The 55,631-nt window shown below is 76.4% G+C and carries 48 protein-coding genes, 4 tRNA genes and 1 pseudogene (2 of these 53 cut by a window edge); 24 read left to right on the top strand and 29 right to left on the bottom strand.

The window, feature by feature from the left end:
• A protein-coding gene (locus Cpa01nite_RS05835) for a PP2C family protein-serine/threonine phosphatase (protein ID WP_239068559.1) crosses the window boundary here: on the bottom strand, positions 1 to 300 show its start. Its footprint begins 837 nt before the window's first position; 300 of the gene's 1,137 nt are visible here — the first part of the coding sequence; it begins with the start codon at positions 298 to 300; its stop codon lies off the left edge, out of view.
• A gap of 107 nt (positions 301 to 407) precedes the next feature.
• Between Cpa01nite_RS05835 and Cpa01nite_RS05830 the strand changes: the two genes are divergently transcribed.
• A complete protein-coding gene (locus Cpa01nite_RS05830; protein ID WP_203667797.1) occupies positions 408 to 1,697 on the top strand; it encodes a GNAT family N-acetyltransferase in 1,290 nt (429 codons plus the stop codon).
• A 99-nt stretch (positions 1,698 to 1,796) separates the two neighbouring features.
• On the opposite strand, the gene Cpa01nite_RS05825 is transcribed toward Cpa01nite_RS05830, so the two are convergent.
• Positions 1,797 to 2,249, bottom strand: a complete 453-nt coding sequence (locus Cpa01nite_RS05825; RefSeq protein WP_203667796.1) for a ribose-5-phosphate isomerase — start codon at positions 2,247 to 2,249, stop codon at positions 1,797 to 1,799.
• 154 nt (positions 2,250 to 2,403) lie between these two features.
• Between Cpa01nite_RS05825 and Cpa01nite_RS05820 the strand changes: the two genes are divergently transcribed.
• Positions 2,404 to 4,380: a M13 family metallopeptidase gene (locus tag Cpa01nite_RS05820; RefSeq protein ID WP_203667795.1), complete on the top strand. Its 1,977-nt coding sequence runs from the start codon at positions 2,404 to 2,406 to the stop codon at positions 4,378 to 4,380.
• A 47-nt stretch (positions 4,381 to 4,427) separates the two neighbouring features.
• Here Cpa01nite_RS05820 and Cpa01nite_RS05815 read toward each other — a convergent pair whose 3' ends face one another.
• The 3 genes from Cpa01nite_RS05815 to Cpa01nite_RS05805 are packed head-to-tail and all read right to left on the bottom strand — an operon-like array spanning position 4,428 to position 6,990.
• Positions 4,428 to 5,753, bottom strand: a complete 1,326-nt coding sequence (locus Cpa01nite_RS05815; RefSeq protein WP_203667794.1) for a hypothetical protein — start codon at positions 5,751 to 5,753, stop codon at positions 4,428 to 4,430.
• The gene (locus Cpa01nite_RS05810) at positions 5,750 to 6,307 is read right to left on the bottom strand and encodes a hypothetical protein (protein ID WP_203667793.1); all 558 of its coding nucleotides are present in this window, start codon (positions 6,305 to 6,307) and stop codon (positions 5,750 to 5,752) included. The genes Cpa01nite_RS05815 and Cpa01nite_RS05810 overlap by 4 nt, the downstream gene beginning before the upstream one ends.
• A gap of 59 nt (positions 6,308 to 6,366) precedes the next feature.
• On the bottom strand, positions 6,367 to 6,990 hold the full coding sequence (locus Cpa01nite_RS05805) for a mycothiol-dependent nitroreductase Rv2466c family protein (protein ID WP_275406206.1): 624 nt from the start codon (positions 6,988 to 6,990) through the stop codon (positions 6,367 to 6,369).
• A 286-nt stretch (positions 6,991 to 7,276) separates the two neighbouring features.
• Here Cpa01nite_RS05805 and pepN point away from each other — a divergent pair, with 286 nt between their 5' ends.
• On the top strand, positions 7,277 to 9,916 hold the full coding sequence (gene pepN / locus Cpa01nite_RS05800) for an aminopeptidase N (protein WP_203667792.1): 2,640 nt from the start codon (positions 7,277 to 7,279) through the stop codon (positions 9,914 to 9,916).
• 246 nt (positions 9,917 to 10,162) lie between these two features.
• On the opposite strand, the gene Cpa01nite_RS05795 is transcribed toward pepN, so the two are convergent.
• Together Cpa01nite_RS05795 and malQ are read right to left on the bottom strand one after the other, a co-directional pair.
• On the bottom strand, positions 10,163 to 10,774 hold the full coding sequence (locus tag Cpa01nite_RS05795) for a P-loop NTPase family protein (protein WP_203667791.1): 612 nt from the start codon (positions 10,772 to 10,774) through the stop codon (positions 10,163 to 10,165).
• A gap of 40 nt (positions 10,775 to 10,814) precedes the next feature.
• On the bottom strand, positions 10,815 to 12,968 hold the full coding sequence (malQ, locus tag Cpa01nite_RS05790) for a 4-alpha-glucanotransferase (protein WP_239068558.1): 2,154 nt from the start codon (positions 12,966 to 12,968) through the stop codon (positions 10,815 to 10,817).
• Positions 12,969 to 13,109: 141 nt separating this feature from the next.
• Here malQ and Cpa01nite_RS05785 point away from each other — a divergent pair, with 141 nt between their 5' ends.
• Complete coding sequence (locus Cpa01nite_RS05785; RefSeq protein ID WP_203667790.1) at positions 13,110 to 15,353, top strand: prolyl oligopeptidase family serine peptidase; 2,244 nt, start codon at positions 13,110 to 13,112, stop codon at positions 15,351 to 15,353.
• A 198-nt stretch (positions 15,354 to 15,551) separates the two neighbouring features.
• Positions 15,552 to 16,553, top strand: a complete 1,002-nt coding sequence (locus tag Cpa01nite_RS05780) for a mechanosensitive ion channel family protein (RefSeq protein WP_203667789.1) — start codon at positions 15,552 to 15,554, stop codon at positions 16,551 to 16,553.
• An 87-nt stretch (positions 16,554 to 16,640) separates the two neighbouring features.
• On the opposite strand, the pseudogene Cpa01nite_RS05775 reads toward Cpa01nite_RS05780, so the two are convergent.
• Positions 16,641 to 16,901 (bottom strand): annotated as a pseudogene (locus Cpa01nite_RS05775) (PTS sugar transporter subunit IIB); the annotation flags it as partial.
• 106 nt (positions 16,902 to 17,007) lie between these two features.
• On the opposite strand from Cpa01nite_RS05775, the gene Cpa01nite_RS05770 reads away from it, so the two are divergent.
• The 3 genes from Cpa01nite_RS05770 (at position 17,008) to Cpa01nite_RS05760 (ending at position 19,496) form a co-directional block, all read left to right on the top strand.
• The gene (locus Cpa01nite_RS05770; protein WP_203667787.1) at positions 17,008 to 17,502 is read left to right on the top strand and encodes a globin; all 495 of its coding nucleotides are present in this window, start codon (positions 17,008 to 17,010) and stop codon (positions 17,500 to 17,502) included.
• Between the two features lie 21 nt (positions 17,503 to 17,523).
• The gene (locus Cpa01nite_RS05765; RefSeq protein WP_373307337.1) at positions 17,524 to 18,423 is read left to right on the top strand and encodes an acyl-CoA thioesterase; all 900 of its coding nucleotides are present in this window, start codon (positions 17,524 to 17,526) and stop codon (positions 18,421 to 18,423) included.
• 77 nt (positions 18,424 to 18,500) lie between these two features.
• Positions 18,501 to 19,496, top strand: coding sequence for a DNA topoisomerase IB (locus tag Cpa01nite_RS05760; RefSeq protein ID WP_203667785.1), 996 nt, complete (start codon positions 18,501 to 18,503; stop codon positions 19,494 to 19,496).
• An 18-nt stretch (positions 19,497 to 19,514) separates the two neighbouring features.
• Here Cpa01nite_RS05760 and Cpa01nite_RS05755 read toward each other — a convergent pair whose 3' ends face one another.
• The gene (locus Cpa01nite_RS05755) at positions 19,515 to 20,198 is read right to left on the bottom strand and encodes an O-methyltransferase (RefSeq protein ID WP_203667784.1); all 684 of its coding nucleotides are present in this window, start codon (positions 20,196 to 20,198) and stop codon (positions 19,515 to 19,517) included.
• A 94-nt stretch (positions 20,199 to 20,292) separates the two neighbouring features.
• Between Cpa01nite_RS05755 and Cpa01nite_RS05750 the strand changes: the two genes are divergently transcribed.
• Entirely contained in the window at positions 20,293 to 21,984 is a 1,692-nt protein-coding gene (locus Cpa01nite_RS05750) for an SDR family oxidoreductase (protein WP_239068557.1), read from the top strand.
• Positions 21,985 to 22,214: 230 nt separating this feature from the next.
• On the opposite strand, the gene Cpa01nite_RS05745 is transcribed toward Cpa01nite_RS05750, so the two are convergent.
• From Cpa01nite_RS05745 to Cpa01nite_RS05715, 7 genes are all read right to left on the bottom strand, one after another.
• Positions 22,215 to 22,757 carry an acyl-CoA thioesterase gene (locus Cpa01nite_RS05745; protein WP_203667783.1) on the bottom strand — a complete coding sequence of 181 codons (543 nt, stop codon included), beginning with the start codon at positions 22,755 to 22,757 and terminating at the stop codon, positions 22,215 to 22,217.
• Positions 22,758 to 22,890: 133 nt separating this feature from the next.
• The gene (locus tag Cpa01nite_RS05740) at positions 22,891 to 24,525 is read right to left on the bottom strand and encodes a GTPase (protein ID WP_203667782.1); all 1,635 of its coding nucleotides are present in this window, start codon (positions 24,523 to 24,525) and stop codon (positions 22,891 to 22,893) included.
• A complete protein-coding gene (locus tag Cpa01nite_RS05735; protein WP_239068556.1) occupies positions 24,522 to 26,573 on the bottom strand; it encodes a dynamin family protein in 2,052 nt (683 codons plus the stop codon). The genes Cpa01nite_RS05740 and Cpa01nite_RS05735 overlap by 4 nt, the downstream gene beginning before the upstream one ends.
• 203 nt (positions 26,574 to 26,776) lie before the next feature.
• Positions 26,777 to 28,459: an energy-dependent translational throttle protein EttA gene (gene ettA / locus Cpa01nite_RS05730; protein WP_203667781.1), complete on the bottom strand. Its 1,683-nt coding sequence runs from the start codon at positions 28,457 to 28,459 to the stop codon at positions 26,777 to 26,779.
• A 371-nt stretch (positions 28,460 to 28,830) separates the two neighbouring features.
• Positions 28,831 to 29,355 carry a single-stranded DNA-binding protein gene (locus tag Cpa01nite_RS05725; protein ID WP_203667780.1) on the bottom strand — a complete coding sequence of 175 codons (525 nt, stop codon included), beginning with the start codon at positions 29,353 to 29,355 and terminating at the stop codon, positions 28,831 to 28,833.
• Positions 29,356 to 29,550: 195 nt separating this feature from the next.
• Positions 29,551 to 31,116, bottom strand: a complete 1,566-nt coding sequence (locus Cpa01nite_RS05720; RefSeq protein ID WP_203667779.1) for a GTPase — start codon at positions 31,114 to 31,116, stop codon at positions 29,551 to 29,553.
• Complete coding sequence (locus tag Cpa01nite_RS05715; RefSeq protein ID WP_239068555.1) at positions 31,113 to 32,801, bottom strand: GTPase domain-containing protein; 1,689 nt, start codon at positions 32,799 to 32,801, stop codon at positions 31,113 to 31,115. The genes Cpa01nite_RS05720 and Cpa01nite_RS05715 overlap by 4 nt, the downstream gene beginning before the upstream one ends.
• A gap of 152 nt (positions 32,802 to 32,953) precedes the next feature.
• On the opposite strand from Cpa01nite_RS05715, the gene Cpa01nite_RS05710 reads away from it, so the two are divergent.
• Positions 32,954 to 33,026, top strand: a tRNA-Arg gene (locus Cpa01nite_RS05710).
• A gap of 50 nt (positions 33,027 to 33,076) precedes the next feature.
• Here the strand turns inward: Cpa01nite_RS05710 and Cpa01nite_RS05705 are convergent.
• Positions 33,077 to 35,413, bottom strand: a complete 2,337-nt coding sequence (locus Cpa01nite_RS05705) for an exo-beta-d-1,3/1,6-glucosidase (protein WP_203667777.1) — start codon at positions 35,411 to 35,413, stop codon at positions 33,077 to 33,079.
• A gap of 122 nt (positions 35,414 to 35,535) precedes the next feature.
• Here Cpa01nite_RS05705 and Cpa01nite_RS05700 point away from each other — a divergent pair, with 122 nt between their 5' ends.
• Both Cpa01nite_RS05700 and Cpa01nite_RS05695 read left to right on the top strand, forming a co-directional pair.
• Entirely contained in the window at positions 35,536 to 36,204 is a 669-nt protein-coding gene (locus Cpa01nite_RS05700; protein ID WP_203667776.1) for a TetR/AcrR family transcriptional regulator, read from the top strand.
• A gap of 56 nt (positions 36,205 to 36,260) precedes the next feature.
• Positions 36,261 to 36,725 carry a PGPGW domain-containing protein gene (locus Cpa01nite_RS05695; RefSeq protein ID WP_203667775.1) on the top strand — a complete coding sequence of 155 codons (465 nt, stop codon included), beginning with the start codon at positions 36,261 to 36,263 and terminating at the stop codon, positions 36,723 to 36,725.
• 4 nt (positions 36,726 to 36,729) lie between these two features.
• Here Cpa01nite_RS05695 and Cpa01nite_RS05690 read toward each other — a convergent pair whose 3' ends face one another.
• Complete coding sequence (locus Cpa01nite_RS05690; RefSeq protein ID WP_203667774.1) at positions 36,730 to 37,227, bottom strand: MarR family winged helix-turn-helix transcriptional regulator; 498 nt, start codon at positions 37,225 to 37,227, stop codon at positions 36,730 to 36,732.
• Positions 37,228 to 37,459: 232 nt separating this feature from the next.
• Here Cpa01nite_RS05690 and Cpa01nite_RS05685 point away from each other — a divergent pair, with 232 nt between their 5' ends.
• The 3 genes from Cpa01nite_RS05685 (at position 37,460) to Cpa01nite_RS05675 (ending at position 38,544) form a co-directional block, all read left to right on the top strand.
• Positions 37,460 to 37,663, top strand: a complete 204-nt coding sequence (locus Cpa01nite_RS05685) for a hypothetical protein (RefSeq protein ID WP_203667773.1) — start codon at positions 37,460 to 37,462, stop codon at positions 37,661 to 37,663.
• Positions 37,664 to 37,811: 148 nt separating this feature from the next.
• Positions 37,812 to 38,414, top strand: a complete 603-nt coding sequence (gene orn / locus Cpa01nite_RS05680) for an oligoribonuclease (protein ID WP_239068565.1) — start codon at positions 37,812 to 37,814, stop codon at positions 38,412 to 38,414.
• 54 nt (positions 38,415 to 38,468) lie between these two features.
• Positions 38,469 to 38,544 (top strand) — tRNA-His (locus tag Cpa01nite_RS05675).
• A 211-nt stretch (positions 38,545 to 38,755) separates the two neighbouring features.
• Here Cpa01nite_RS05675 and Cpa01nite_RS05670 read toward each other — a convergent pair.
• Together Cpa01nite_RS05670 and Cpa01nite_RS05665 are read right to left on the bottom strand one after the other, a co-directional pair.
• Positions 38,756 to 39,673, bottom strand: a complete 918-nt coding sequence (locus tag Cpa01nite_RS05670) for an ATP-grasp domain-containing protein (protein ID WP_308439351.1) — start codon at positions 39,671 to 39,673, stop codon at positions 38,756 to 38,758.
• Positions 39,674 to 39,683: 10 nt separating this feature from the next.
• Positions 39,684 to 40,733, bottom strand: coding sequence for an ABC transporter ATP-binding protein (locus tag Cpa01nite_RS05665; RefSeq protein ID WP_203667772.1), 1,050 nt, complete (start codon positions 40,731 to 40,733; stop codon positions 39,684 to 39,686).
• An 86-nt stretch (positions 40,734 to 40,819) separates the two neighbouring features.
• On the opposite strand from Cpa01nite_RS05665, the gene Cpa01nite_RS05660 reads away from it, so the two are divergent.
• From Cpa01nite_RS05660 to Cpa01nite_RS05650, 3 genes are all read left to right on the top strand, one after another.
• Entirely contained in the window at positions 40,820 to 41,539 is a 720-nt protein-coding gene (locus Cpa01nite_RS05660; RefSeq protein WP_373307334.1) for an ABC transporter permease, read from the top strand.
• A 1-nt stretch (position 41,540) separates the two neighbouring features.
• Entirely contained in the window at positions 41,541 to 42,296 is a 756-nt protein-coding gene (locus Cpa01nite_RS05655; protein WP_203667771.1) for an ABC transporter permease, read from the top strand.
• 197 nt (positions 42,297 to 42,493) lie between these two features.
• Complete coding sequence (locus tag Cpa01nite_RS05650) at positions 42,494 to 43,498, top strand: glycine betaine ABC transporter substrate-binding protein (protein WP_203667770.1); 1,005 nt, start codon at positions 42,494 to 42,496, stop codon at positions 43,496 to 43,498.
• Positions 43,499 to 43,597: 99 nt separating this feature from the next.
• Here the strand turns inward: Cpa01nite_RS05650 and Cpa01nite_RS05645 are convergent, their stop codons facing one another.
• Complete coding sequence (locus tag Cpa01nite_RS05645; protein WP_203667769.1) at positions 43,598 to 45,112, bottom strand: dihydrolipoyl dehydrogenase family protein; 1,515 nt, start codon at positions 45,110 to 45,112, stop codon at positions 43,598 to 43,600.
• Positions 45,113 to 45,339: 227 nt separating this feature from the next.
• On the opposite strand from Cpa01nite_RS05645, the gene Cpa01nite_RS05640 reads away from it, so the two are divergent.
• Entirely contained in the window at positions 45,340 to 45,552 is a 213-nt protein-coding gene (locus Cpa01nite_RS05640) for a hypothetical protein (RefSeq protein ID WP_203667768.1), read from the top strand.
• A gap of 97 nt (positions 45,553 to 45,649) precedes the next feature.
• Here the strand turns inward: Cpa01nite_RS05640 and Cpa01nite_RS05635 are convergent, their stop codons facing one another.
• The 5 genes from Cpa01nite_RS05635 to Cpa01nite_RS05615 all read right to left on the bottom strand — a co-directional run bounded on the left by Cpa01nite_RS05635 (position 45,650) and on the right by Cpa01nite_RS05615 (position 48,798).
• Positions 45,650 to 47,254, bottom strand: coding sequence for a methyl-accepting chemotaxis protein (locus Cpa01nite_RS05635; RefSeq protein WP_203667767.1), 1,605 nt, complete (start codon positions 47,252 to 47,254; stop codon positions 45,650 to 45,652).
• A gap of 139 nt (positions 47,255 to 47,393) precedes the next feature.
• Entirely contained in the window at positions 47,394 to 47,765 is a 372-nt protein-coding gene (locus Cpa01nite_RS05630) for an STAS domain-containing protein (RefSeq protein ID WP_203667766.1), read from the bottom strand.
• Positions 47,766 to 47,952: 187 nt separating this feature from the next.
• Positions 47,953 to 48,025 (bottom strand) — tRNA-Lys (locus tag Cpa01nite_RS05625).
• 78 nt (positions 48,026 to 48,103) lie between these two features.
• Positions 48,104 to 48,388, bottom strand: a complete 285-nt coding sequence (locus Cpa01nite_RS05620; RefSeq protein WP_203667765.1) for a hypothetical protein — start codon at positions 48,386 to 48,388, stop codon at positions 48,104 to 48,106.
• A 113-nt stretch (positions 48,389 to 48,501) separates the two neighbouring features.
• Complete coding sequence (locus Cpa01nite_RS05615) at positions 48,502 to 48,798, bottom strand: GroES family chaperonin (protein WP_203667849.1); 297 nt, start codon at positions 48,796 to 48,798, stop codon at positions 48,502 to 48,504.
• 113 nt (positions 48,799 to 48,911) lie between these two features.
• On the opposite strand from Cpa01nite_RS05615, the gene bcp reads away from it, so the two are divergent.
• From bcp to Cpa01nite_RS05600, 3 genes are all read left to right on the top strand, one after another.
• A complete protein-coding gene (bcp, locus tag Cpa01nite_RS05610) occupies positions 48,912 to 49,379 on the top strand; it encodes a thioredoxin-dependent thiol peroxidase (protein WP_203667764.1) in 468 nt (155 codons plus the stop codon).
• A 41-nt stretch (positions 49,380 to 49,420) separates the two neighbouring features.
• Positions 49,421 to 49,503 (top strand) — tRNA-Leu (locus tag Cpa01nite_RS05605).
• A gap of 170 nt (positions 49,504 to 49,673) precedes the next feature.
• Positions 49,674 to 51,353: a methyl-accepting chemotaxis protein gene (locus Cpa01nite_RS05600; protein ID WP_239068554.1), complete on the top strand. Its 1,680-nt coding sequence runs from the start codon at positions 49,674 to 49,676 to the stop codon at positions 51,351 to 51,353.
• A 119-nt stretch (positions 51,354 to 51,472) separates the two neighbouring features.
• Here Cpa01nite_RS05600 and trxA read toward each other — a convergent pair whose 3' ends face one another.
• Complete coding sequence (gene trxA / locus Cpa01nite_RS05595; protein WP_203667763.1) at positions 51,473 to 51,844, bottom strand: thioredoxin; 372 nt, start codon at positions 51,842 to 51,844, stop codon at positions 51,473 to 51,475.
• A 204-nt stretch (positions 51,845 to 52,048) separates the two neighbouring features.
• Here trxA and Cpa01nite_RS05590 point away from each other — a divergent pair, with 204 nt between their 5' ends.
• Together Cpa01nite_RS05590 and Cpa01nite_RS05585 are read left to right on the top strand one after the other, a co-directional pair.
• Positions 52,049 to 52,603, top strand: a complete 555-nt coding sequence (locus Cpa01nite_RS05590) for an NUDIX hydrolase family protein (RefSeq protein WP_203667762.1) — start codon at positions 52,049 to 52,051, stop codon at positions 52,601 to 52,603.
• A 10-nt stretch (positions 52,604 to 52,613) separates the two neighbouring features.
• Positions 52,614 to 53,336 carry a Pr6Pr family membrane protein gene (locus Cpa01nite_RS05585; protein ID WP_239068553.1) on the top strand — a complete coding sequence of 241 codons (723 nt, stop codon included), beginning with the start codon at positions 52,614 to 52,616 and terminating at the stop codon, positions 53,334 to 53,336.
• 96 nt (positions 53,337 to 53,432) lie between these two features.
• Here Cpa01nite_RS05585 and Cpa01nite_RS05580 read toward each other — a convergent pair whose 3' ends face one another.
• Both Cpa01nite_RS05580 and rdgB read right to left on the bottom strand, forming a co-directional pair.
• Complete coding sequence (locus Cpa01nite_RS05580) at positions 53,433 to 55,049, bottom strand: ABC-F family ATP-binding cassette domain-containing protein (protein WP_203667761.1); 1,617 nt, start codon at positions 55,047 to 55,049, stop codon at positions 53,433 to 53,435.
• Positions 55,042 to 55,631, bottom strand: partial view of an RdgB/HAM1 family non-canonical purine NTP pyrophosphatase gene (gene rdgB, locus Cpa01nite_RS05575; protein WP_203667760.1) — the 3' portion only. 43 nt of this gene lie beyond the right edge of the window; 590 of the gene's 633 nt are visible here — the last part of the coding sequence; its start codon lies beyond the right edge, outside the window; its stop codon occupies positions 55,042 to 55,044. Before rdgB ends, Cpa01nite_RS05580 begins: the two co-directional genes overlap by 8 nt.

Below are 55,631 nucleotides of genomic sequence, written 5' to 3'. Positions count from 1 at the left end.
GAACTGCACCGCGATCGCCGCGCACAGCACGACCATCCCGCGCATCCGCAGCAGGAACGCGCCGAGCAGCTCGATGAGGATGAACGTCGACGGCGGCACCCAGGGCCGCGCCCACACGATGCCGGCCGACGCCAGCAGCGTCAGCGCCACGAGCACCGTGGTCAGCGCCTGCTGCGACCCGAGCCCGTAGCGGCGCAGGCACGCGCGCACCCGGTCGAGCACGCTCGCGGCGCGGCGCCGGCGCACGGCGGGCGGTCGCGGCGGCTGCGGCGGCCGCGGCGGCCTGCCCGGGGGTGTCACGCCGCGAGGGTACCCAGCCCGCCGAGGGGGCCGACAGGTGCCGCCACGTCAGGGTCGCGGCTGAATTCGGGTGACCGGGCACGAGCCGGCCCGCCAGGATGGCGCCCATGACCACCACGACCGCTGCCGGGTACCGCCTGCTGGAGCTCACCGCCGACCGCGTGGAGGAGTTCCGCGCCGTCGACGCGATGGCGTTCGCCGAGCCGGCGCGCGACGCGGCGCTCGACGCCGACGTCCCGTTCGCGGTGCCGCTCGACCGGGCGGTCGCCGTCGAGACCGACGCCGGCGACGGGCCGGGCGAGATCGTCGCCGTGCACGGCTCCTACGCCTTCACGCTGCCGACGCCGGGCGGCGAGGTGCCGTGCGCGGGCCTCACCTGGGTCGGCGTGCGGCCCGACCACCGGCGGCGCGGGCTGCTGCACCGGATGATCCGGGCGCACCTCGACCGGTCGCTCGGCCGCGGCGAGCCGGTGTCCGCGCTGTTCGCCGCCGAGCCCGGCATCTACGGCCGGTTCGGCTACGGCTCCGCCGCGGACCACGTCCGGATGACGCTCCCCCGCGGCGCCGCGCTCCGGGACGTGCCGGGGTCGGCGGACCTGACCGTGCGGTTCGCGACGCTCGACCCGGCCGCGCACGAGGGCCTCGTCGACGACGTGTACTCCGCCGCCGGCGAAGGCCGGCCGGGCTGGATCCGGCGCGGCTCGGACGCGCTGCGGCGCATCGCGGTCGCCGACCCGCCGGCCTGGCGCAACGGCGGCGAGCCGGCCCGGATCGTCACGGTGCGGGACGCCGGCGGCGACGCCCGGGCGTTCGCGATCGTCCGGCGCACCCAGACCTGGGCGGACGGCGGAGCCGAGTACCCGGTGCAGGTGCGGCTCGCCGCCGCCGCGGACGCGGCCGCCGCGCACCGGCTCTGGTCCGTGCTGCTCGACCTCGACCTGACGTCGACCGTCACCACCGGGATGCTGCCGGTCGACGACCCGCTGCTGGCCCTGCTCGTCGACACCCGGCGCCCGGTGCCGAAGCTGACCGACAACCTGTGGGTGCGGCTGCTCGACGTGCCTGCCGCGCTGGCGGGCCGCCGGTACGCCGCGCCGCTGGACGTCGTGCTCGGCGTCCGCGACGCGCTGCTCCCCGGGAACGACGGCGCCTGGCGGCTGGTCACCGGCGAGGCCGGCGCGGACGGCACCTACGGCGCGCGGGTCGAGCCGGCCGCCGGGGCCGAGCCGGACCTGGCGCTCGACGTCCGCGAGCTGGGCGCCGCGTACCTCGGCGGGCGGAGCCTGGCGGCGCTCGCCGCCGTCGGGCAGGTCACCGCGGCGCGGCCGGACGCGCTGCACCGCGCGGCGACCGCGTTCGGCTGGCCGGTCGCGCCGGTGTGCCCCTGGGTGTTCTGAGGGACGCACCGCGAGCGCACCTCTCGACCGCGTCCCGGCTCGCGGGAGCAGCCGGGAGGTGCCCTCGCGACGGCGCGGCGCGGTGGCCGCCGCCGGAGGTCAGGCGCGCGCGGCCTCGTACGCCGCCAGCTGGTCGATCCGCCGCTGGTGGCGCGGGTCCTGGCTGAACGGCTCGTCCACGAACGCGTCCACGAGCTCGATCGCCTCGTCCACGGAGTGCTGGCGCGCGCCGATCGCCACGACGTTCGCGTCGTTGTGCTGCCGGCCCAGCGTCGCGGTGTCGCGGTTCCAGGCCAGCGCGGCGCGGACGCCGGTCACCTTGTTCGCGGCGATCTGCTCGCCGTTGCCGGACCCGCCGATGACGACGCCGAGGCTGCCCGGGTCGGCGACGACGGCCTCGCCCGCCGCGAAGCACACGGCCGGGTAGTCGTCCTGCGGGTCGTACTCGGCGGCCCCGTGGTCGACGACGTCGTGCCCGGCGGCGCGCAGGTGCTCGACCAGCGCGACCTTCAGCTCGAACCCGGCGTGGTCAGCGGCGACATGGATACGCATGGGCCCATCTTGCCCCACGCCGGGTCGGCGCGACCCGCCTGTCCGCAGACCGCGCGACCCCGCCCCGGGGCAGCGCCGCGTCGGCCCCGCGACCTAGGCTGGCTCCCGGTGCGCGGCCGCGCGCCGGCCCGACCGGAAGGGACCCCCCTCGACCATGACCCGCAGCGGCATCGACACCTCCGCCCTCGACCCGGCCGTCCGCCCCCAGGACGACCTGTACGCGCACGTCAACGGCCGGTGGGCCGCCGAGCACGTGATCCCCGCGGACCGGGCGATGGACGGCTCGTTCCGCGCGCTGCACGACCAGGCCGAGGAGCAGGTCCGCGACATCATCGTGGAGGCCGGCGAGGCCGAGGACGCGACCGGCGTGCAGGCGCAGATCGGCGCGCTGTACGCGTCGTTCATGGACGTCGACGCCGTCGAGGCCGCCGGCACCGAGCCGCTGCGCCCCGACCTGTCGGCGATCGCCGCGGCCGCGACCCGGCAGGACCTCACCGACGTCCTCGGCGCGCTGCAGCGCTCGGGCGCAGCCGGGGGCACCGGGTTCTGGGTCGACAACGACGCGAAGGACCCGGAGCGCTACGTCGTCTACCTGTACCAGTCGGGCCTCGGCCTGCCCGACGAGTCGTACTACCGCGACGAGCAGTACGCGTCCGTGCTCGCCGCCTACCGCCCGCACGTCGCGCGGATGCTGCGGCTCGGCGGCTGGGCGGCGGACGAGGCGGCGGCGGACGACGCCGCTGGCCGGGTCGTGGCCCTGGAGACGAAGATCGCCGCGGGCCACTGGGACGTCGTGAAGGACCGCGACGCCGACCTCACCTACAACCCGACGACGCTGTCGGCGCTCGCGACCACGGCCCCCGGCTTCGACTGGGAGGCGTGGTCCCGCGCGCTGGGCGCCCCGCAGGGCTCGCTCGACGAGCTGGTCGTCCGGGAGCCGTCGTTCGCCACCGCCTTCGCCGAGCTGTGGGCCACCGAGCCGGTCGAGGACTGGCAGGCCTGGCTGGCGTACCACGCGATCAGCGCCCGGGCGCCGTACCTGTCCTCCGAGCTGGTCGAGGCCAACTTCGACTTCCACGGCCGCACGCTGACGGGTGCCCAGGAGCTCCGCGACCGCTGGAAGCGCGGCGTCTCGCTCGTCCAGGGCGTGCTCGGCGAGGCCGTCGGCGAGGTGTACGTCGCCCGGCACTTCCCGCCGGCGCACAAGGAGCGGATGGAGGTGCTCGTCGGCCACCTGGTCGAGGCGTACCGCGAGTCGATCCTCGCGCTCGACTGGATGGGCGAGGACACCAAGGCGAAGGCGCTCGCGAAGCTCGACGCGTTCACCCCGAAGATCGGCTACCCGGTGAAGTGGCGCGACTACTCCGGTCTCGAGGTGCGTGCCGACGACCTGGTCGGCAACGTCCGCCGCGCGTCCGCCTTCGAGCAGGACCACGAGCTGAACAAGATCGGGAAGCCGATCGACCGCGACGAGTGGTTCATGACGCCCCAGACGGTCAACGCCTACTACAACCCCGGCATGAACGAGATCGTGTTCCCCGCCGCGATCCTGCAGCCGCCGTTCTTCGACGCCGACGCGGACGACGCCGTCAACTACGGCGGCATCGGCGCGGTCATCGGGCACGAGATCGGACACGGGTTCGACGACCAGGGCTCGAAGTACGACGGCCAGGGCCGGCTCGAGGACTGGTGGACCGAGTCCGACCGGGCGGAGTTCGAGAAGCGCACGTCCGCGCTCATCGAGCAGTACAACGCGTTCTCCCCCGCGCAGCTGAACGGCTCGCACCACGTCAACGGCGCACTCACGATCGGCGAGAACATCGGCGACCTGGGCGGCCTGTCGATCGCCCTCAAGGCCTACCGGATCGCCCTCGGCACCTCGCTCGACGAGGCCCCCGAGGTCGACGGCCTGACCGGCGTGCAGCGGGTGCTGCTCGGCTGGGCGCAGGTCTGGCGCGCGAAGGGCCGCGACGAGGAGGTCATCCGGCGGCTCGCGGTCGACCCGCACTCGCCCGACGAGGTCCGCTGCAACGCGGTCGTGCGGAACGTCGACGAGTTCTACACGGCGTTCGGCGTGCAGGAGGGCGACGGGCTGTACCTCGCGCCCGAGGAGCGCGTGCGCATCTGGTGACGGCTCGGCGCGCCCGCTCCGGTCGGGGCGGGCGCGCCGGTCGTCGCTCAGCCCGCGCGGGCCGCCCCGCTCGGCTCCCGCCCGGGGTCGGGCGCGGCCGCCGGGATCCCGAGCACCACGGCGCCCGGGTCGTCCGGCGCGTGCCACGCCGTCACGCGCTGCCCCGCCGTCGGCCGCAGCCGCGGGGTCGTGCGCTCCCGGGCGAGCCACGTGCCGCCGGGCGCGGCCGGCGAGGCGACGTGCAGCACGCACCACGGCGAGCCCTCGGCCACGACGACCCGCTCGACGACGCCGTCGGCCCGCACCGGCCGGTCGAGCAGCGGCGCGAGCCGCGCCCAGCGCCGCCGCCTGCTGGCCCGCGTGCGCGCGGCGACCCAGGCGGCCACCGCGACCAGGACCGCGGTGCCCGCCGCCGTCGCGCCGGAGCGGCCGGCGAGGAAGGTCAGGGCCGAGACCAGGGCCAGCACGGCGGCCGCGGCCGCCAGGACCACGGGCGCCCGTCCCGGGCCCGGGCGGAGCGCCGTCACGGCCGCCGCGGGGAACGGCGCGTCCGCGTCCGGCAGCGTCGCGACGACCACCGGCGGGTCCCGGACCGGCAGCGGCAGCGTCGGGTCGACGCCCCCGTTCGCGTCGCGGTGCTCGCGGTACCGCCGCCGGCGCGCCTCGGGGGCGACGACGTCCTCGGGGACGCACAGCACCGCGGCCTCCGGGTCGTCCGGGCGGTACCAGATCCGGACCGGGTCGCCGACGAGGGGCCGGCTCCCGGGCGACGCCTGCCGCTCCAGCGCCCACCAGTGGAGCCCTGGCGCATCCGGGCTGGTCACCCGCACGTCGTAGCGGGCGGGCCACCCCGACCCCGCCACGGGCACCGCCTCCGCCACGGCGCCCTCGACGCAGCGGTGCCGCTCGGCGAGGGCGTCGAGCCGCGGCCACCAGCGCGTCCGGGCGGCGTACCCGGACCACGCCGGCACGGCCAGGGCGCAGCCGACCACCGCGAGCACCACCGCGGGTGCGACCCGGCCGCCCAGCGCGAGGCCCGCCGCGGCGCCGCCGACGCCGCCGAGCGCGTACGCGACCGGGTGCCCGCGGGTGTGGACCACCGCGAGCAGGACGAGCCCGGCCACCGCACCGGCCACCCGGGCGGCGCCGTCCCACGCCGCCCAGCCGGGCGGGGCGAGCAGCAGCGCGACCACCCCCGCGAGCGCGCCGCCGAGCAGGCCCCCGAGCACGTACCGCCACGGCGACGGCCGGTGCGCGTCCAGCGCGGCCTGCGGGAACCCCCGGGACTCCGGGGTGCCCAGCGTGGGCACCGGCCACCACGTCGTCGGCGAGCGGCGGACCAGCCGCAGCCCGGCCGGCGGGCGCCCCGTCACGGCAGCGTCGTCAGCGCCGCGGTCGCGACGCGGAACCCGTCACCCGTCTCGTCGACCACGCAGGACATGCCGTCGGACCCGCTCGTGCAGGTGTACGGCCCGACCGTCTGGGTCTGCCCGTACTCGAGGACCGGGGTGTCCGCCGACGCGGGGGCGGGCGCCGGGCCCTCGACGCACGGGGTGGTGACGCCGTCGGCCTCGTTCAGCACGATCGTGTGCCCGGTCGTGCCGGTGCAGCCCGCGGACGCGGGGACGTCGTACTGCTTGTTCGCGATGGTGCAGGTGACGCCGTCGGGCGACATGGTGCACGCGATGTTGCCCGTCGGGGACGCGAACGACGTGGCGGTGTCGCTGGTCGCGCCGGACGTGCCGTCGTCGGTCGCGCCGCCGGTCGCGGCCTGGGAGGCGGGCGCGGACGGGGTGGCCCCGGCGCCGCCGTCGCCCGAGCCGCCGCCGAGCACGACGACGACCGCGACGAGCAGGCCCAGGAGGAGCACCAGGTCGACGGCGAGGAAGATCTTGAGGCCGCGGCTCAGGTTCGCGAGGGCTGCCATGGGGGTCCTCCGGAGGTGCGGGGTGCGAGGGGTGCGGGTGCGCCGGGGGGCGCGGACGCTCAGTCGAAGACGGGACCCTTGGTGCGGGTGCGCTTCAGCTCGTAGAAGCCGGGGACGCCGGTGACCAGCGCGAGGCCGTCCCACAGCCGCCCGGCCTCCTCGCCCTTCGGCGCCGGCGTCATCACCGGGCCGAAGAACGCCGTGCCGTTGAGGGCGACCACGGGGGTGCCGACCTCGTCGCCGACCAGCGCGATCGCCTCGGCGTGCGAGGCCCGCAGCTGCTCGTCGAACTCGTCGGTGTCGCCGTAGGCGCGCAGGGACTGGGGCAGGCCGACCTCGTCGAGCGCCTCGCGGATGATCGCCCAGGTGTCCGTGCGGCCGCCCGGGTGCCGGCGGGTGCCGAGCGCGTCGTACAGCGGCTTGAGGTGCTCGGCGCCGTACAGCTCCTTCGTCGCGGTCAGCACGCGCACGGCCGCCCAGGACTCGTCCATCAGCGCGCGGTAGTCGTCCGGCAGGTCGCGGCCCTCGTTGAGCACGGACAGGCTCATCACGTGCCAGCGCACGTCCACGTCGCGGACCCGCTGCACCTCGGTCATCCAGCGCGACGTCATCCACGCCCAGGGGCACGCGGGGTCGAACCAGAAGTCGGCGGTGTCGCGGTCGGGCGCGGTCGTGTCGGTCACGGGTGGTGCTCCTCAGGCTGTCGGCTGTCGGGGTGCGTGCGCGCGGACGCGGGCGGCCGGACGACCGCCGCCCGCCATCATGCCCCGGAAGGGGGCGCCCGTGTCACGCCGGGCCCGGGCGGTCCGGGCGCGCGGACCGCCCGGCAAGCGCCTGCCGGCACCTCCCCGGCCGGCACGTGCTGCGGCCGGGGACCGCACCACACCGCGGGTGGTGGAATGATGCGGCGACGGTCAGCCCGCCTGGCCACCGCAGACCTGCGACCGACGTTCCACGAGGAGACCCCGCGTGCCCGCAGAGAACCTGACCCGCGACGAGGCCCGCACCCGGGCCGCCCTGGTCGACGTCCAGTCCTACGACGTGGCGCTCGACCTGACGACGGGGCCGGTGACGTTCACCTCGACGACGACCGTCCGGTTCACCGCCCGGGAGGCCGGCGCCGGCACGTTCCTCGACCTCATCGCCCCGACCGTGCACCGCGTCGTGCTCAACGGGGCCGAGCTGGACCCGGCCGAGGTCGTCGCCGACTCGCGCATCCGCCTGGACGGCCTCGCCGAGCAGAACGAGGTCGTCGTCGTCGCCGACGCGGCCTACATGAACACCGGCGAGGGCCTGCACCGGTTCGTCGACCCGGTCGACGACGAGGTCTACCTGTACTCGCAGTTCGAGGTGGCCGACTCCCGGCGCGTGTTCGCCGTGTTCGAGCAGCCCGACCTCAAGGCGACGTTCGCCTTCACGGTGACCGCGCCGGCGCACTGGGTGGTCGTGTCGAACTCCCCCGCGGTCGGCGACCCGGTCCCGGTCGAGGGCGGCAGCAACCGCAACGGCGGCCGCGACGAGGGCACCGCCACCTGGTCGTTCGAGCCGACGCCGCGCGTCTCCTCGTACATCACCGCCGTGATCGCCGGCCCGTACCACCACGAGCACGGCGAGCTGACGTCCCGCGACGGCCGGACGATCCCGCTCGGCGTGTACTGCCGCGGCTCGCTCGCGCAGCACCTCGACACCGACAACATTCTCGACGTCACGCGCGCGGGCTTCGCGTTCTACGAGGAGCAGTTCGACTTCCCGTACCCGTTCGCCAAGTACGACCAGCTGTTCGTGCCGGAGTTCAACGCGGGCGCGATGGAGAACGCCGGCGCGGTCACGTTCCTCGAGTCGTACGTGTTCCGGTCCAAGGTGCCGGAGGCCACGGTCGAGCGCCGCGCGGTGACGATCCTGCACGAGCTCGCGCACATGTGGTTCGGCGACCTGGTCACCATGCGCTGGTGGGACGACCTGTGGCTCAACGAGTCGTTCGCCGAGTACGCGTCCACCCTGGCGACGGCGGAGGCGACCCGCTGGACCACCGCCTGGACGACCTTCTCCTCGCTGGAGAAGGGCTGGGCCTACCGCCAGGACCAGCTGCCCTCCACGCACCCGATCGCCGCGGACATCCGCGACCTCGAGGACGTCGAGGTCAACTTCGACGGCATCACCTACGCCAAGGGCGCGAGCGTGCTCAAGCAGCTCGTCGCCTGGGTGGGCCAGGAGCAGTTCTTCGCGGGCGTCCGGCGGTACTTCGCGAAGCACGCCTGGGGCAACACCGAGCTCCGCGACCTGCTGACCGAGCTCGAGGCCACCTCCGGCCGCGACCTGTCGGCGTGGTCCGCGCTGTGGCTGGAGCAGTCGGGCGTGACCCTGCTGCGCCCGGAGATCGCCTCGGAGGTCGGTGACGACGGCGTCGAGCGGATCACCGCGCTGGCCGTCCGTCAGGAGGTCCCCGCCACGCACCCCGTGCAGCGCCCGCACCGCCTGGTCGTCGGCGGCTACGACGTCGTCGCGGACGAGGCCGGCGAGACCCGCCTGGAGCGGGTGCTGCGCGTCGAGCTGGACGTCGACGGCGAGCGCACCGAGGTGCCCGGGCTCGTCGGCCGCGCGCGCCCCGACCTGCTGCTGCTCAACGACGAGGACCTCGCCTACGCCAAGGTCCGGCTCGACGAGCGCTCGCTCGCCACCGCGATCGCGCACCTCGGGCACTTCACCGAGTCGCTCCCCCGCACGCTCGTCTGGGCGGCGGTCTGGGACGCGACCCGCGACGGCGAGACCCCGGCGCGCGACTACGTCGACCTGCTGCTCGGCAACATCGCGCACGAGACGGACTCGTCGGTGGTCCTGGTGCTGCTGCGCCAGCTGCACACCGCGCTCGACCTGTACGTCGCGGCCGAGCACCGGTCGGCCACCGAGGTCGCCGCCGCGGACACGCTGTGGACGCTCGCGACCGACGCCGAGGGCGGCAGCGACACCCAGCTGCAGCTGGTCAAGGCGTTCGCCGCGCGGGCCTCGACCCCCGAGCAGCTCGACGCCGTCGCGGCGCTGCTGGACGGTGGGACCCGGCTCGACGGCCTGTCGATCGACACCGACCTGCGCTGGGAGCTGCTGACCTCGCTGGTCGCCGGCGGCCGTGCGGGCGAGGCCGAGATCGACGCGCAGCTCGCGGCCGACCCGACCGCGACCGGGCAGCGCGCCGCCGCGGCCGCGCGCGCCGCGCTGCCGATCGCCGAGGCCAAGGCCGCCGCCTGGTCGGCGGTCGTGGAGTCCGACGCGCTGCCGAACGCGCTGCAGGCCGCGACGATCGGCGGCTTCGGCCGGGTGCACGACCGCGCGCTGCTCCGCCCGTTCGTCGCGCCGTACTTCGACGGGCTGGAGCGGGTCTGGTCGGAGAAGACCAACGAGATGGCGCAGAACATCGTCACCGGCCTGTACCCGACCGAGCTGGCGGACGACGCCGGCGAGGGCGCGGTCGACGTGGCCGGCGCGACCGACGCGTGGCTCGCCGCCCACCCGGACGCGGCGCCCGCGCTGCGCCGGCTGGTGGTCGAGGCCCGCGACGGCGTGCGCCGCATGCTCGCCGCCCAGGCCGCCGACCGCCACTACCACGAGGCCTGACGCCCCGGCCCGACGCGCCCGGCGCTGCTCCTCTCACGGGGGGCGGCCCCGGGCGCGCCGTCGTCCCGGCGACTTCGGTACCTGCCGCCGACGTCGGTGCTTCCCGCCACCGAACTCGGCGGGACCCACCGAACTCGGCGTGCCCGGACGCGCGAGACCTGCGAGCGCGATGTTATGCGGCCCACGCGAGGTAGCGCGTTCCACGCGAGGTCGTGCGTTCCACCGCACTACGTCGGCGCGAACGCACTACCTCGGCGCGGGGTCCCGGTCGGGCGACGGCGGCGCGGCCCGGCTCGCAAGGACCGGCGCCGCGGCCGGGAGGGACGCCAGCCAGCGGCGCGCCTGCCGCGGCGACCGGAGGCGGACCACCGGGACCGTCCCCCGCGCCGCCTCCGCGGTGTACGCCTCGCGGGTGCGGGCGAAGCTCGTCCACGCCCAGAGCACGATGTTCTCCTCCGGGTCGCGGCGCACGAGGCTGCGGAGCTGCTCCCGGTTGCCGTGCCACAGCTCGCGGCGCAGCAGCCCGCGCCCGACCGTCCGCCGCACGACCCGCGCCATCACGAGCGGTCGCGGGAAGTCGAGCCAGACCACCACGTCGGCGTCGTCCCCGAGCGCGCCGCGGCGGGAGTTCCAGTTGCCGTCGACGACCCAGCCGCCGGGCGACCCGGCGAGGAACGCCCGCAGCACGCCCTGCGCCTCGTCGCGGTCCCGCAGCTGCCAGCCCGGCCCCCAGAACACCGCGTCGAGCTCGCGGTGCGGGACGCCGAGCCGGCGGGCGAGCGCGCGGGCGAACGTCGTCTTGCCCGCGCCGCTCGTGCCGACCACCCGGACGCGTCGGGGCGGCCAGGGGGTGGTCATCCGGGCAGCCTAGCCAGCCGCCCGGCGCGGCGAGCCGGCGTCAGCCCTCCGCCAGCACCGCCGCGAGCGACCGCAGCCGCGCGTTGGTGAACAGGTCGTCCAGCATGACGAGCCGGCCGGCCCCGTCGGCGAGCGGCACCCGCCAGTTGGGGTACTCCTGGTCGGTCCCCGGCTGGTTCTGCGCCCGGCGCTCGCCCACCGCGTCGGCCAGCGACACCCCGACGAGCACGCTCGGCGTCCGCAGCACGTACCGGTGCAGGGCCTCGACGACCTCGCGCTCGGTCGGGTCGTCGCCGAGCAGCCCGCGCTCGCGCAGCACCGCCAGCATCTCCTCGCGCTCGGCCCGCGCCGCACGGCGCACCTGCTCGACCGGCTCCGTGAGCAGCCCGAGCCGCTCGCGCAGCGCGACGTGCTCCTCGGCCAGGTAGCCGGCGGTCGGCGGCAGGTCGTGCGTCGTGACGGACGACAGCGCGAGCCGCCGGTAGTCGTCGGGCGGCAGCGGGCGGCCGTCGGCGTCCTTCTCGAACCACAGGATCGACGTGCCGAGCACCCCGCGCTCGTGCAGGTAGTCGCGGACCCACGGCTCGACGTTGCCCAGGTCCTCGCCGATGACGACGGCGCCGGCCCGGTGCGCCTCCAGCGCGAGGATGCCGATCATCGCGTCGTGGTCGTAGGCGACGTAGGTGGCGTCGGCGGGGCTGTTGCCCTGCGGGATCCACCACAGCCGGAACAGCCCGATGATGTGGTCGATCCGCACGGCCCCCGCGTGCCGCAGCACGGTGCGGAGCATGTCGCGGTACGGCCGGTAGGCGACCCGCTCCAGCTCCGCGGGGTGCCACGGCGGCTGCGACCAGTCCTGCCCCTGCTGGTTGTACATGTCCGGCGGGGCGCCGACCGACGCGCCGCGCGCGAGCACGGACCCGAGCGCCCACGCGTCCGCGCCGACCGGGTGCACGCCGACGGCGAGGTCGTGCATGACGCCGATCGACATCCCGGCCTCGTGGGCGGTGCGCTGCGCCGTCGCCAGCTGCTGGTCGCACAGCCACTGCAGCCAGCAGAAGAACTGCACCCGGTCGGCCAGCTCGGTGCGGGCGCGCAGGGCGCCGGGCGCGGCGGGGTCACGGAGGTCGGCCGGCCACGGCGGCGGGCCGTGCTTCTCGACCAGCGCGCACCAGAGGGCGAAGTCCTCGAGCCCGCGGCCCTCGCGCCGCCGGAAGTCGTCGAACGCGGACTGCCGGGCGGCGGACCGCGGCACCGCGAACACCACCTCGAGCGCGGCCTTCTTGGCCGCCCACACCACGTCGCGGTCGATCGGGCCGTCGTCGGAGTCCAGCGCGAGCGCCTGCTCGGCCGACCACTCGACGAGCGCCCGGTCGGCCGACGACAGGTACGCGGTCTCGGCGACGTCCTCGACCCGCAGGTACAGCGGGTTGACGAACCGGCGGGTCGTCGGCAGGTACGGCGACGGGGTGAGCGGCGGCACCGGCTCGGCGGCGTGCAGCGGGTTGATCAGCAGGAACTGCGCGCCCGCCTCGTGCCCCGAGAGCCACGCGAGGTCCGCGAGGTCCCGCAGGTCGCCCGCGCCCCAGGACGCCCGCGAGCGCACCGAGTACAGCTGCACCATGAGGCCCCAGGCGCGCTTCTCGTCGAGCGCGCCGGGCAGCTCCAGCCGGTCGGGGGTCACGGCCAGCGGGCTGGCGGCCTCGCCCGACGGGCCGGAGGTGCGCAGCAGGTGCCAGCCGAGCGGCAGGCCCGGCGGCAGCACGAACGTCGCCCGGCCGACCTCCCGCCCGTCGACCGTGCGCGGCTCCACCAGGACGTCCGCCTGCGCCAGCTCGATCCGCTCGGCGACCGCCCCGGCGGCGCGCCGGCCGCGGCCCTCGGCGCCGTCGACCTCCACCCACGCCTGCACGGGGTCGCCGTGCGTGACGTGCACCGGCACCTGGGTCTCGTCGGACTGCCTCACCACCACCACGGGCGGCAGGACGCGGCGCCACGGGGCGTCCGCGGCGTGCCGCAGCGCGACCTCGACCCGCTCGGGGCTGGACGCGTCGACGCCCATCGCGCCGAGGACGGAGACGAGCGTCGGCGCGTCGACCTGCCGCATCCCGCCGTTGAACTCCTGGAACTCCGTCGCGACGCCGTGCGCCCGCGCGAGGTCCAGCAGGGGGTCGGAGGATGTGCGCTCTGCCACACGGCGATCCTGCCAGAGCGGCAGCACTCACGCCGGGCGGCCGCGCTGGTGGGCGCGGGTGCGGGCCGGTGCGGCCGGACGCGTGCCGCCGCCGGGGCCGCGCCCCCGGGGTGGGCCCGGGCGCGCCGTAGGGTGGCGCGCATGACCGCCGAGCCCTCCGCCACCGCCGCGGCTGAGTCCGCCGCACCCGCCCCGACCGCCGCCGGCTACCCCGCCGCCCGCCGCCTCGACCTGGTCGACGACCTGCACGGGCGCGCCGTCGCCGACCCGTACCGCTGGCTGGAGGACGCCGAGGACGCGGAGACCGAGGCCTGGTCGACCGCGCAGGACGACCTGTACGCCGCGTACCGCGCCCGCGTCACCGCCGGGGACCTGGCCGAGGGCCCCCTCGCGACCGGCCCGCTCACCGCCCGGCTGCGCGAGCTGCTGGGCGCCGGGTTCGTCGGCGTGCCCGCGTGGCGCGGCGGGCGCCGGTTCTTCTCCCGCCGCACGGGCGACCAGGAGCACGCCGTCGTCGTCGTCGCGGAGCCCGACCCGGACGCCCCCGGCGGCGAGCGCGAGCGCGTCCTGGTCGACCCGGTGGCGCTCGACCCCGCGGGGACCACGACGCTCGACGCGTGGCAGCCGAGCAAGGAGGGCGACCTGATCGCCTACCAGGTGTCGCACGGCGGCACCGAGGAGAGCGTGCTGCACGTGCTCGACGTCGCGACCGGCGCGCTCGTGGACGGCCCGGTCGACCGCGCGCGATACTCCCCCGTCGCGTGGGAGCCGGGCGGCGGCTCGTTCTTCTACGTCCGCCGGCTCGCGCCCGACCTGCTGCCCGAGGGCGAGAAGCAGTACCACCGCCGGGTCTGGCGGCACGTCGTCGGCACCGACGCCGCGCAGGACGTCGAGGTGTTCGGCGACGGCCTCGACATGACGAACTACTACGGCGTCTCCGTGTCCCGCGACGGGCGCTGGCTGATCGTCTCGGCGTCCGCCGGCACGGCGCCGCGCACCGACGTGTGGATCGCGGACCTGTCGGCCGTCGAGCCGGGCGCGGTGCCCGCGTTCCGCGAGGTCGCCGTCGGCTACGACGCCGAGATCGGCGCGTGGGTCGGCCGCGACGGCCGGCTGTACCTGCACACGACGCTCGACGCGGACCGCGGGCGCCTGGCGGTCGCCGACCCCGAGGAGCCGGGCGTCCCGCACTGGACGACCCTGCTCGCCGAGGACCCCGAGGCGGTCCTCGAGGACGTGGCGTTCACCGACGGCGGCGGCGACGACACCACCCCGCGGCGGCTCGTCGCGGCGTGGCGCCGGCACGCGGTCAGCGAGATCACCGTGCACGACCCGGCGACCGGCGAGCGGCTGGCGGGCGCGGCCGGCGCCGTCGACCTGCCCGGGCTGGGGTCGACCGGCGGCCTGGTGACCCGGCCCGAGGGCGGCCCCGACGTGTGGTTCTCGTACACCGACCACACGACGGTCACCGAGGTGCACCGGTTCGACGCCGACGCCGGGACCACGACGCTGTGGGCCGCCCCGCCCGGGGCCGTCGTGGACCTGCCGGACGTCCGGGTGCAGCGCGTCGTCGCGACCAGCGCGGACGGCACCGAGGTCCGCGCGTTCGTCGTCGCGCGGGCCGACGCGCTCGACGCCGACGGCCGGCCGCTCGCCCCCGCGCCGACGATCCTCTACGGCTACGGCGGCTTCCAGATCTCGCTCGACCCGGCGTACTCCGCCACCACGCTCGCGTGGGTCGAGGCGGGCGGCGTGTACGTGGTCGCCAACCTGCGCGGCGGCGGCGAGGAGGGCGAGGAGTGGCACCGCGCCGGGCGCCGCGGGAACAAGCAGCACGTGTTCGACGACTTCCACGCCGTCGCCGACCTGCTGGTCGACCAGGGCTGGACGACCACCGACCGGCTCGCCTGCTGGGGCGGGTCGAACGGCGGCCTGCTCGTCGGCACGGCGCTGACCCAGCGGCCGGGGACGTTCGCCGCGGTCGTCTGCTCGGCCCCGCTGCTCGACATGGTCCGCTACCAGAAGTTCGGCCTCGGGACGACGTGGACCGACGAGTACGGCGACGCCGACACCCCGCGCGAGCTCGACTGGTTGCTGTCGTACTCGCCGTACCACCGCGTGGTCGAGGGCACCGCGTACCCGGCGACGCTGTTCACGATCTTCGACGGCGACACCCGGGTCGACCCGCTGCACGCCCGCAAGCTCGGGGCGGCGCTGCAGGCCGCGACCGCGAGGAGCGTCGACGAGGCGCCGGTCCTGGTCCGCCGCGAGAAGGGCGTCGGCCACGGCGGCCGCGCCCTGTCGCGCACGGTGGCCCTCGCGGTCGAGCAGCTCCAGTTCGTCGCGGACCGCACGGGCCTGGCGGCGGCCCTGCGGCGCGGCTGACGCATGCGGGCGCCGCGCGAGTACCTCGCCGAGACCCACTGATCCGCCCGAGACCACCCGCCGCGCGCGTGGCGGTCGGACGGATCAGTGGGTCTCGCGGCGGGCCGCCGCGCGGCCGCGCTCCGGGGCGTGTGAGGGTCCCGTGCGGGGGGCGTGGGCGCGGCGCGGGCGCCGCCGCGGGTTCGTTAGCGTGGACCGGTGATCGTCTCGTCCCTCCCCTCCCTGCCGGCCGCGGTCGACCCGGGCGCCGAGCTCGCGACCAACGCCAACGCCCTCGTCGACTGGCTGCTCGGCCCCGGCCTGCGCATCGCGATCATCGTCGTCGTCGGCGCGATCGCCCTGCTGGTCGTCCGGCGCCTCATCAAGGTCGTCACCGAGCACATCGCCGACGGCTCCTCGCTCCTGCAGCGCGGCATCGCCAAGCCGCTCGGCGGCGCCGAGGTGGCGAACGCGCTGCGCAAGGTGAACCCGATCGCGACGGCCCGGCGCACCCAGCGCGCCCGCACCATCGGCTCGGTGCTGCGCTCCACGGCGGGCATCGTCATCGGCACGATCGTCGTGCTGTCGGTGCTCGACCAGGTCGGCGTCAACATCGCGCCGTTCATCGCGTCCGCCGGGATCGTCGGCGTCGCGCTCGGCTTCGGCGCGCAGAGCCTGGTGAAGGACTTCCTGTCCGGCATGTTCATGCTGCTCGAGGACCAGTACGGCGTCGGCGACGTCGTCGACGTCGGCCCGGCGCAGGGCACGGTCGAGTCGGTCGGCCTGCGCGTGACCAAGATCCGCGACGCCGACGGCACCCTCTGGTACGTCCCGAACGGCTCGATGCTGCGCGTCGGCAACAAGACGCAGGGCTGGGCCAACGCCGTCGTCGAGGTGAAGGTCGACTACTTCGCCGACCTCGACCGGGTGAGCGACGTCCTGGTCGGCGCGGCCGCGCGGCTCGCCGAGGACCCGTCGCTGGGCCAGTCGATGGAGGGGTCCGCCACCGTGACCACCGCCGAGGACCTGTCCTTCGACGCCGTCACCGTCAAGCTCGTGCAGCGCACCGCGCCGGCCCGGCAGTGGGCGGTCGCCCGCGCACTGCGCACCGCGGTCCGCGAGGCGCTCGAGGCCGCGGACATCCCCCTCGCCGGGCAGCGCGAGGCGCTGGAGGCGCACCGCGAGCGCGTGTCGGCGACGGACGAGCCCGCGACCGACTGACGAGCGGACGGGCAACGGCCCCGGCCGCCACCGGGCCCCTCGGAGGGGTGCGGCGGCGGCCGGGGCCGTCGTCGTGCGCGGACCGCGTCAGCGCAGGCCGTCGAGCTCCGCGGCGAGGTTGTCGGCCTCGGGGCCGACGATCACCTGGACGATGCGCCCGGAGCGCACGACGCCGAACGCGCCGGTCGCCTTGAGGGCGTCGTCGTCGACCCGCTGCGGGTCGGTGACCTCCACGCGCAGGCGCGTGATGCAGGGCTCGAGGTCGACGACGTTGCCGCCGCCGCCGAGCGCCACCAGGATCTGCTCTGCCTTGCTCACTGGAACCCCCGTCGTGCTGTTCTGCCGGACCTGCCCCCGCCGCCGTCGTCGCGGACGTCGGCCTGGGGCTCAGCGTAGTCCGCGCGAGCCGGCCACCGGCGCGGGTGCCCCGCGCGGCGGTGGGAGACTGGCGTCCATGACCGACCAGCCCCGCCCGGACCGGCCGACCCTCCCGCTCAGCGCGGCGGCGCCGGCGCCGTCCCTGCCCGCCGCGGTCTCCCCCGCGCCCGAGGGCAGCGGCGAGGCGCGCCGCCGCGAGTCGTTCTACGAGGCGGTCGGCGGGCACGTCACGTTCGCCCGCCTGGTCGACGCGTTCTACGACGGCGTCGCGACCGACCCGGTGCTCAAGCCGATGTACCCCGAGGAGGACCTCGAGCCTGCGAAGCGCCGGCTGACGATGTTCCTCGAGCAGTACTGGGGCGGCCCGACCGCCTACTCCGAGGAGCGCGGGCACCCGCGGCTGCGCATGCGGCACATGCCGTTCGCGGTCGACTTCGACGCGCGGGACCGGTGGCTGCGGCACATGCGGGCGGCGGTCGACGCGCTCGGCCTGGCGCCGATGTACGAGGCGACGCTGTGGGACTACCTGGAGCGCGCGGCGCACTCGCTGGTGAACACGGCCGGCCGCTGACGCCCCCGCGGGCGTGAGACGCTGGCCCGCGTGACCGACGCAGCCCCCGCCACGACCGACGCCCCGTCCGACCCGATCACCGCGCTGCTGGGCGTCCTCGACGTCGCCGCCGGCTCCGGCCCGGACGCGTTCACCGCCGCGAACCTGCCCAAGCCCGGCGGTCGCGTGTTCGGCGGCCAGGTCATCGCGCAGGCGCTGGTCGCCGCGGGCCGCACCGTGCCCGAGGGCCGGCTGCCGCACTCCTTGCACGGCTACTTCCTGCGCGCCGGCGACGTCGCCACCCCGATCGAGCTGGCGGTCGAGCGGCTGCGGGACGGCCGGTCGTTCTCCGCGCGGCGCACGCACGCCGCCCAGGACGGCGACCCGATCCTGTCGATGATCGCGTCGTTCCAGGAGGACCAGCCCGGCATCGAGCACACCGAGCCGGCCCCCGACGTCCCGGCGCCCGAGGACGTCGAGTCCGCGATGGACCGCATGGGCCACCTCGACCACCCGGTCGCCCGGTTCTGGACGCACGAGAGCGCGTTCGACGTCCGGCACGTCGGCGGCTCGCTCTACCTCGGCCCCGCCCCGACGCCCGAGGGCCGGCAGCGGGTGTGGATGCGCGCGAAGGGCGCCGTCCCGGCCGACCAGCTGCTGCACCGCGCGCTGCTCGCGTTCGCCTGCGACCAGATCATGCTCGAGCCGGTGCTGCGCCGCGCCGGCCTGTCCTGGCTGACGCCGGGCCTGTCCGTCGCGAGCCTCGACCACGCCATGTGGTGGCACCGGGACGTCCGGGTCGACGACTGGCTGCTGTTCGACCAGGACAGCCCGTCCGCCCAGGGCGGCCGCGGCCTCGGCAGCACGCGGGTGTTCGACCGGTCGGGCGCGCTCGTCGCGACGATCGCCCAGGAGGGCATGGTCCGGGTCCCGACCGCCTGACGCGGGGGCGCCGGAGCGGTCCCGGCGCCGCCCACGCTCCGCTGGCGGGCCGCCGGGGCGCGGTGCACAGTGTCCCGGTGGTGAGGCTGCGACGGGTCCGGATCGACTCCCCGGGGTGGACGCGGCGACGCGCCGGGAGGGGCTTCTCCTACCTCGACGTGGACCGGGTGACGCGGATCAGCGACCCGGAGCACCTGGACCGGATCGTCGCGCTGGCCATCCCGCCCGCGTGGCAGGACGTGTGGATCAGCCCGTGGCCCAACGGCCACATCCAGGCCGCCGGGCTCGACGACGCGCAGCGGCGGCAGTACCTGTACCACGAGCAGTGGCGCCGGCGCCGCGACCGGCTCAAGCACGACCACGTGCTCGAGGTCGCCCGCCGGCTCCCCGCCGCGCGCCGGTCCGTGCGGCGCGACCTCGCGCTGCCCGGCTTCCCCCGGGCGAAGGCGCTGGCGCTGGCCTTCCGGCTCCTGGACCTCGCGTACTTCCGGGCGGGCGGCGAGGGGTACGCGCAGAAGAACGGCTCCTACGGCCTGGCGACCCTGCGCCGCGAGCACGTGCAGGTGCTCGCCGACGACGACGGCGCCGAGACCGCCGTGCGGTTCCACTACCCCGCCAAGTCGGGCCAGATCCGCGACGTCGTGGTGGAGGACGCGCAGGTCGCGGAGCTCGTCGGGACGCTGCTGCGGCGGCGCGGCGGCGGGCCGGAGCTGCTGGCCTGGCGCGACGACGACGGCTGGCACGACATCACCAGCGCCGAGGTGGGCGCCGACGTGAAGCACCGGCTCGGCGACGACGCCAGCCCGAAGGACTTCCGCACCTGGCACGCGACGGTGCTCGCCGCGCGCGGGCTGGCGGCGTCCGGCGAGGCGCCGCGGTCCGAGCGCGGGCAGCGGCGCGTCGTGTCGGCGGTCGTCAAGGCGGTCTCGCACGAGCTCGGCAACACCCCGGCGGTGTGCCGGGCGTCGTACATCGACCCGCGGGTCGTCGAGCTGTGGGCCCAGGGCGCGACCATCCGCCCGACCCGGTCCCAGGCGGTCGCCGAGAAGGAGACCCTGGCGCTGCTGTCCTGAGCGGCCGGCGCCGCGGCGTCAGTCGCGGACGCGGGCCAGGGCGAAGCCGTCCCAGCCCTTCGCGCCGACGGTCTGCAGCGCCGTGGCGTCCAGGCGCGGGTGGGTGCCCATGGCGTGCAGCACCGCGCGCGACCCGGTGACCCGGGGGTCGTCGGTCGCCGCGTCCGCCACGGCACCGCGGCGCACGACGTTGTCGACGACGACGACCGTGCCCGGGTGCGCCAGCCGGACCGCGAGGTCGAGGTAGCGCGCGTTGCTCGGCTTGTCGGCGTCGATGAACACGAGGTCGTACGCCTCCTCGCCGGCCGCGATCAGCGCCTCGGCCGAGTCACCCGCGGCGCCCTCGAGCAGCCGCACCCGGTCGGCGACGCCCGCCCGGGCGAAGTTGTCCCGGGCCACGGCGGCGTGCGCGGGGTCGATCTCGAGCGTCGTCACGTGCCCCTCGGGCCCGACCGCGTCGGCGAACCACAGCGTGCTGTACCCGGCGAGCGTGCCGAACTCCAGCACGCGGCGCGCCCCGGCGATCCGGCACAGCAACCAGAGCAGCTTCCCCTCCGTCGGCGCGACCTCGATCGCGGGCAGCCCGGCCGTGCGCCCGGCGTCCCGCGCCGCGACCAGCGCGGCGCCCTCCGGCACCAGCTCCTCGACCAGGTAGGCCTCGACCGCCGACCAGCCCGCTTCCCCCGACCCGTGCTCCCCCATGCCCCCGATCATGCACCCGCGGCTCCCGGTCGAGGGGGTCGATCCACCCGCTCCCCCGGATGCGGGCGCGATCGGGCCGTCGGAGACTGCGGACGTGCCCCAGGACCCCGCCGTGACCAGCCCGAGCGCGGACGCGCCCACCGCCGACGACCTCCTGCCGGAGCCCGTCGCCCGCACGCTGCCCGGGATCGTCCCCGGCGTCGGCGAGGACGGCCGGCCGCGCCCCGACGCCCCGCTCGTGGCCGTCACCGGCGTCACCGGCTACGTCGGCGGCCGCCTCGTGCCCGAGCTGCTCGCCGCCGGCTACCGGGTGCGCGCGATCGCCCGGCGGCCCGAGCGGCTGCGCGGCCGCCCCTGGTACGACGCCGTCGAGGTCGCCCAGGCCGACGCGTCCGACCCGGAGCAGATCCGCGCGGCGCTCGACGGCACGGACGTGGCGTACTACCTGATCCACTCGCTCGGCTCGGGCCGCCGGTTCGAGCAGCGGGACCGCCGCACCGCGCTGACGTTCGGCGCCGCGGCGCGCGAGGCCGGCGTCGGCCGGATCGTCTACCTCGGCGGGCTGTCCCCCGACACCGAGGACCTGTCCCCGCACCTCGCGTCCCGCAAGGAGGTCGGCGAGATCCTGCTGGCCTCGGGCGTGCCGACGACCGTGCTGCGCGCGGCGGTCATCCTCGGCTCGGGATCGGCGTCATTCGAGATGATGCGCTACCTCACCGAGCGGCTCCCCGCGATGACCGTGCCGAAGTGGCTGGACAACCGGATCCAGCCGATCGCCGTCCGCGACGTGCTGCGCTACCTGGTCGGGTCGGCGTCGATGCCGCCCGAGGTGAGCCGCGAGTTCGACATCGGCGGACCGGACGTCCTGACGTACCGCGACATGATGCAGGGCTACGCGAAGGCCGCCGGGCTGCCGCGGCGGATCATCGTCAAGGTGCCGGTGCTGACTCCGCGCCTGTCGAGCCACTGGGTCGGCCTCGTCACCCCCGTGCCGTCCGGGATCGCGCGGCCGCTGGTGGAGTCGCTGGTGCACGAGGTCGTCTGCGAGGAGCACGACATCGCCCAGTACGTGCCGGACCCGCCCGAGGGGCTGATCTCGTTCCCGCGCGCGCTGCGCCTGGCCCTCGCCCGGATCCGCGAGGCCGACGTGACGACCCGCTGGTCGTCGGCGGGCGTGCCCGGCGCGCCGTCCGAGCCGCTGCCGTCCGACCCGGACTGGGCCGGCGGCTCGCTCTACGAGGACGCGCGCAGCGTCGAGGTGGACGCGTCCCCCGCGGCGCTCTGGCGGGTGCTGGAGTCGGTCGGCGGCGAGCGCGGCTGGTACTCGTGGTCGCTCGCCTGGCGGGTGCGCGGGCTGATGGACCGGGTCGTCGGCGGACCGGGCCTGCGCCGGGGACGCCGCGACCCGCGCCGGCTCGTGGTCGACGACGCGGTGGACTTCTGGCGGGTCGAGGAGGTGCAGCCCGGCCGGCTGCTGCGGCTGCGCGCCGAGATGCGGGTGCCCGGGCTGGCGTGGCTGGAGCTGCGGGTCGAGCCCGACGGCGACACCCCGGAGCGGCAGGGCGACGCGGGGTCGGCGCGGCCGGACGATGTGTCGCCCGAGCGCTGGACGACGCCGCCGACCCGGTTCGCGCAGCGAGCCGTGTTCCACCCGCACGGGCTGCTCGGGCAGCTGTACTGGTGGTCGGTGTACCCGTTCCACGGGATCGTGTTCGGCGGGATGCAGCGGAACATCGCGCGAGCGGCGGAGACGGCGGAGCGTTCGCGGCGGGACCTGCCGCGCTGACGCCCGGCGCGCCCCGGCTGCGAGCCGGCCGCGCACCCCGCCGCGACCCCTCGTCGCGCCCGTCCCGCGTCCGCTCCGCGCTCGCCCCCGTGCGCCGAGCTTGCAGAAGATGTCGACTTCCCGACGCTGAACCCCGCACCTTCTGCAAGCTCGGCGTGAGGCACGGGGTGCGAGGGTGCGGGTTCGGGGGTTCGGCGTGCGGGGGCGGGGGTTCGGCGCGCGGGTTCGCGTCAGCGGCCGCGGCGGCGGAACGTCGGCGGGTCCTCGACGTAGGGCAGCCACGCCGCGCGCTCGGTCTCGCCGATCCGGCGCGGGGCGCCGCTCGCGGCGTCGACCAGCACCAGCGTGGTGACCGCGCGGGCGTAGGGCCCGGGCCCGGCGGCGGACCCGTCCGGGGACGCGTCGTGCACCTCGTAGCAGACGTCGATGCTCGCGCCGCCGAGGTGCCCGATCCACATGTCGACGACCACGGGCGTCCGGCGGTAGCCCAGCGGGCGCAGGTACTCGACCTCCTGCCGGGCGACCAGCGTGGCCGTCCGCGCGCCCGGGCCGGCGTCGAGCACCGCGGTCGGCCAGGCCTCGCGGTCGGCGGGAGCGGCGTCGGATCCCGACGCGGGGCCGGCGTCGCCCAGCGGGTCCGCGGGCGCGGGGTGCGCCCAGAACGCCTCGATCCGCGCCTCCTCGAGCAGCCGCAGCAGCTCGACGTTGTTCACGTGCCCGTACGCGTCCATGTCGGACCAGCGCAGCTGCACCGGCACCCGGAGCCTGGCCATCCGTCCTCCGTCCTGTCGACGGGCGGCCGTGCGGTCGCCCCGACCCAGCATCCTGCCCCCACGGCGGACGGCGGGGGCGCCGGGGCGGTGTGGCGTCGCGCGCACCCGCGCCGGCGCCGCACCCCGCCCCGGGTCAGCGCCCGCGCTCCCCCGCCGCCCGCCGCGCCTGCTCCCGGCACCGCGCGAGGTCGCCCAGCACCGCCGCCGCCGGGTCGGCGACCCGGTCCCGGGCCACCCGCGTCACCGCGGCGAGCAGCCGCACCCTCGCCGCCCGGGCCCGCGCGCGGGCCAGCAGCCGCGCCACCGCCGACGCCAGCAGGGCCAGCAGCGCGCCCGCGAGCAGGCCGCCGGCGAGCAACGCGGTCGGCACCGGGAACGGCCCCCACTCCGGCGTGCGGGGCTGCGGCAGCTGCAGGTACGCCATCCCCGCGAGCACCCCGAGCCACAGCGCCCCCGCGACGGCCGCCGCGAGCAGCAGCCACTGCAGCGCGCCGGCCACCCGCACCCACGCGCCCGGCCGCGCCGGCAGCAGCGTCGTCCCGCCGACGGCCCGGTCCAGGTCGTCGGCGAGGTCGCCCGTGCCCACCGCGTCCCGGACGGCCAGCGCCCACGCGTCCGGCACGTCGGCGGTCGCACCGTCGACGTACCGCCGCACCGCCGACGACGCGGCCGCGCGCGCGGCGGGGCCGGCGGGCGGGAGCGAGGTGCGCTCGACGGTCCCGGGCTCGGGCTCCCCGGCTCCGCCCCGCCCCCGCGCCGTCCCGGTCGCCAGGTGCAGCCGGCGCAGCGGGTCCGGCCGCAGCCGCGCGAGCCAGCGCACCGGCGGCCAGCCCGCGTGCGCGGCGGACCGGCGCACGGCCGCCCGCCGCACCGCCTCGACCACCACCGGCACGCCGGCCGCCTCCGCGAGCGCCTCGGCGAGCGCGGGCACCCCGGCGTCGGCGCCGGCACCGCGTCCCCCGCGGCGCCCGGGCGTGGCGCCGCACGCGTCGAGCACCCGGCGGGCGACGACCTCGACGTCCGCGGTCATCCGGGCGGTGGCCGCGCGGCGGCGCTCGGCCGCGTCGTCCAGCAGGTCGCGCAGCGCGGGGACGCCCTGACCGGTGCGCGCGGACACGGCGAGCGCCCGGACGCCGGGCAGCCCGTCCTCCGCCGCCAGCCGGCGCAGGTCGGCGAGCACCGCGTCGACCTCCGCGGCGCCCAGCCGGTCGGCCTGGTTGAGTACGAGCACCACCACGTCGGCGTGCCGGGCCAGCGGCCGGAGGTACCGCTCGTGCAGCGCGGCGTCGGCGTACTTCTGCGGGTCGACGACCCAGACCAGCAGGTCGACCCGCTCGATCAGGTGCTCCGCGCGCAGCCGGTGCGCCTCGACGACGGAGTCGTGGTCGGGCAGGTCGAGCAGCACGAGCCGCGACCCGGCCGCGCCCGGCCCGGGCGGCAGCCCGTGCCGCCGACGCACGCCCAGCCAGTCGAGCAGCGGCTCCGCCCCCGGCCCGCGGACGGCCGCCAGCGCCTCGCCGGTCGTCGGCCGCTGCACGCCCGGGACCGCGACCTCCTCGCCCACGAGCGCGTTCACCAGCGACGACTTCCCGGAGCCGGTGGCGCCGGCCAGCGCGACGACGGTGTGCTCGGCGGACAGCGCGGCGCGCTCGCCGACCCGGGCGAGCACGGCGCGGCCGTCGACGAGCACGTCGGCGGGCAGCCGGCCCTCCCCCGCGTCGAGGGCCGCGGACAGCGCGGCGACGCGGTCGTGCAGGGGGACGCTCATCCGCGGTCCTCCCGGCCGAGCAGCCGGCGCCAGAATCCGCCACGGGGGCGCTCGGCGTCACCGGCCGCGGACGGGTCCCCGCCGGCCGCCGCGCCCGCGCCACCGGCGCCCGGGACGCGCGGACCACCCCGCGACCCCGTCGCACGCCACCGCTCCGCGCCCCGCAGGCTCGCCGCGGGGTGCCCGGCCGGCGCAGGTGCACCGCCCGACGCGAGCGCACCGCCCGGCGCGAGCGCACCGCCCGGCGTGGGCGCACCCGCGGCCCCGTCCGGACCCTCGGCGTCGTCCGCCCCGCGCCCGGCCCGCTCGCCCCGCGCGGCCGCCTCGACCGCGAGCGCCGCCGACCGCAGCGCCTCCCCGCCGGACACCACCAGCGCGTCGAGCTGCGACGTGTACCGGGCGGCCTCGCCGTCGAGGACGCCGCGCACCCGCGCGTCCAGCCGCTCGCGCGCCGCGGCGGTCAGCCGGCGCACCGCGTCGTCGCCGAACACCGCCTCCAGCAGCTTCTGCGCCACGACCGCCGTCCCGCCGGCGATGCCGACCTCGATGCCCGTGAGCCCGCCCGTCGACGCGAACGCCAGCACCATGAGGCTCACCCCGAGCGCGTTGACGCCGAACGACAGCGCCCGCGCCGTGCCGCGCCGCTGCGCCCCCTGCTCGCCGACCAGCTCGAGCACGTCGGACTGCCAGCCGCGGATCTCCCGGTCGACGTCCGCCCGCAGCGACGCCGACGACCGGGACAGGCCGAGGTCGGGCAGCAGCGCGGCGCCCGCCGGGTCGCCGCGCCAGGCGGCGTGCGTGCGCTCGGCCGCGGCGTCGGCGGCGTCCAGCACGACCGCGGCGAGCCCGTGGGCGATGGCCTGCTCGACCGGCGGGGTGGCCGCGGGGCGCCCGCGGAGGAACCCGACGACCGCGTCGCGCACCCGCCCGACCCCGCGCTCGACGGATCGCAGCAGGTCGCCGGTCCCGACGAGCTCCTGCCAGCGGGCCAGCACCTCGCCGCGCAGCATGGCGCCGTCCGAGGTCGCGACGGCCACCTGCGTCGCCGCGTCGGCGTAGGCGCGGGCGACGGCGTCCCGCATCCGGGCGTCCGCCACCACCTGCGCGTCGGCCGCCTGCGCGAGCAGCACGCCGCGCCGGGCCAGGTCGTCGACCACGCCGTCCCGGGTCGCGACGGCGACCGCGCGCCGCGCCGCCGCGTCCCCGCCGAGGTCGGACAGCCAGGCCGCGACCTCGCCGACCGCGGCCTCGGGCAGCAGCCCGTCGTCGCCCAGCCCCTCCTCGACCGCGAACAGCGGCGAACCGCCCAGGCCGTTCGCGTCGAGCATCCGGCGCAGATCCGCGACGACCGGCTCGGCGCCCGGGTCCACCCGGTCGACGACCAGCGCGACCTGCGCGTGCCGCTCCGCGGCCGAGTGCAGCAGGTCCCACGGCACGGCGTCGGCGTACCGCGCGGCGGTGGTGACGAACAGCCAGAGGTCGGCCGCCGCGAGCAGCTGGGCCGCCAGGCGGCGGTTCGCCTCCTCCACCGAGTCCACGTCAGGGGCGTCGAGCAGCGCGAGGCCGCGCGGCAGGGCGGCGCTGGGCACGAGGCGGACGGCCGCGGTGCCCTCGGGGCCCGCCCCGTCCGCGGCGCCGCGGTCGCCGACGAGCCGCGCCAGCCCGGGGAGCACCCGGTCGCCCGTGAACCAGCCGCCGTCGAGGGGGTGGTGCACCAGCACCGGCGACCGGGTGGTCGGCCGCAGCACGCCCGGGTCGCTGACCCGCTCGCCGAGCAGCGAGTTGACCAGCGTCGACTTCCCGGCGCCGGTCGAGCCGCCCACCACCACGAGCAGCGGCGCCCCGACGGAGCGCAGGCGCGGCAGCAGGTAGTCGTCGAGCTGGTCGAGCGCGGCGCGGCGGTCGGCGCGGGCCTGCGCGGCGCCGGGGGCGTCGAGCGGCAGGGCGAGGTCGCGGAGCCGGGCGTGCAGGCGCTCCAGGGCGTCCGCGAGGGCGGCGTCCGCGCCGGTCACCGCGGCGGCAGCCGGCGTGGGGGTGTCGTCGACCATGCGGCCCATCCTGCCGCCCGCGGCCGTCCCCCACCCGCCGGGACGTCGGCCGCCGGGACGCCGGCCGCCTCGCCGCCCGCGGCCGTCCCCCACCCGCCGGGACGCCGGCCGCTCTGCCGGCCGCGGCAGTCCCCCACCTGCCGGGACGCCACCGGCCGCCGTCCCCGGGGGGAGCGGCGGCCGGCGCGGTGGTGCGGGGTCGGTCAGTCGCGCGTGAGCTTGCGGTAGGTCACGCGGTGCGGCCGGGCCGCGTCGGCGCCGAGGCGGGCGACCTTGTTCTCCTCGTACGAGGCGAAGTTGCCCTCGAACCAGTACCAGTTCGCGGGGTTCTCCTCGGTGCCCTCGTAGGCCAGGATGTGCGTCGCCACCCGGTCGAGGAACCACCGGTCGTGGGAGACCACGACGGCGCAGCCGGGGAACTCCAGCAGGGCGTTCTCCAGCGAGCCGAGGGTCTCGACGTCCAGGTCGTTGGTGGGCTCGTCGAGCAGCAGCAGGTTGCCGCCCTGCTTGAGGGTGAGCGCGAGGTTCAGGCGGTTGCGCTCGCCACCGGACAGGACGCCCGCGGGCTTCTGCTGGTCCGGCCCCTTGAAGCCGAACGAGGCGACGTAGGCGCGGGACGGCATCTCGACGTTGCCGACCTTGATGAAGTCGAGCCCGTCGGACACGACCTCGAAGAGCGTCTTCTTGGGGTCGATGCCGCCGCGCGACTGGTCGACGTAGGACACCGACACCGTCTCGCCGACCTTGAGCGAGCCGCCGTCGAGCGGCTCCAGGCCCACGATCGTCTTGAACAGCGTGGTCTTGCCGACGCCGTTCGGGCCGATGACGCCGACGATGCCGTTGCGCGGCAGCGTGAAGCTCAGGCCGTCGATGAGGACGCGTTCGCCGAAGCCCTTCTCGAGCTTCTCGGCCTCCAGCACCACGCTGCCCAGGCGCGGGCCCGGCGGGATCTGGATCTCCTCGAAGTCGAGCTTGCGGGTCCGGTCGGCCTCCGCCGCCATCTCCTCGTAGCGGGCCAGGCGGGCCTTCGACTTGGCCTGGCGGCCCTTCGCCGAGGAGCGGACCCACTCGAGCTCGTCCTTCAGGCGCTTGGCGAGCTTGGCGTCCTTCTTGCCCTGCACCTCCATGCGGGCGGCCTTCTTCTCCAGGTACGTGGAGTAGTTGCCCTCGTACGGGTACAGCCGGCCGCGGTCGACCTCGCAGATCCACTCCGCGACGTGGTCCAGGAAGTACCGGTCGTGGGTGACCGCGAGGACGGCGCCGGGGTAGGTCGCGAGGTGCTGCTCGAGCCAGAGCACGCTCTCGGCGTCAAGGTGGTTGGTGGGCTCGTCGAGGAGCAGCAGGTCCGGCTTCTCGAGCAGGAGCTTGCACAGCGCGACGCGGCGGCGCTCACCACCGGAGAGCACCGACACGTCGGCGTCCGGCGGCGGGCAGCGCAGGGCGTCCATCGCCTGCTCGAGCTGGGCGTCGAGGTCCCACGCGTCGGCGGCGTCGATGGCCTCCTGCAGCTGGCCCATCTCGGCGAGCAGTGCGTCGAAGTCCGCGTCGGGCTCGGCCATCAGGGCGGAGATCTCGTTGAACCGGTCGATCTTGCCCTTGATCTCGGCGACGCCCTCCTGGACGTTGCCGAGGACGGTCTTCTCCTCGTTCAGCGGCGGCTCCTGCTGGAGGATGCCGACCGTGAAGCCCGGGCTGAGCCGCGCCTCGCCGTTCGACGGCTGGTCCAGCCCGGCCATGATCTTGAGGATGGTCGACTTGCCCGCGCCGTTCGGCCCGACGACGCCGATCTTGGCGCCGGGCAGGAAGTTCAGCGAGACGTCGTCGAGGATGACCTTGTCGCCGTGCGCCTTCCGCGCCTTGTACATGCTGTAGATGAACTCAGCCACTGGCTTCTCGTCCGCCTCGGGGTCGTCGGTTGTCCGGTGTCGCGCGCGCCGGGCGCCCTCGCGGGTGCCGGCTCGTCGCGGCGGCCGTCCGCGGGGGCAGCCGGCGCGCGTGGGGCGCGGCCGGTGCGGGCGGGCGGCGCCGGGCGACGGCGCGATCCCCCAGCCTAGGCGATCCGGCCCGCGGGGACCGAGCCGCCGGGCCGCGGAGTGCGAGCCGCCCCGCCGCCGGTGCCGAGCCGCCAGGTCGCCGGGGCCGAGGCGCCGGGCCGACCGAGCCGCCGGGACCGAGGCGCCGGGACCGAGGCGCCGGGCCGACCGAGCCGCCGGGCCCGACCGCCCGGGTCCGGAGCGCGGCGACCCGCCCGCCGCGGTCACGCGGTCAGCGCCGCCGCCGGGCCGTCGTCGTCGTCCGGCAGCTCGACCGCGCGGCTCAGGTCGACGGGCTGCGCCTCGGCCGCCGCCGGCACCGCGCCGTCGCCGCCCGCGGGCGGGCGCTCCCCGTCGGCCCCCGCCGCCGTGCGCGCGTGGTGCACGGTGCGCGTGAACCGGGTCGTCCCGCGGGACAGGTCGTGCCCGACCGCGTCGGCGGTGAGCTCGGCGGTCGTGCGCGGCAGCCCCTCCGGGCTGACCCAGTCGGCCAGCCGGAGCCGCCCGTGCACGACCACCGGCTCGCCCCGGCGCACCGCCTCCGCGACGTTGAGCGCGAGGTGCCGGAACGTCTTGACCGTGAACCAGCTCGTGTCGGCGTCGACGTAGCCGTCCTGGTCCCGGTCGTACACCCGCGGCGTGCTCGCGAGCCGGAACTTGGTGAACGGGACCTGCCCGTCGTCGCGGTAGCAGACCGGGTCGCTGCCGACCCAGCCGACCACCGTGACCGAGAGCTCGTTGACCGCCATGCGTCCTCCTGGTGCCCGGGGCCGGCGCCCCGACGGGCCGGCCGTGGGCACGACGCTGCCGCACCGGACGCCGGCCGCGACGACGCGCGGCCCCGGTCCTGGGGACGACGCAGACCCCCGCCCCTGTGGAGGACTCGCCGCCCGCTCGGCGTCCCGCACGACCGCCCGCCGCCACCCCGCGACGGGGACCGGACCTCAGCCCTCCCGCGCCCCCGCGGCGAGCTCCCGCACCCGCCGGTGCGCCGCGAGCACCGTCGCGGTCGGCTCGGCCAGGCACTGCCGGGCGACGCCCTCGAGCGCCTCGCGCCCGTCCCGCCGCACCCGCTCGGCGCGGCGCGCCGCGGCCGACCGCCGCGCCCGCACCGCGAGCCAGGCGCAGAGCAGGGCCAGCACCGCGAGCCCGGCGGCCAGCGGCCACGCGATCCGCAGCAGCTCCTCCGGCCCCGTCCCCTCGCCCCAGGTCCGCCACGCGCCCGCGCCCGCGGCAGCGAGCGCCCCCACGCCGAGCACCACGGCCAGGACGAGCAGCGCGACGGCGAGCCGCGACCGCCGCGTCACGACGGCGACCTTCGACAGCGCCTCGTCGGCCGCCGCCCGGATGTCGTCCGTCCCGGACAGCGCGCCGCGCACGGACTCCACCCAGCGGCGCGGCAGCCGCGCGGTCACCGCGTCGGTCCACTGCGAACGGGCGAGCGCGACGGTCCCGGACTGCACGGAGACGAGCTCCGGCACGGTCGTCGCGCTGCCGCGGACCACCGCGGCGACCGCGTCGGCGAGCGCCGGCAGCCCCGCGGCGTGCGCGAGCGTGACGGCGACCGGGGTGACGTCGAGCGCGTCGGCGGGCGGCTCCTCGTCGCCGACCTGGCCCTGCACCAGCCGCGCCGCGTCGGCGATCTCGGCGGACGCGCGCCGGGCGGCGAGGCTCTGCCGGCCGACGACCTCCGCGAGCGTGTCCCGCATCTCGGCGACCCCCTCGCCGGTGCGCGCGGACGTGGCGCGGACCGGCACGCCCTCCAGCCCGTCGGCGGCGAGCAGCCTCCCGACGTCCGCGACCAGCGCCTCGCGCTGCTCCGCCGGCACGGTGTCCACCTGGTTCAGCACGACGAGCATCGCGCCCTCGTGGCCGACGAGCCCGCGCAGGTAGCCGGAGTGCAGCGAGTCGTCGGCGTACTTCTGCGGGTCGACGACCCAGATGAGCAGGTCGGCCATCGGCAGCAGCCGGTCGACGGCCTCGCGGTGCGCGTCCTCGATGGAGTCGTGGTCGGGCAGGTCGAGCAGCACGAGCCCGCGCAGCGGCGCCTCGGTGTCGCCGTCGAGGGCGCTCTCCCGCTCGATCCGCCGGTCGTCCGCCACGTCGAGCCAGTCGAGCAGCCGTTCCCCGCCGGTCCCCCACACGCACGCGGTCGGCTGCGAGGTCGTCGGCCGCTTCACGCCGACCTCGGCGAACTCGAGCCCGCAGATCTCGTTGAACAGGCTCGACTTGCCGGAGCCGGTGCCGCCGAGCAGCGCGACGACGGTGTGGTCGACGCCGAGCGCCAGCCGCGACCGCACCTGGTCGCCGATCGCGCGGACGCGCGTGGCGACGGCCGGGTCGATGCGGTCGCCACCCACCGCCAGCGCCTCGTCCAGCCGTGCGAGGCGGCGGGTGAGCGCGGCGGTGTCGCTGCGCGGGTCGGCCTCGACCGGGGGCACCGCGGCGCCGTCCGCCGCGGTCGTCGGTGCGTCGTCGGCGGGCGTCGCGCCCGTGCGCGGCTCGGTCATGTCAGCCCCTTGATCACGGCCAGGCGCAGCCGCAGCGTCGACGCCGCGTCCGCGGCCAGCGCCGGTCGGTCCAGCACGGCGACGGCCGCGTCGCGCTCGCGCCGGGTCTGGTCGGCGGCGTGCTCGGCGAGCCGGTCGCGCAGCACGGCCGCCACCTCGGTGCCCCGCTCGCCGAGCAGGTCCACCAGCATCCGGTCGGCGGACTCCAGCCCGGCGGCGGACGCCAGCGCGAGCGCGGCCAGGCCCTCGTCGCCGAGCGCGCGCTGCGCGGCGGCGGCGCGCTTCGCGCCCTTCGCGGCGGCGCGGCGCGCGACCCGGTCATCGCCCGCCGGCGCGGGGGCGGCGGGCTCGGAGGTCAGCACCTCGACGGCAGCACCCACCCAGTCGCGCGCCGCCCGCTCGACCTCCCGCGGCCGGTCCGCGGCCCGGTCGGCCGTCGGCCAGAGCTCCGCGGCCGAGCGCGCCGTCGACCCGCTCGCGAGGGTGTCGCGGAGCGCGGTCTCGGTGGCGGCGCCGATCGCCGACAGCGTCGCGCTCGCGGAGGACACCAGGTCCTGCACGAGCGGCATGACGGCGGCGGCGCGGTCCCGGCCGGCGCGGCGCGAACGGTCCACCCGGCCGCCGCCACGCAGCACGCCCGCCAGCGCGGCGCCCGGCGCGGTCAGCTCCGTCCAGCGCGCCTGCACCGCACCCTGCGCCACGGCGCCGCGGGTGATGGTCCGGCGGGCGTCCTCGGCGGGCGCCCGCACGGCGTCGTCCAGCGCGGCCCGCACGTCGCCGGCGGCCTCCGCCTGCCGCTCGACCGCGTCGACGAGCTCGTCGACCCACGGCCGCAGCGCGGCGAACGACCCCCGCAGCGTCCGGGCGACGACCGTCCGCGCCCGGTCGGGGCCCGCGAGCATCGTCAGCCAGCGCGTGATCGGCGCGACGAGCGCCTGGTCGAGCAGCCCCTCGTGCGGCCCGAGGTCGGGCACGACGAACAGGGGCGAGCCCTGCATGCCGTGCGCGCGCAGCCGGTCCAGCAGGTCGCCGCGGACCGTCGGCAGCGACGCCGGGTCGACGCGGTTCAGCACCATGGCGACGGAGGCGCCGCGCTCGGTCGCGCCCGCCAGCACCCGCCAGGGCAGCGCGTCGCCGTACCGGGCGGCGGTCGTCACGAACAGCCAGAGGTCCGCCGCCTCGAGGAGCCGGTGCGCCGAGCGCCGGTTCGCCTCCTCCAGCGAGTCGACGTCGGGGGCGTCCATCAGCGCGACGCCGCGCGGCACCCGCTCGGACGCGACGACCTCGACGGCGTCGGTCACCGGGTGCTCGCGCACCAGCTCGGCGTCCTCCGGGTGGTGCACCAGGACGGGACGGCGGGTCGTCGGCCGCAGCACGCCGGCGGTCGTCACCTCGGTCCCGACCAGCGAGTTCACCAGCGTCGACTTCCCCGCGCCGGTCGACCCCGCGACCACGACGATCGCCGGCGCGGACAGCTGCCGCAGCCGCGGCACCAGGTGGTCGGCGAGCTGGTCGACCAGGCGGACCCGGGACGCGCGCGCGGCCACGACGCCGGGCACCTCGAGCGGGAACTCGGTCGACCGGACGTCGCGCAGGAGGTCGGTGAGGGCGTCGAGCAGGGACGTCGCGGCGAGCGGCCGGTCGAGGACGTCCCGCGCCGCCGAGCTCTCCGCCTGCACGTTCACGGCGTCATCCTCTCGTGTGAACGCGGGGGCGGCCAAACGTCCGCGCCGTGCGACCCCCGACTGACCTGCGACGAGGTGGTCGCGGCGGTGCGGCGGCGGGCGCGTACCCTGGGGTCCGCCGGACGCGCGGCCCGCTGGTGGCGCCCGGCGACGCCTCCATAGCTCAATGGATAGAGCAACGGCCTTCTAATCCGTCGGTTGCAGGTTCGAGTCCTGCTGGGGGCACCCGAGCGCGACCTCGGACGCGGCGGGCCCGTCCCGGGCGGCGCGCCCCGTCAGAGCACCTCGAACGCCGCCCGCAGCAGGTCCGCGTCCCGCGACGAGCGCCCCACGAGCACCTCGAACCGCCCCGGCTCCACGACCCGCCGGCCCGCGGCGTCGACGATCGTGCAGTCCGCCACCGCCAGGTCCACGGTCACCTCCACGGACGACCCCGGCGCGACGTCCACCTGCGCGTACGCCTTGAGCTCCTTCTCCGCCCAGGACACCGACGTCACCGCGTCGGACACGTAGAGCTGCACGGTCTCCCGCGCCGGCCGCGACCCGGTGTTGCTGAGCGTCACGGTCGCCCGCACGGTGTCCCCCACCGCGGCCGTCTCCCGGTCCAGCCGCAGGTCCGCGTACTCGACCATCGTGTACGACAGCCCCTCGCCGAACACGAACGCCGGCTCCTGCGTGAGGTCGGCGTACCGGTCGCCGTGCTGGCCGCGGATCTGGTTGTAGTACGTCGGCTGCTGGCCGGCGTGCCGCGCGAACGAGATCGGCAGCCGCCCCGACGGCTCGGTGAGCCCGAGCAGCACCTCGGCGATCGCCTGGCCGCCCTGCATGCCCGGGTTCGCCACCCAGAGCAGCGCGTCGGCCGACGCCGCGGACGGCGGCAGCACCAGCGGCTTGGACGCCAGCAGCACCACGACCAGGGGCTTGCCGGTGGCCGCGAGCGCGTCGAGCAGCGCGTTCTGGCCGCCGACGAGCTCGAGCGTCGCGGTGGACCGGCCCTCGCCGACCAGCTGGATCTGGTCGCCCACGACGGCCACGACGTAGTCGGCGTCCTCGGCCGCGGCCACGGCCTCCGCGATCAGCGCCTCGTCCGGCGCGACCGGCACGCCGATCTTCGGCCGCGGCTGCCCGTCGGGGTAGGTCTCGCCCGCAGGGTCCGGCACCAGGTCGAGGATGTCCGCGCCCCGGCTGTGCGACACGGCCCAGCCGACCGGCGCGGACGCCCGCAGGCCGTCGAGGATCGTCACGATCATGTCCCGCGGGTGCCCCTCGGGCAGCCAGTCGGCCTGGCCGGAGTTGCCCGCCCAGTCGCCGAGGTGCGCCTCGTGGTCGTCGGCCAGCGGGCCCACGACCGCGACCCGGCGCGGGGTCTCGTCCCCGCCCGAGGCCCGCAGCGCCCCGGCCGCCGGGACCCCGCCGCCGTCGACCGCCCGCGCCGCCGCGCCGTGCACGCCGTCGAAGCCGCCCGCCAGCGGCAGCACACCGGAGTTCCGCAGCAGCACGAGCGAGCGCCGCGCCACGTCCAGGTTGAGGTCCGCGTGCGCGGCCGCGCCCACGACGGTCGCCTGCGCCTCCGGGTCGGGCCGGCGCGGGTCCTCGAACAGCCCGAGCCGGAACTTCAGCGTGAGGATGCGGCTGACGGCGGCGTCGAGCTCGGCCTCCGCGAGCAGCCCGGACTCGATCGCCTCGAGCGCGCCGGCGAAGAACTGCGGCGTCGTCATCACCATGTCGTTGCCGGCCTGCACGGCGGCCGCGGCGGCGTGCGCGTGGTCGGGCTGCACCTTCTGCTCCCACACCATGCGGCCGACGTTGTCCCAGTCGGTGATGAGGGTGCCGGTGTAGCCCCACTCGCCGCGCAGCACGTCGTTCAGCAGCCAGTCGTTGACGGTGATCGGGACGCCGTCCATCGTCTGGTAGCCGAGCATGAAGGTGGCGCAGCCCTCGCGCGCCACCCGCTCGAACGGCGGCAGGAACCACGACCGGAGCTTGCGCCGGGAGATGTCCGCCTCGGACGCGTCCCGGCCGCCCTGGGTCTCGGAGTAGCCGGCGAAGTGCTTGGCGGTGGCGAGGATCGCCGTCGGGTCGTCGAGGCCGGCGCCCTGGTAGCCGCGGACCATCGCGGACGCGAGCTCACCGATGAGGAACGGGTCCTCGCCGAACGTCTCGTCCACCCGGCCCCAGCGCAGGTCGCGGGCGATGCAGAGCACCGGGCTGAACGTCCAGTGCACGCCGGTCGTCGCGACCTCGCGGGCGGTGACCCGGGCGACCTGCTCCACGAGGTCGACGTCCCAGGACGCCGCCATGCCGAGCTGAGTCGGGAAGATGGTCGACCCGACGAAGAACGAGTGCCCGTGGATGCAGTCCTCGCCGACCAGCAGCGGGATGCGCAGCCGGGTCTCGGCCGTCAGGTCGTGGGCGTGCGCCAGCCGCTCGGGCGAGGCGTGCAGGATCGACCCGACGTGCTTGTGCAGGATGTCGTCGGCGTAGTCGCCCCGGGCGTCGAGCTGGAGCATCTGCCCGACCTTCTCCTCGACGGTCATCCGGGCGAGCAGGTCCTGCACGCGGTCGGCGACGGGGAGGGTCGCGTCCTGGTAGGCGGTTCGGGTGTCGGTCATCGTCGTCCTTCCGCGAGTCGGCCCTCGGAGGTTACTACGCTGTCAGTAAGTTCCCGGCCCCACGGCCGGGCGAGGACGACGGCCGGCGGCGGCGAGCGCCACGCCACGGGAGGGAACGGGCGATGACGGACGACAGGCGGACGCCGCGCGCGCGGCCGGAGACGCTGGCGCGGCGGGCCGAGATCCTGCGCGCGGCGACCGCCACCTTCGCGGCCAGGGGCTACGGCAAGGGCCCGCTCACGGAGATCGCCGAGCAGGTCGGCATGACCCACGCCGGCGTCCTGCACCACTTCGGGTCGAAGGACCGGCTGCTGCTGGAGGTGCTCCGGCACCGCGACGAGACGGACGTCGAGCACCTGCCCGACCGGCGCGTCCCGGACGGGATCGAGCTGCTCCGGCACCTGGTGCGCACCGCGTTGGCCAACGAGCGGCGGCCCGGGATCGTGCAGGCGTTCGCCGTGCTGTCCGCCGAGTCCGTCACCGACGACCACCCGGCGCGGCCGTTCTTCACCGAGCGGTACCGGACGCTGCGCGGCCAGGTGCGGGCGGCGCTGGAGGTCGTCTGCGCGGAGCGTGGCGTGGACGCGCCGGCCACCGTGGACCGGGCGGCAGCGGCCGTGCTCGCGGCGATGGACGGGCTGCAGGTGCAGTGGCTGCTCGCACCCGACGAGGTCGAGCTGGCGGAGACGAGCGCGTTCGCGATCGAGGCGGTGCTGACGGCAGTGCTGGATTCGCGGCCGTCGCCGCTGCGCGAGGAGAGCGACGCAGCCGGCGACGCGGAGCGCCCCTGACCGACTCCACCCGCGCGGCCGGGAACAAACCGGGCGCCCCGGTCGTCGTTGCACACATGACGTCACCGACCCCCGCCGGCGCCGGCCCCGTCCCGGGCCCCGCGCCGTCCGGAGGCCCCGCGCCCGCGCCGTCGGGCGGCCTCGCCGACGAGATCGCCGCCGGCGAGCGGACCGACACCGGCGCGCACCGCGCGCTCGCCCGGCTGCGCGCGCGGACGGAGAGCCGGCCGTGGCTGCGGCTGACCTACAAGATCGTCGTGACCACCGTCGGCCTGACCGTCGTGCTCGCGGGCGTCGCGATGCTCGTGCTGCCCGGGCCGGGCTGGCTCGCGATCTTCCTCGGGCTCGGCATCCTCGGGACCGAGTTCGCCGTGATCCAGCGGTTCAACCACCGGCTCAAGGCGCTGGTGCTGCGGTCCTGGCACGCGTTCCGCGAGCGCCGCGCCCGCCGCGCGGCCGAGCGTCGCGCGGCCGCGGAGCGTCGTGCGGCCGCTGCGCGCGGGGGCTCCCCCGCCGCCTGACCGCTCAGGCCCCGGCGACCGGGTTCTGCGCCTCGAGCCGGTTCTCCGGGTCGAGGGCGCCGAGCACCGCGAGCGCGATCGCGTCGAGCTGCACGACCTGCTCGGGGCTCAGCCGGTCGACCACCAGCCGTCGGACCTCCGCGACGTGCGTCGGCGCCGTCGCGACCACCTTGCGCCAGCCCTCCTCGGTCAGCGTCGCCAGCGTCGCGCGCCGGTCGTCCTCCGCGCGCGTGCGGGTGAGGTAGCCGCGCGCCTCGAGCCGCGCCGCGACGTGCGACAGCCGCGGGAGCGTCGCGTTCGTGCTGGCGGCGAGCCCGCTCATCCGCAGCGTGCGGTCCGGCGCCTCGGACAGCTTGGCGAGCACCAGGTAGTCGTAGTGCGACAGGTCGGCGTCGCGCTGCAGCTGGTGGTCGAGGGCCGCCGGGAGCAGCTCGGCGACCGCCTCGAGGCGCATCCAGGCCTGCAGCTCGCGCGCGGACAGCCAGCGGGGGTCGTCGGTCATGGCGGCATCCTAGCCAAAGGTTGACGCTTCAACCCTCTAGGCACCGCGCCGAGGTCGAGGGTTCGCGGCGAGGTCGAGCGTTTCCGGCCCGCGTACCGGCGGACACCCTCGACCTCGCGCGAAAAAAGCGTGACCCCGGCGCGGGCGCGGTGGGAGCGTTCTGCGTACCGCGCGGTGAGTCCCGGGGCCCGGCCAGGCCCCTCCCGGAACGTCTCTGAAGGACTTACCCACCATGCACCCCACCCTGACGTTCGACCTGATCCAGGCCGACCACCGCGAGCGGATCGAGACCGCCCGCCTCCTGTCCCGGCACGCCGCCCGGCGCGCCGAGGTCAGACCGACCGCCGAGACGCGCGGTCGCCCGCCGGAACGCGTCGTGCGGCACCGCCTCCGGGCACTGCTGCCGGCGACCACCACGGTCGCCGCGATCCGGTGACCCGGGCGGCGGACCGTCGCCGCCCGCCGCACCACGCACGTGAGCCCGCCGGACCCCGGTCCGGCGGGCTCACCCGTACCCTGGGCGGGTGAGCACCCTGAACAACGGCAACGGCAGCGCCGACCGGATCGTGTGGATCGACTGCGAGATGACCGGCCTGGACAGCGTCCAGGACGCGCTCGTCGAGGTCGCCGCCGTGGTCACCGACTCCGAGCTCAACGTGCTCGGCGAGGGCGTCGACGTCGTCATCGCCCCGCCCGCCGAGGCGCTCACGCAGATGGGCGACTTCGTCCGCGAGATGCACAGCACCTCGGGCCTGCTGGACGCGCTGGCGACCGGCACCACGCTCGAGGACGCCCAGGCGCAGGTGCTCGCGTACATCCGCGAGCACGTGCCCGAGCCGGGCAAGGCGCCGCTCGCCGGCAACTCGGTCGGCACCGACAAGGTGTTCCTCGACCGCGACATGCCCGAGCTGGTGAATCACCTGCACTACCGGATCGTCGACGTGTCCTCGATCAAGGAGCTGGCCCGCCGCTGGTACCCGCGGGTGTACTTCGCCTCCCCGAAGAAGAACGGCGGGCACCGCGCCCTCGCGGACATCCTGGAGAGCATCGACGAGCTCCGGTACTACCGCGCGGCGCTCCTGGTCCCGCAGCCGGGCCCGGACTCCAAGGCCGCGAAGGCGATCGCGACGCAGGTCCAGGCGACCTCCGTGGCCGCCGCGCACCGTGAGGCGAACGCCACGTCCTGAGGACCCCTCGGGACCCGGTATGCTTGTCGACGGCCCCGGAGCTCCGGGGTCGTGGTGGCTATAGCTCAGGTGGTAGAGCGCCTGGTTGTGGTCCAGGAGGTCGCGGGTTCAAGTCCCGTTAGCCACCCCAGCGCGAAGGGCGCCGCTCCCCCGGGGGCGGCGCCCTTCGCCGTTCGTGCTGCGGCGCCGCCGTGCCCGCGGTCGACGAGGTCGTCACATGCCGACGAGGTCGTCAGAAGCGAATGACGACCTCGTCGCGATATGACGACCTCGTCGCGACTGACGACCTCGTCGCGACATGACGACCTCGCGGGCCGGCGCGGCCGCCGGCCCCGCGCGCGTCAGAGGCGGCGCGTGATCGCGTCCGCGAAGCGGTCGACCGCCTCCGGCGCCTGCTCGAAGAAGAAGCTCGGCTCGATCAGCTCGAGCTCCAGGACCACCGGGTTCCCCTGGTCGTCCGGGATGAGGTCGACGCGGGTGTACGCGAGCGGCTGCTCGACGCCCGGGACGAGCTGCGGCAGCGCGTCGACGACCCGCTGCCCGAGGGCGAGCTCGGCCTCGGACGCCTCGCGCGGGGTCATGACCTCCTCCTTGTAGAGGACGCCGTCGGTGTCGCCGGCGCGGTACGGGCCCTCGAGCAGCGGGGCCTTGCGCACGGCGTGGGAGAGCTGACCGTCGAAGTAGACCAGCGCGGTCTCGCCGACGGTGTCGACCTGCTTGAGGTACCGCTGCACCATGACGTGCCGGCCGGCGTCGAGCAGGTGCTTCACGTGCTGGATGGCCAGGGCGCGGGACGGGGTCTCGTCGGCGGCGTACCGGCCGGTGTCGCGGGAGCCGGCGCTGATCGTCGGCTTGATGACGAAGTCGCCGAACGCCGGGAACCGGGTGTGGATGGCGCGGGCGTTGAACTTGCGGGCGGGGTCCATCCAGATCGTCGGCACGATCGGCAGGCCGGCCGCCTCGAGGGCGCGCTGGTAGATCTTGTCGACGTTCCAGGTGAGCACCTGGGCCGGGTTGATCAGCGTCGACGCCTGGGCCACCCGCTGGGTCCACCAGCGGAAGTCGCGCGGGTGCTCGGTGTAGTCCCAGGTCGACCGCACGACGACGGCGTCGTACGACGACCAGTCGACGTCCCCGGCGTTCCAGACGGGCGACTCGACCTCGAGGCCCCGGTCCCGCAGCGCCGTCACGAGCGGCGCGTCGTCGGGGTCGAGGTCCGGGAGGGCGGCGCAGGTGGCGAGGGCGATGCGAGTGGTCACCCTGGGCAGACTACCCACGCGCCCCGGCGGACGGCTCGGGCTGCCCCGCCGCCCGGCTGGGCACGGCGTCCTGCGCGCCGTCGACGAGCCGGTGCAGCGCCGCCAGCACGCCCGGCGCGTCGAGCTCGCCGACGACCCGGTCGCCCTCGTGCACGGGCACCCGGCCGGTCGGCTCGGCGGCCAGGGCGGCGAACGCGGCGTCCAGCGGGTCGCCCACCCGGAGCACGGCGGACCGCGCGCGCCCGTTCGCGGACACGGGCCCGGCTCCCCCGGCGGGCTGCAGGTCCCGCGGCTCGACCCGGCCGAGGGCCAGGAGGCGCACGGCCGCGCCGGTGCCCACGAGGTCGGCGACCGCGGGGCTCGCGGGCGCCGCGAGCAGCCGCACGGGGTCGGACAGCTGCTCGAGGTGGCCGCCGCGGCTGAGCACGGCGACGCGGTCCGCGAGCCGGACCGCCTCGTCGACGTCGTGGGTGACGAGCATCACGGTGGTGCCGAGCTCGTCCTTGATCCGGCGGAACTCGGTCTGCAGCCGGCGGCGGCCCACGGGGTCGACGGCGCCGAACGGCTCGTCCATCAGGAGCACGGGCGGGTCGGTGGCCAGCGCGCGGGCGACGCCGACGCGCTGCCGCTCGCCGCCGGACAGCTCGTGCGGGTAGCGGCGCGCGTACCGGTCGGGCGCGAGGCCGACCAGCTCGAGCAGCTCGCGGGTGCGGGCGCGCGTCCGGTTCCGGTCCCAGCCGAGCAGCCTCGGGACCGTGCCGACGTTCTGCTCGACGGTGCGGTGCGGGAACAGCCCGACGTTCTGGATGACGTAGCCGATCCGCCGGCGCAGGGCGACCGCGTCGACGTCGGTCACGTCCTCGCCGTCCAGGAGGATCCGGCCGGACGTGGGCTCGACGAGGCGGTTCGCCATCCGCAGGGTCGTCGACTTGCCGCAGCCGGAGGGCCCGACGAGGGCGAGCAGCTCGTGCTCCCGGACCTCGAGGGACAGGTCGCCGACCGCGACGGTCCCGTCGGCGTACGCCTTGCGCACGTGGTCGAACGCGATCGCGGTGGCCATCCGACGACCGTACCCGCGGCCGCCGACACGCGCGCACCGGTCGCCGCGGGCGCGTGTCGGACGGCACCGGTAGCGTCGTGCCGGTGATCAGCCTCGAGAACGCGGGGACGGCCGCCGCGCGCGTCGTGGCGGCCGCCGGCGACCCCGCGGCGAACCCCTGGCTGTCCTGGGACTACGTCCGGCGCAACTGGGGCGACATCTCCCGCGCGCTCGAGCAGCACGCGAGCCTCACCGTCCAGGCCGTGCTCATCGCCTGCGCGATCGCCGTGCCGCTGGGGATGCTCGCGCACCTGCGCCCGCGGCTCGCGGCCCCCATCGTCGGCGCCAGCAGCGTGCTCTACACGATCCCGTCGCTCGCGCTGTTCACCGTGCTCGTGCCGTGGACCGGCATCGGCCGCACGCCCGTGCTGATCGGCCTGGTGGTGTACGCGCTCCTCGTGCTGGTGCGCAACGTGCTGGTCGGCCTGGGCGGCGTGGACGAGAGCGTCCGGGACGCGGCGCGCGGGCTGGGCTACGGCCGGTTCCGGCTGCTGCTGACGGTCGAGCTGCCGAACGCCGTGCCCGCGATCGTCGCCGGGGTGCGGCTCGCCACGGTGACCACCGTGGCGCTCGTGACCGTGGGCGTCGTCGTCGGCTACGGCGGTCTGGGCCAGCTCATGTTCCGCGGCTTCCGCAACAACCAGTACCACGCGGAGATCCTCACGGCGACGCTCCTCTGCCTGGCGCTGGCGCTCATGCTCGACCTGCTGCTCTGGCTGGTCGGCCGCGCGGTGACGCCCTGGGCCCGGCGCGGGCGGGAGGCCTGACGTGGACGTGCTGCAGGAGGCGGTCGCCTGGCTCAACGACCCGCTCAACTGGACCGGCCGCGACGGCGTGCTGGCGCTCACCGCCGACCACCTGCGGATCAGCGCGCTGGCCGTGCTGCTCGCCGCGGTGGTCGCCCTGCCGCTCGGCGTCTGGCTGGGCCACCGGCGCCGCGGCGGCGTCGTCACGGTGGTCGCCGCCAACACGTCGCGCGCGCTGCCCACGTTCGCCCTGCTGACGATCTTCGCCTCGACCGGACTGTTCGGGGCGACCGCCACCGTGCTCGCGGTCGCCGTGTTCGCGGTGCCGCCGATCCTCAGCAACACCTTCACCGGGCTGATGGAGGTGGACGCCGACGTCCGGGACGCCGCGCGGGGCGTCGGCCTGTCCGGCGCCCGGTCGCTCGCGCAGGTCGAGCTGCCGCTCGCGCTGCCGCTCGTCGGCGCCGGGCTGCGCACCGCGACCACGCAGGTGCTGGCGACCGTCCCGCTCGCCGCGCTGGTCGGCGGGTCGAGCCTCGGCTCCATCATCGTCGAGGGCATGGCGCTCCAGCGGTACGGGCAGGTCGTCGCCGGCGCGGTGCTCGTCGCGGGGCTGTGCCTCGTGATCGAGGCCGTCCTCGCCGCCGTCCAGCGCGCGCTGACGCCGGCGCCGATGCGAGCCCGGACCGGCCGGCTCCGGCGCCGCCCCGCCCGCACCCCCGCCGACCCGGCGGACGACCCGGCCGCCGGCCCCGCACCCGAGCCCAGCAGGACGTGACCAGATCGTGACCGCGACGACCGCCCCCGGCGGTTGCCGCACCCGGACGTCCGCGGTCGGATGAGCGACGGACGCCCGACCCCGCACCCCACCGACCCCGCACCCCACCGACCCCGCACCCCACCGCACCGCGCACCCGTCCGGCGCGCGGCACGCTCCGAACACCGTGTGCCCACCCGAGACCAGAGGACCCGCACATGAACGCACGTCGCACCACCCTCCCCGCCGCCGCTGCCGGCCTGCTGCTCCTGCTCGCGGCCTGCGGCGACCCGGGCTCCGGCGGAGGCACCGCCGACCCCACCTCGGGCGGCGACGCGAGCGGCACGGTCTGCGAGCCCGTCGCGGGCGACCAGCTCGTGGTGCTCGAGGACGACCAGGGCCTGCAGAACGCCGACAACGTCATCCCGGCGGTCAACGCCGCCGCGGCCGAGGCGGACCCGAACCTCCTCCCGCTGCTCGACAGCGTGTCCGCGGCGCTCGACACCGACAAGCTGATCCAGCTGAACAAGGCCGTCGACATCGACCGGCAGACGTCGAGCGAGGCGGCGCAGCAGTTCGTCGAGGCCGAGGGCCTCGCGGCGGAGGACGCCTCCGTGGGCGCCGGGAAGAGCGTCGTGATCGGCGCGGCGAACTTCTCGGAGAGCGCCACGCTGTCCGAGATCTACGCCGGCGTCCTGCGCTCCGCGGGCTACACCGCCGAGGTGCAGACCATCGGCAACCGCGAGACCTACCTGCCGGCGCTGCAGAGCGGCCAGATCACGCTGACCCCGGAGTACGCGGCGACGCTGGCCGAGTTCCTCAACACCTCCGCCAACGGCGCGGACGCGGAGCCGGTCGCGAGCGGCGACCCGGACGAGACGGTCGCGGCGCTGACCGAGCTCGGCGCCGGCGCGGACCTGGTGTTCGGCGAGGTGTCGGCCGCGCAGGACCAGAACGCGTTCGCGGTGACCTCGGAGTTCGCCGAGGAGTACGACGTCGCCACGCTGTCGGAGCTCGCCGACGCGTGCGGCGGCGGCGTGGTGCTCGCCGGTCCGGCCGAGTGCCCGGAGCGGCCGTTCTGCCAGATCGGCCTCGAGGAGACCTACGGCATCACCGTCAGCGAGTTCGCGTCGTACGACTTCGGCCTGATCGGCGACGCCGTGCGCCAGGGCGAGGCCTCGATCGGCCTGGTCCTGTCGAGCGACGGCTCGCTCGCGAGCTGACCCACCCGGCGCCCGACCCGGGCGCCGCACGACGAGAGGGGCGGGACCGCGACGGTCCCGCCCCTCTCGTCGTCCTCTCGCGCCTCGCGCCCGGGCGGCTCAGAGCCCGGCGGTCTCCAGCAGCCGGAGCCAGACCTCGCTCACCGTCGGGTACGCCGGCACGGCGTGCCACAGCCGGTCGACCGGCACCTCGCCGGTCACGGCGATCGTCGCCGCCTGCAGCAGCTCCGCCGCGTCCGGCCCGGTGAAGGTGGCCCCGACGATCACGCCGCGGTCCTCGTCGAGCACGACCTGCGCCGTCCCGGAGTAGCCGTCGGCGGCCACCGACGCGCCGGCGACCGACCCGATCGGGTACTGCACCGCCCGCACGCGCAGCCCGGCGTCCCGCGCCTCCTGCTCGCTGCGACCCACCCAGGCCACCTCGGGCCGGGTGAACACGACCTGCGGCACGGCCACGTGGTCCGCGGACGCCCGGTACCGGGTGAAGGCCGCGGCGTCGCGCTCGGCGGCCTGCGCCTCGGCGGCCCCCTCGCCCGGCTGCGCCGAGCCGGCCGAGAACCGCGCGGCCACGACGTCGCCCACGACCCGGGCGTCGTACTTGCCCTGGTGGGTGGTGGCGGTGCGCCCGGTGACGTCGCCGACGGCGAACAGCCAGCCGTCCGCCACGGCGGTGGCCTGCAGCGCGTCGTCGACCGCGACCGGCGCGCCCGGCTCGAGCCCGACCGCCTCCAGCCCCAGGTCGGCGGTGCGCGGGCGCCGGCCCGTGGCGACCAGCACCTCCTCGGCGTGCACCTCGCCCTCGCCCTGCGGGCCGGAGACCGTCAGGTGCACGCCGCGCTCGTCGCGCTCGACCCGGGTCGCGCCGGTGCCGAACCGCAGGTCCACGCCGAGCGCGCGGAGGCCCGCGGCGACCTCGTCGGACGCGAACGGCTCCGCCTTGTCGAGCACCCGGTCGCCGCGGACGAGCAGCGTGACCTCGGCGCCGAGGTCGCGGTACGCCACGGCCATCTCGACGCCGACGACGCCGCCGCCCAGGATCACGAGGCTCGCCGGCACGTCCTTGACCGCGGTCGCCTCGCGGGAGGTCCACGGGCGCGCCTCCGCCAGCCCCGGGATGCCGGGGACCGTCGGCTCGCTCCCGGTCGCCACGATCACGGCGTGCCGGGCGATGACCCGGGTGTCGCCGTCCTCGGCCTCGACGACGAGCTCCTTCGGGCCGGTGAACCGCGCCGTGCCGCGCAGCAGCGCGATGCCCGCCGAGTCGAGCCACTCGACCTGGCCGTGGTCGTCCCAGTGCGAGGTGAACTCGTCCCGGCGCGCGAGCACCGCGGCCGGGTCGAGGGTCCCCTGCACCAGCTCCGCGGCGCCGGGGACGGCGCGCGCCGCCGCGAGCACCGAGCCGGGCCGCAGCAGCGCCTTGGAGGGCATGCACGCCCAGTAGGAGCACTCGCCGCCGACCAGCTCGTGCTCGACCACCAGCACGGACAGCCCGAGGCGCCCGGCGCGGTCGGCCGCGTTCTCCCCCACCGCGCCGGCGCCCAGCACCACCACGTCGTAGGTCACGGTGTCCAGCTGGGCGCCGTCCCCGTCCTGCTCCAGGGTGCGCTCGGTCATGTGCTCGCTCCGTTCCTCCGGGTGCCGCGGTCCGCGGTGCCTCCATCGTGGCCCCGGCCGGGCGTCCTGGCAGGGCGAACGCCGCCGCCCTCGTCACTCGACCGGTCGTCGAAGGCTGTCCTCGATCGGCTGGCTAACAGGTGAATTGAGCCGTTTGTCCGGTTCTAGAGGGGGTGAAACTCGGAGGAAACCGGCTTCCGGGCCGGCCGTGGTGGGACCTTGGATCCATGGACACCGATCCCTGGCGCGTCGAGATCACGGACGCCGACATCCGCGCCGCGAAGCGCGCGTGGATCGCCGCGCGGGACAGCGACGCCACGGACGCCGAGGTGGACCCCCGGTACGAGGACCTGCGCCGCCTGGTCAGCGGCCAGGCGCAGCAGATCGCCGACGTCGTGCGGGCGCGCGTCGCGGCCCGGCGGCGCGCGCAGGCGGACTGACCGCGCCCGCGCGGCCGCACCCGAGCACGCGACCCCCGCCGCACGCCGCGCGCGTGCGACGGGGGTCGCGTCGTGCCCGCCCCGGGGCCGCGGCCGGTCAGTACCGGAAGCGCGAGACCTGCCCCCGCAGGTCCTCCGACATGCGGGCGAGCTCCGCGACGGCCGAGCCCATCTGGTTGAGCGTCTGGGACGACTGGCTCGCGGCCGACGCCACGCCGGTGATGTTGGTGGCGATCTCGCCGGAACCGGTCGCGGCCTCGGCCACCGAGCGGGACATCTCCGTCGTGGTGGCGGTCTGCTCCTCCACCGCGGAGGCGATGGTGAGCTGGTAGTCGTTGATCGACGCGATGATGTGCGAGATCTCCCCGATCGCGCCGACCGCGCCGGTGGTGTCGGCCTGGATGGCCTCGACCCGCCGGGCGATGTCCTCGGTCGCCTTGGCGGTCTCCTGCGCGAGCTCCTTGACCTCGCCCGCCACGACCGCGAAGCCCTTGCCCGCCTCGCCGGCCCGGGCGGCCTCGATCGTCGCGTTCAGCGCGAGCAGGTTCGTCTGCTCCGCGATCGAGGTGATGACCTTGACGACGTTCCCGATCTCCTGGCTGCTGGTGCCCAGCCGCGCGACCTGGTCGTTCGTCGCCGCCGCCGCGTCCGTGGCCTGCCCCGCGACCTTGGCCGCCTGCGAGGCGTTCTGCGCGATCTCGCGGATGCTGGCGCCCATCTGCTCGGCGCCCGCGGCCACGGTCTGCACGTTGCGGGACACCTGCTCGGCCGCCGCGGCGACCACGCCCGCCTGCGCCGACGTCTCGTCCGACCCCGCCACCACCTGGTGCGACGCGGCGGACAGCTCCTCCGCCGCGGCGGCGACCGTCTGCGCCGTGTGCACGACGCCGCTCATCAGGGAGCGGAGCGAGACCTGCGCGTCGTTCAGCGAGCCGGCCATGCGGCCCAGCTCGTCGCGGCTGTCCAGCGGCACCGCGACGGTGAGGTCGCCCTCGCCCATGCTGCGCACGGTGCGCTGCACGGCCGCCAGGTCCCGCACGATCCGGCGGACCAGCAGCACGCCGAGCGCGGCCGCGAGGGCCACGCCCGCCGCGCCGATCGCGATCATCTGCACGGCCGCGGCCCCGGCGTCCGCCGACGCGTCCGCGACGCCGTCGGCCGCGTGCGCCGAGACGGAGTCGGTGAGCGCCTGCATCGCGTCGCCGATCTCGGTGGTGATCCCGCGCACCTCGTCCGCGTAGGCCGCGTGGTACGCCACCGCGCCGTCGTCGGCGACCGGCTGGATGGCGTCGGCCGCGGCCTGGTAGCGGCCGTAGGCGTCCGTCAGCGACGCGTACGCGGCGTCGTCCAGCACGTAGGGCTCGTAGGCCGCGATGTTCTCCAGCGCGTCGGCGTCGAACCCGGCGCGGTCACCCTCGATCGCCGCCCGGTCCTGCGGCGCGACCATGCCGTACTCGAGCACCCGGGCGCGGCTCGCCTGGAACCAGCGCTGCGTGTTCACCAGGTAGGTCTGCGGCTCGATGGCCTCCCGACCGAGCCGGTCGATCGCGGACTCCAGCCCGTTCAGCCGCGCGATGCCGAGGCCGGCCACCGCGACGACCGCCACGGCGAGCAGGCCGAGCACGGCGCCGATGCGGGCGCCCACGGGGGTGTCGGCCAGGAGCCGCCGCGCGCGGGTTCCGGTGGGGGCGGGTGCAGGCATGGCGAAGGTCTCCGTCCGTCGGTGGGGGCGGGCCTCGGCTCGGCCCACCGACCGATCGGTCGGTCTTCCTACCGGGTGAGTGCGCGGACGGGTGAAAGGTGGGACCTTTGGTCGGTCCCGCCGGCGGCGTGCGCCTCGCTCAGCCCTCGACTGCGAGGTGCGGCAGCAGCCCGGTCACCTCGAGCAGGGTCTCGACCGCCGGCCCGATGCCCCGGACCGCGAGCCGCTCCCCCGCCGGCTGCAGCGCCATGACGAGCCCCGCGAGCAGCCCCACCGCCGACGAGTCGGCGAACGTCACCGCGGACATGTCGACGGCCCGCACCTGCGGCAGCGCCGCGGCCAGGTCGGTCCCGCGCGCGCTCTCGACGCCCAGCCGGTCGCGCAGCTCCTCGACGACGGCCACGTCGACCTCGCCGCTCATGAGCAGCAGCGCCGGGTCGGACTCGTCGAGCCAGACGTGGCCGCGCTCGGGCAGCGGCAGGGTCGGGTCGGCGGCGACGGTGTTCGGCACGGTTCCAGTATGGGGCTAGCGCGGCGGCCACCGGCGCAGATCGCCGGGCGGCGGCGCGCCGGACCCGGTCGCGGCCGCGGGTCGCACGGCCTTCCCCGGCGGGCCCCGCGCCCGGCGGCGCGGGTGCGGCGGGCGGGAACGACGAAGGCCCCCGACCGCGTCTCCGCTGGTCGGGGGCCTCCCGAAGTGCGCCATCAGGGACTCGAACCCCGAACCCGCTGATTAAGAGTCAGCTGCTCTGCCAATTGAGCTAATGGCGCAACGAGGAGAAACGTTAGCAGCCCGGCGACGCCGGATGCCAATCGGATCCCCCGCTCAGGGCCCCGACGTGGCGGACGTCACGCCGGGTGCACGTCCGCGGCCGCGTCGGGGTCGACGGGCACGTCGTCCTCGGCGCGCGGGCCCGGTCCCGGGACCTCGCCCTCGTCGTCCTCGCCCTCCCACCACGCGTCCTCCGGCAGCCCCTCGGCCGCCAGGATCGCGGCGGACCGCGGCTCCGCCACGGCCAGGTCGGCCAGCAGCGTCAGCGGCACGTGCTCCGCCAGCAGGTCCATGACGACGCCCGTCGCGTCGTCCCCTGCTCCGCGCTCGCTCTGCACGGCCGCCTGCGTCTCGTCATCCATCACGGCCACCCCCGGGTCGTTCCTGCGCTCATGGGAACACCGCCGCGAGCGGCCGCGCAACACGTGACGCCGAGGGCGAACACCCCGCTCACGAGGTCGCGGCAAGCGCTTCCTCACAGGTAGAGGCCGGTGCCCTGCCCCCCGTCCCGGGGCTCGGCGACCGCGTGCACGTCCTTCTCCCGGAGCAGCAGGTACGTCTGCGCCTCGAGCTCGACCTCGGCCCGATCGTCGGGGTCGAACAGCACCCGGTCGCCCACGGCGACCTGCCGCACGTGCTGGCCCGCCGCGACGACCGCGCCCCAGGTCAGCCGCTTGCCGACGGCCGCCGTCGCGGGGATCACGATGCCGGCCGTGGACCGGCGCTCGGACGCGTCGGCGTCCAGCTGCACCAGCAGCCGGTCGTTGAGCATCCGGATCGGCAGCTCGGGGCGGGGGCTCTCGGGGCGCTGTGCGGTCACGGGGCAGACGGTACCGCCGGGCCGTCGTACGCTGACGGGCGCCCGCACCGCACCAAGGAGACGCCATGCCCCGCCTCGCCGTCGGCGACACCGCCCCGGACTTCACGCTGCCGACCGCCGACGGGGGCACGCTGACCCTGTCCGACCTGCGGGGCCGGGGCGTCGTCGTGTACTTCTACCCCGCCGCCGGCACGCCCGGCTGCACCAAGCAGGCGTGCGACTTCCGGGACAACCTGGCCTCGCTCCAGGCGCACGGCTACGCGGTGGTCGGGGTCTCGCCCGACGGTCCGGAGAAGCTCGCCGCGTTCGCCGAGGAGGAGGCGCTGACCTTCCCCCTGGTGTCCGACCCCGACAAGCAGGTGCTCGACGCGTGGGGCGCGTGGGGCGAGAAGTCGCTCTACGGCAAGACCGTCACCGGCGTCATCCGCTCCACGGTCGTGCTCGACCCCGAGGGCGCCGTGCGGCTCGCGCAGTACAACGTCAAGGCCACGGGTCACGTCGCGAAGCTGCGCCGGGACCTCGGCATCGACTGACGACGCCGCAGCAGGACCCCCGGGCCGCCGCCCGGGGCAGCGCGGGAGTGGTGTAACGGCAGCCACGCCAGGTTTAGGTCCTGGTGCCCGAGAGGGCGTGCGGGTTCGAATCCCGTCTCCCGCACCGTCGCCCGGCGTCGCGCCGTCACCCGGACGCGCGACCGCCGGTCCCCGTCCGTGTGACGCCCCGCCGTTGTCCTCAACCTCCCGGCGCGACGCTCGACCGTGAGAGCGGGGCGTGACGCGCCCCGCGCGGGCGACGGCGGCTGCGGCGAGTGCGACGAGAGGCCGAGCATGACCGTCACGGACGACCGGACCGCGAGCACGCGGGCGACCCGCGCGGAGGGCACGGCGGCCGGCGGGGTGCCCCGGCCTCGCACGTCGCCGGAGGCAGCGGCTGCCGGACCGACGGCGGGCGCCCCGGCACCCGGGCACCGCCGCGGCCTGGGCTTCACCGCGAAGATCCTCCTCACGGTCGCGGCCGGGCTGGCCATGACGCTGCTGCTGGGGGTGGTCGCGGTCCTGGCGCTGCGGTCGAGCACCGCCACGACCGAGCGCATGTACGACGAGTACGTCACCGGGATGGCGCTGGCCAGCGACGTCCGCTCGCAGCTCGCCGCCGCCCAGGAGCTGGGCGACAAGCAGCGGGAGGCGCTCGAGAACACCGACCCGTTCCAGGCCGAGGGGCTCGGCGAGGACCGGGACGAGGCCGCGCGGGCGACCCTCGACCGGTTCGCCGACTACCTCGCGATGCCGGGACTCACCGAGGACCAGCTCGCGGCCGCGGACGTCGTCGAGCGCTCGCTGACGACGTTCCAGGGCCTCGACGGCCCCGACGCCAGCGCAGTCACCTCGGCGCGCGTGGCCACCGAGCGCATCGACGAGCTCATCGCGATCGACGCCGGCCGTGCGGAGCGCGCGCAGGCGGCCGCCGCGGCGTCGGGCGATCGCAGCACCCTCGTGGTCCTGGTGGCGCTGGTGCTCGCCGCCGTCGCGCCCACCGCCGTCGGGATCGTCGTCGCGCGCCGGCTCAGCCGCCGGCTGGACCGCGTCGCCACGGCCGCGCAGGCCCTGGCGGGCGGCGACCTCACGGTCCGCAGCGAGGTGTCCGGCGGGGACGAGATCGGCCGCACCGCCGCCGCCCTCGACACCGCGACCGCGGCTCTCCGGGACACCGTCGCCGGCATCGTGGCGACCGCCCGCACGGTCGCCGACGCGGCGGACCGGCTCGACGGGTCGGCGCAGCGCGCCGTCGAGGGGTCGGACCGGGCCTCCGAGCAGGCCGGGGTCGTCGCGTCCGCCGCGGGCCAGGTCAACCACGACGTGCAGACGGTCGCCGCCGGCGCCGAGCAGATGGGCGCCTCCATCCGCGAGATCGCGCAGAACGCCGCGGAGGCGGCGCGGGTCGCCGGGCGGGCGACGGAGGCCGCCGCGACGACCAACGCGCAGGTGACCAGGCTGGGCACGTCGTCCGCCGAGATCGGCAACGTGGTCAAGGTCATCACGTCGATCGCGGAGCAGACGAACCTGCTCGCCCTCAACGCCACCATCGAGGCCGCCCGCGCCGGCGAGGCGGGCAAGGGGTTCGCGGTCGTCGCCGGCGAGGTGAAGGAGCTCGCGTCCGAGACGGCCCGCGCCACGGAGGACATCGCCCGCCGGGTCGAGGCGATCCAGCGCGACACCGAGGGCGCCGTCGCGGCGATCGCCGAGATCGGCCAGATCATCGCGACGATCGACGACTACCAGACGACGATCGCGTCCGCGGTCGAGGAGCAGACGGCCACCACCTCGGAGATGTCCCGCTCGGTGCACGACGCGGCGACCGGCTCGGGCGAGATCGCGTCGACCATCACGGGCGTCGCGGACGCCACCGCCGGCAGCACCGCCGTGCTGGGGGAGATGAGCACGTCGATCGCCGAGCTCGCACGGATGGCGGACGACCTGCGGACCCGCGTGGCGCAGTTCCGGCACTGACGGCCGGCGTCCGGGGCCGAGAGGCACGCCGACCCGCGGCCGGCGCCCGGCCCCGGACGCACGACGCCCCCGCACGCTGCTCGCGTGCGGGGGCGTCGCCGGTCCTGCGTGCGCTCGGGTCAGCTCTGCGCCGCCCCGGCCGCGGCGATCTGCGCGCGGACGTCGTCCATGTCCAGCGCCTTGACCGCGTCGACCACCTGCTCGAGGGCCGGGGCCGGGAGGGCGCCCGCCTGGTTGAACACCAGGATGCCCTCGCGGAAGGCCATCAGGGTCGGGATCGACGTGATCTGCAGCTCGGCCGCCAGCTGCTGCTCGGCCTCGGTGTCGACCTTCGCGTGCACGACGTCGGTGTGGTTCTCCGACGACTGCTCGAAGATCGGTCCGAAGCGCTTGCACGGCCCGCACCAGTCCGCCCAGAAGTCCACGAGCACGATGTCGTTCTCGGTGATGGTCTTCTGGATGGTGTCGGCCGTCAGCTCGGTCGTTGCCATCAGTCGCCTCCTGTTGTCGATGTGACGCCAGTAGAGCGCCCGGACCCCGCCCAGTATTCCCGCGGCCGCGCGGGTGCGCCGCCCGGAGCCGGGGGTGCGCCGCCCGGGGCCGCGGGGGTGCGCCGCCCGGGACCGCCGGGTGACCGCGGCCCGCCACCGCGCGTCGGGCTGCACCGCCACCCCGGCCCGGGGTACAACTGCGAGGTGACCGACACGGCTGACCTGCCCCGCGAGCCCGAGCGCCCCTCCGGGTGGCTGAGCCCCGAGGGCATCGCGGCGGCGCGCCGCTCGCTCCCCCTGCTCTACGTCGACGCCGTCCCCGTGCGGGTCGACGACTCCGGCGACGTGGTCGGGGTCGGCCTGCTGCTGCGGGTCACGCCCGAGGGCGTGATGTCCCGCGCGCTCGTCTCCGGCCGCGTGATGTACCACGAGCGGGTGCGCGACGCGCTGCTCCGGCACATCGAGAAGGACCTGGGCCCGGTGGCGCTGCCGCAGGTGCCGCCCACCCCGCAGCCGTTCACCGTCGCGGAGTACTTCCCGACGCCGGGCGTGACGCCGTACCACGACCCGCGCCAGCACGCGGTGTCCCTCGCGTACGTCGTGCCCGTGACCGGCGACTGCCGGCCGCAGCAGGACGCGCTCGACCTGGCCTGGCTGACGCCCGAGGAGGCGTGCAGCGAGCAGGTGCAGGTCGAGATGAACGGCGGTCAGGGCCTGCTGCTGCGCCAGGCGATGGCGCACGTCGGCCGGATGCCCTGAGGGCGGGGCCGTGACCGCGGAGGCCGGCGTGCGGACGCGCGGCGCGCTGCTCGTGGCCGCGCGCGGGCTGCACGCGCTGGTGGCGCTGGCCGCCGCGACCGGCATCGGGCTGGAGCTGTCCCGGGTGTTCACCGAGGGCCCCGGCGACGCCGGCACCACGACCGAGCGCCTCGTCCGCCTGCTCTCCTACTTCACGATCCAGTCGAACGTCCTGGTCCTGCTCGCGTCGGCGCTGCTCGCCGTGCGCCCGGGGCGCTCCGGCCGCGTCATGGCGGTCCTGCAGCTCGACGCCCTGTTGTGCATCGCCGTCACCGGGGTGGTCTACCACGCGGTGCTCGCCGGCGAGGGGCTGGCGCTGACGCCCAGCGGCGAGGCAGCGAACCTGCTGCTGCACACCGTGACGCCCGTCGGCGCCTGGGTCGCGTGGCTGCTGGTCGGGCCGCGGCCGCGGTTCCGGTGGTCGACGGTCGGGTGGTCCGTGCTCTACCCCGTGGTCTGGATCGGGTACACGTTCGTCCGTGGGGCGGCGACGGGTTGGTACCCGTACCCGTTCCTCGACGTTGCCGCGCTGGGCACGGCGACGGCCGCCCGCAACACGGCCCTGGTGGCGGCCGGGTTCCTGGCGCTGGCGGTCGTGGTGCGCGGCGTGGAGCGCGTCCTGCCGGCCACCCCGGCCCCGACGGCGGACGCCGGCCCGGCCGCGCCCGGGGCGTCGGCCGCCGAGACCCACTGATCCGGCCGAGACCCACGCCCGCGACCGGGTGACTCGGCGGAATCAGTGGGTCTCGGCGCACGGCACCGCACGCGCGGGCACGTGCCGGGGCCGCAGCTACAGCTCGAACGACGGCCAGTCCGCCAGGTCCGCCCGCATCGCGCGGTCGTGCGTCGCCACGACGACCGCCGCGGACGTCAGCCGCAGCGCCTCCGTGAGCTCGTCGACCAGCGCGATCGACAGGTGGTTCGTCGGCTCGTCCAGGAGCAGCACGTGCGGCGCCGCGACCAGCGCGGCCGCGAGCTCGAACCGCCGCCGCTGCCCCACCGACAGCTCGCCGAGCGGCCGGTCCAGGTCCTCCTCCTCGAGCAGCCCGAGGGCCGCGACCGGCAGCACGTGCGCGGGGTCCAGCGCCCCCGACGACAGCAGGTCGAGCGCACGCCGCGCGGCCGCCTCGAACCCCGTGGTCCGGAGCCGCGCCGGGCTGTCGTCGTCCTGCACCAGCACGCCCAGGCGCACGCCGGGCGCGACCGAGCGGTGGCCCCGGTCCAGCGGCGTCCGCCCGGCGAGCGCCGCCAGCAGCGTCGACTTGCCCGCGCCGTTCGCGCCCGTCACCAGCAGGCGGCCCGCCGGCGGCAGCTCGACCCGCACGCCCGGCAGGTCCAGCCGGCCCTCGACCCGCGGCGCGCGCAGCTCGAGCAGCGGCCCGCCCGCGTACCCGGCGGGGATGCTCGGCAGGTCGGGGAACGCCAGCGCGGGCGGCGGCACCGGCACCTCGACGGCCTCGGCCTCGAGCTTCTGCACCAGCCGGTCGGCCGCCTTCACGTGGATCCGCGCGCGGGTGCCGCGGCGGTGCTTCTGCGAGCCCTTCGGCGGCCGCCACTCGTCGGACAGCCCCTCGTAGGACTCGTCGAGCCGCTGCGCGAGCTTCGCCGCGCGCTTGCGCTCCTGGGCGTACCGGGCGCGCCACCGGCGCAGCGCCTGGTCCTTCTGGAACCGGTAGGTGGCGTACCGGGTCGCCCCGTAGAGCACCGGCCGGCCGTCCATCGACGGGTCGAGGTCGAGGATGGCCGTCATCACGTCGTCCAGCAGGCGCCGGTCGTGCGTGACGATGACGACGACGCCCGGCCACTCCTGCAGCTGCGCGGTCAGGTACTCGATGCCGCCGACGTCCAGGTGGTTCGTCGGCTCGTCCAGCAGCAGGACGTCCGCCCGCTCCGCCACGTGGCACGCGAGCCGCGCGCGGTACGCCTCCCCCACGCTGAGCGTGTCGAGCCGCCGGGCGTGGTCGCGCGGCGCGCCGAACCGGGTCAGCGCCTCGTCCACCCGGCGGTCGACGTCCCACGCCGCGAGCCGGTCGACCGCCGCGATGGCGTCGCTCAGCGCCGCGAGGTCGCCGCCCTCGTGGTCGAAGCCGGCGACGACCTCGTCCAGCCGGGCCGCCGCCGCGCGCACGTGGGTCGCGGTGCGGCGGACCAGGTCGCCGATCGTCGACCCGGGCGCCACGTCGAGCTCCTGCTGCACGACCGACACCGACCCCGACCGCCGGACCTCGCCGGCGGTGGGCGCGAGGTCGCCCGCGAGCAGCCGGAGCAGGGTCGTCTTGCCCGCGCCGTTCTCGCCGACGACCCCGACCCGGTCGCCCGCGGACGCGGACACCCCGACGCCGTCGAGGACCGGCCGCCCCGGGTACCCGAAGGTGAGGCCGTCCGCGACCAGGTGGACGTCAGGCACGCGGCTCCCGGGCGAGCACGGCGACGACGGCGGGCACCAGCGCGCGGAACGCCTGCCCGCGGTGCGAGATGCGGTTCTTCTCGTCCGGGGTCAGCTCGGCGCAGGTGAGGTCGCCGCCCGCCGGGACCAGGACCGGGTCGTACCCGAACCCGTGCTCGCCGCGCGGCGCGGTGGCGAGGGTGCCGACGAGGTGGCCGAGCTCGACGTGCTCCTCGCCGTCCGGGGTGACCAGCGCGGCGGCGCAGGTGAACCGCGCCGCCCGGTGCTCGGGGGCGATGTCGGACAGCTGCGCCAGGAGCAGGTCGAGGTTGGCGCGGTCGTCGCCGTGCCGGCCCGACCACCGCGCCGAGAAGATGCCGGGCGCACCGCCGAGCACGTCGACCGACAGCCCGGAGTCGTCCGCGACCGCGGGCAGGCCCGTGTGCTTCGCGAGGGCGCGGGCCTTGATCAGCGCGTTCTCCGCGAACGTGACGCCGTCCTCGACGGGCTCGGGCGCGCCGACGTCGCGGGCGCCGACCACCGAGTCCGGGTCGAGGCCGGGCAGCGCGGGCACCAGGATCGCGCGCAGCTCGCCGAGCTTGT

This window comes from Cellulomonas pakistanensis (assembly GCF_016862755.1).
GTDB lineage: Bacteria > Actinomycetota > Actinomycetes > Actinomycetales > Cellulomonadaceae > Cellulomonas > Cellulomonas pakistanensis.
Note: the sequence above shows the minus strand (reverse complement) of the source record. Positions and strands in the feature narration are given on the sequence as shown.

Bases quoted from the DNA above. Each gene is read 5' to 3' on its own strand.
- Cpa01nite_RS05685 (WP_203667773.1), top strand. From the start codon at position 37,460: ATGCACCCCACCCTGACGTTCGACCTGATCCAGGCCGACCACCGCGAG.
- Cpa01nite_RS05645 (WP_203667769.1), bottom strand. From the start codon at position 45,112: ATGACCGAGCGCACCCTGGAGCAGGACGGGGACGGCGCCCAGCTGGAC.
- Cpa01nite_RS05720 (WP_203667779.1), bottom strand. From the start codon at position 31,116: ATGACCGAGCCGCGCACGGGCGCGACGCCCGCCGACGACGCACCGACG.
- Cpa01nite_RS05635 (WP_203667767.1), bottom strand. From the start codon at position 47,254: ATGCCTGCACCCGCCCCCACCGGAACCCGCGCGCGGCGGCTCCTGGCC.
- Cpa01nite_RS05820 (WP_203667795.1), top strand. From the start codon at position 2,404: ATGACCCGCAGCGGCATCGACACCTCCGCCCTCGACCCGGCCGTCCGC.
- Cpa01nite_RS05725 (WP_203667780.1), bottom strand. From the start codon at position 29,355: ATGGCGGTCAACGAGCTCTCGGTCACGGTGGTCGGCTGGGTCGGCAGC.
- Cpa01nite_RS05755 (WP_203667784.1), bottom strand. From the start codon at position 20,198: ATGGGGGAGCACGGGTCGGGGGAAGCGGGCTGGTCGGCGGTCGAGGCC.
- orn (WP_239068565.1), top strand. From the start codon at position 37,812: ATGACCGGCCTGGACAGCGTCCAGGACGCGCTCGTCGAGGTCGCCGCC.
- bcp (WP_203667764.1), top strand. From the start codon at position 48,912: ATGCCCCGCCTCGCCGTCGGCGACACCGCCCCGGACTTCACGCTGCCG.
- Cpa01nite_RS05810 (WP_203667793.1), bottom strand. From the start codon at position 6,307: ATGGCAGCCCTCGCGAACCTGAGCCGCGGCCTCAAGATCTTCCTCGCC.
- Cpa01nite_RS05830 (WP_203667797.1), top strand. From the start codon at position 408: ATGACCACCACGACCGCTGCCGGGTACCGCCTGCTGGAGCTCACCGCC.
- trxA (WP_203667763.1), bottom strand. From the start codon at position 51,844: ATGGCAACGACCGAGCTGACGGCCGACACCATCCAGAAGACCATCACC.
- Cpa01nite_RS05700 (WP_203667776.1), top strand. From the start codon at position 35,536: ATGACGGACGACAGGCGGACGCCGCGCGCGCGGCCGGAGACGCTGGCG.
- Cpa01nite_RS05650 (WP_203667770.1), top strand. From the start codon at position 42,494: ATGAACGCACGTCGCACCACCCTCCCCGCCGCCGCTGCCGGCCTGCTG.
- Cpa01nite_RS05690 (WP_203667774.1), bottom strand. From the start codon at position 37,227: ATGACCGACGACCCCCGCTGGCTGTCCGCGCGCGAGCTGCAGGCCTGG.
- Cpa01nite_RS05620 (WP_203667765.1), bottom strand. From the start codon at position 48,388: ATGGATGACGAGACGCAGGCGGCCGTGCAGAGCGAGCGCGGAGCAGGG.
- Cpa01nite_RS05825 (WP_203667796.1), bottom strand. From the start codon at position 2,249: ATGCGTATCCATGTCGCCGCTGACCACGCCGGGTTCGAGCTGAAGGTC.
- Cpa01nite_RS05615 (WP_203667849.1), bottom strand. From the start codon at position 48,798: ATGCTCAACGACCGGCTGCTGGTGCAGCTGGACGCCGACGCGTCCGAG.
- Cpa01nite_RS05745 (WP_203667783.1), bottom strand. From the start codon at position 22,757: ATGGCCAGGCTCCGGGTGCCGGTGCAGCTGCGCTGGTCCGACATGGAC.
- Cpa01nite_RS05770 (WP_203667787.1), top strand. From the start codon at position 17,008: ATGACCGACCAGCCCCGCCCGGACCGGCCGACCCTCCCGCTCAGCGCG.
- Cpa01nite_RS05640 (WP_203667768.1), top strand. From the start codon at position 45,340: ATGGACACCGATCCCTGGCGCGTCGAGATCACGGACGCCGACATCCGC.
- Cpa01nite_RS05600 (WP_239068554.1), top strand. From the start codon at position 49,674: ATGACCGTCACGGACGACCGGACCGCGAGCACGCGGGCGACCCGCGCG.
- Cpa01nite_RS05785 (WP_203667790.1), top strand. From the start codon at position 13,110: ATGACCGCCGAGCCCTCCGCCACCGCCGCGGCTGAGTCCGCCGCACCC.
- Cpa01nite_RS05695 (WP_203667775.1), top strand. From the start codon at position 36,261: ATGACGTCACCGACCCCCGCCGGCGCCGGCCCCGTCCCGGGCCCCGCG.
- Cpa01nite_RS05665 (WP_203667772.1), bottom strand. From the start codon at position 40,733: ATGGCCACCGCGATCGCGTTCGACCACGTGCGCAAGGCGTACGCCGAC.
- Cpa01nite_RS05740 (WP_203667782.1), bottom strand. From the start codon at position 24,525: ATGAGCGTCCCCCTGCACGACCGCGTCGCCGCGCTGTCCGCGGCCCTC.
- Cpa01nite_RS05705 (WP_203667777.1), bottom strand. From the start codon at position 35,413: ATGACCGACACCCGAACCGCCTACCAGGACGCGACCCTCCCCGTCGCC.
- Cpa01nite_RS05795 (WP_203667791.1), bottom strand. From the start codon at position 10,774: ATGACCACCCCCTGGCCGCCCCGACGCGTCCGGGTGGTCGGCACGAGC.
- Cpa01nite_RS05735 (WP_239068556.1), bottom strand. From the start codon at position 26,573: ATGGTCGACGACACCCCCACGCCGGCTGCCGCCGCGGTGACCGGCGCG.